This is a genomic window from Proteiniphilum sp., assembly GCF_034331125.1.
Taxonomy (GTDB): domain Bacteria; phylum Bacteroidota; class Bacteroidia; order Bacteroidales; family Dysgonomonadaceae; genus Proteiniphilum; species Proteiniphilum saccharofermentans.
Window position 1 is genome coordinate 41,420 of sequence record NZ_JAXQGC010000006.1, and the last position, 57,671, is coordinate 99,090.

44 protein-coding genes (1 of these 44 cut by a window edge) are annotated in these 57,671 nt (G+C 44.5%); 20 read left to right on the forward strand and 24 right to left on the reverse strand.

Annotation, left to right across the window (positions count from 1 at the left end):
• Nucleotides 1-91: 91 nt before the first annotated feature.
• The 6 genes from lptC to U2P89_RS01675 all read right to left on the reverse strand — a co-directional run bounded on the left by lptC (nucleotide 92) and on the right by U2P89_RS01675 (nucleotide 7,111).
• Entirely contained in the window at nucleotides 92-745 is a 654-nt protein-coding gene (gene lptC, locus U2P89_RS01650) for an LPS export ABC transporter periplasmic protein LptC (protein ID WP_322190424.1), read from the reverse strand.
• Nucleotides 746-770: 25 nt separating this feature from the next.
• Nucleotides 771-2,135, reverse strand: coding sequence for a hypothetical protein (locus U2P89_RS01655; RefSeq protein ID WP_322190425.1), 1,365 nt, complete (start codon nucleotides 2,133-2,135; stop codon nucleotides 771-773).
• Nucleotides 2,136-2,282: 147 nt separating this feature from the next.
• Nucleotides 2,283-3,629 carry a hypothetical protein gene (locus tag U2P89_RS01660; RefSeq protein WP_322190426.1) on the reverse strand — a complete coding sequence of 449 codons (1,347 nt, stop codon included), beginning with the start codon at nucleotides 3,627-3,629 and terminating at the stop codon, nucleotides 2,283-2,285.
• A gap of 183 nt (nucleotides 3,630-3,812) precedes the next feature.
• Complete coding sequence (locus U2P89_RS01665; protein WP_091907667.1) at nucleotides 3,813-4,373, reverse strand: nitroreductase family protein; 561 nt, start codon at nucleotides 4,371-4,373, stop codon at nucleotides 3,813-3,815.
• A 12-nt stretch (nucleotides 4,374-4,385) separates the two neighbouring features.
• Nucleotides 4,386-4,994 (reverse strand): riboflavin synthase, encoded by a 609-nt coding sequence (locus U2P89_RS01670; RefSeq protein ID WP_313379974.1) that lies wholly within the window; start codon nucleotides 4,992-4,994, stop codon nucleotides 4,386-4,388.
• 83 nt (nucleotides 4,995-5,077) lie between these two features.
• Nucleotides 5,078-7,111 carry a M13 family metallopeptidase gene (locus tag U2P89_RS01675; protein ID WP_322190427.1) on the reverse strand — a complete coding sequence of 678 codons (2,034 nt, stop codon included), beginning with the start codon at nucleotides 7,109-7,111 and terminating at the stop codon, nucleotides 5,078-5,080.
• A 347-nt stretch (nucleotides 7,112-7,458) separates the two neighbouring features.
• Between U2P89_RS01675 and U2P89_RS15215 the strand changes: the two genes are divergently transcribed.
• From U2P89_RS15215 to U2P89_RS01685, 3 genes are read left to right on the forward strand one after another with little or no spacing between them, the layout of a single operon-like run.
• The gene (locus tag U2P89_RS15215) at nucleotides 7,459-7,566 is read left to right on the forward strand and encodes a DUF4160 domain-containing protein (protein WP_416188603.1); all 108 of its coding nucleotides are present in this window, start codon (nucleotides 7,459-7,461) and stop codon (nucleotides 7,564-7,566) included.
• Entirely contained in the window at nucleotides 7,547-7,702 is a 156-nt protein-coding gene (locus tag U2P89_RS01680) for a DUF4160 domain-containing protein (protein WP_322190428.1), read from the forward strand. Before U2P89_RS15215 ends, U2P89_RS01680 begins: the two co-directional genes overlap by 20 nt.
• A gap of 9 nt (nucleotides 7,703-7,711) precedes the next feature.
• The gene (locus tag U2P89_RS01685; protein WP_322190429.1) at nucleotides 7,712-8,143 is read left to right on the forward strand and encodes a DUF2442 domain-containing protein; all 432 of its coding nucleotides are present in this window, start codon (nucleotides 7,712-7,714) and stop codon (nucleotides 8,141-8,143) included.
• 348 nt (nucleotides 8,144-8,491) lie between these two features.
• On the opposite strand, the gene U2P89_RS01690 is transcribed toward U2P89_RS01685, so the two are convergent.
• The 8 genes from U2P89_RS01690 to dapA form a co-directional block, all read right to left on the reverse strand.
• The gene (locus U2P89_RS01690; RefSeq protein WP_322190430.1) at nucleotides 8,492-10,105 is read right to left on the reverse strand and encodes a RagB/SusD family nutrient uptake outer membrane protein; all 1,614 of its coding nucleotides are present in this window, start codon (nucleotides 10,103-10,105) and stop codon (nucleotides 8,492-8,494) included.
• Between the two features lie 19 nt (nucleotides 10,106-10,124).
• Nucleotides 10,125-13,196 carry a SusC/RagA family TonB-linked outer membrane protein gene (locus U2P89_RS01695; protein ID WP_091907657.1) on the reverse strand — a complete coding sequence of 1,024 codons (3,072 nt, stop codon included), beginning with the start codon at nucleotides 13,194-13,196 and terminating at the stop codon, nucleotides 10,125-10,127.
• A 792-nt stretch (nucleotides 13,197-13,988) separates the two neighbouring features.
• Entirely contained in the window at nucleotides 13,989-15,446 is a 1,458-nt protein-coding gene (locus tag U2P89_RS01700) for a SusD/RagB family nutrient-binding outer membrane lipoprotein (protein ID WP_322190431.1), read from the reverse strand.
• Nucleotides 15,447-15,550: 104 nt separating this feature from the next.
• The gene (locus tag U2P89_RS01705) at nucleotides 15,551-18,826 is read right to left on the reverse strand and encodes a SusC/RagA family TonB-linked outer membrane protein (protein WP_322190432.1); all 3,276 of its coding nucleotides are present in this window, start codon (nucleotides 18,824-18,826) and stop codon (nucleotides 15,551-15,553) included.
• Between the two features lie 357 nt (nucleotides 18,827-19,183).
• Nucleotides 19,184-20,119, reverse strand: a complete 936-nt coding sequence (locus U2P89_RS01710; protein WP_322190433.1) for a hypothetical protein — start codon at nucleotides 20,117-20,119, stop codon at nucleotides 19,184-19,186.
• Between the two features lie 21 nt (nucleotides 20,120-20,140).
• Entirely contained in the window at nucleotides 20,141-21,817 is a 1,677-nt protein-coding gene (locus tag U2P89_RS01715) for a SusD/RagB family nutrient-binding outer membrane lipoprotein (RefSeq protein WP_322190434.1), read from the reverse strand.
• Between the two features lie 26 nt (nucleotides 21,818-21,843).
• On the reverse strand, nucleotides 21,844-25,017 hold the full coding sequence (locus U2P89_RS01720) for a SusC/RagA family TonB-linked outer membrane protein (RefSeq protein ID WP_322190435.1): 3,174 nt from the start codon (nucleotides 25,015-25,017) through the stop codon (nucleotides 21,844-21,846).
• A gap of 624 nt (nucleotides 25,018-25,641) precedes the next feature.
• A complete protein-coding gene (gene dapA, locus U2P89_RS01725) occupies nucleotides 25,642-26,529 on the reverse strand; it encodes a 4-hydroxy-tetrahydrodipicolinate synthase (RefSeq protein WP_322190436.1) in 888 nt (295 codons plus the stop codon).
• 174 nt (nucleotides 26,530-26,703) lie between these two features.
• Here dapA and hydG point away from each other — a divergent pair, with 174 nt between their 5' ends.
• Together hydG and hydF are read left to right on the forward strand one after the other, a co-directional pair.
• Nucleotides 26,704-28,125: a [FeFe] hydrogenase H-cluster radical SAM maturase HydG gene (hydG, locus tag U2P89_RS01730; RefSeq protein ID WP_322190437.1), complete on the forward strand. Its 1,422-nt coding sequence runs from the start codon at nucleotides 26,704-26,706 to the stop codon at nucleotides 28,123-28,125.
• A gap of 2 nt (nucleotides 28,126-28,127) precedes the next feature.
• Nucleotides 28,128-29,351 carry a [FeFe] hydrogenase H-cluster maturation GTPase HydF gene (gene hydF / locus U2P89_RS01735; protein ID WP_322190439.1) on the forward strand — a complete coding sequence of 408 codons (1,224 nt, stop codon included), beginning with the start codon at nucleotides 28,128-28,130 and terminating at the stop codon, nucleotides 29,349-29,351.
• Between the two features lie 72 nt (nucleotides 29,352-29,423).
• On the opposite strand, the gene U2P89_RS01740 is transcribed toward hydF, so the two are convergent.
• The 10 genes from U2P89_RS01740 to U2P89_RS01785 all read right to left on the reverse strand — a co-directional run bounded on the left by U2P89_RS01740 (nucleotide 29,424) and on the right by U2P89_RS01785 (nucleotide 38,681).
• Nucleotides 29,424-29,933, reverse strand: a complete 510-nt coding sequence (locus U2P89_RS01740) for an NAD(P)H-dependent oxidoreductase subunit E (RefSeq protein ID WP_322190504.1) — start codon at nucleotides 29,931-29,933, stop codon at nucleotides 29,424-29,426.
• 158 nt (nucleotides 29,934-30,091) lie between these two features.
• A complete protein-coding gene (locus tag U2P89_RS01745) occupies nucleotides 30,092-31,864 on the reverse strand; it encodes an NADH-dependent [FeFe] hydrogenase, group A6 (RefSeq protein ID WP_322190440.1) in 1,773 nt (590 codons plus the stop codon).
• 143 nt (nucleotides 31,865-32,007) lie between these two features.
• Nucleotides 32,008-33,840 (reverse strand): NADH-quinone oxidoreductase subunit NuoF, encoded by a 1,833-nt coding sequence (locus tag U2P89_RS01750; RefSeq protein WP_322190441.1) that lies wholly within the window; start codon nucleotides 33,838-33,840, stop codon nucleotides 32,008-32,010.
• Nucleotides 33,841-33,850: 10 nt separating this feature from the next.
• Nucleotides 33,851-34,240: a (2Fe-2S) ferredoxin domain-containing protein gene (locus U2P89_RS01755; protein ID WP_026327675.1), complete on the reverse strand. Its 390-nt coding sequence runs from the start codon at nucleotides 34,238-34,240 to the stop codon at nucleotides 33,851-33,853.
• A 190-nt stretch (nucleotides 34,241-34,430) separates the two neighbouring features.
• Nucleotides 34,431-34,997, reverse strand: coding sequence for an ATP-binding protein (locus tag U2P89_RS01760; protein ID WP_322190442.1), 567 nt, complete (start codon nucleotides 34,995-34,997; stop codon nucleotides 34,431-34,433).
• Between the two features lie 37 nt (nucleotides 34,998-35,034).
• A complete protein-coding gene (locus tag U2P89_RS01765; RefSeq protein WP_019541393.1) occupies nucleotides 35,035-35,817 on the reverse strand; it encodes a PHP domain-containing protein in 783 nt (260 codons plus the stop codon).
• Between the two features lie 175 nt (nucleotides 35,818-35,992).
• Complete coding sequence (locus U2P89_RS01770; RefSeq protein ID WP_019541392.1) at nucleotides 35,993-36,334, reverse strand: DRTGG domain-containing protein; 342 nt, start codon at nucleotides 36,332-36,334, stop codon at nucleotides 35,993-35,995.
• An 83-nt stretch (nucleotides 36,335-36,417) separates the two neighbouring features.
• The gene (locus U2P89_RS01775; RefSeq protein WP_019541391.1) at nucleotides 36,418-37,782 is read right to left on the reverse strand and encodes a [Fe-Fe] hydrogenase large subunit C-terminal domain-containing protein; all 1,365 of its coding nucleotides are present in this window, start codon (nucleotides 37,780-37,782) and stop codon (nucleotides 36,418-36,420) included.
• Between the two features lie 7 nt (nucleotides 37,783-37,789).
• The gene (locus tag U2P89_RS01780) at nucleotides 37,790-38,200 is read right to left on the reverse strand and encodes an ATP-binding protein (protein ID WP_091907629.1); all 411 of its coding nucleotides are present in this window, start codon (nucleotides 38,198-38,200) and stop codon (nucleotides 37,790-37,792) included.
• A gap of 136 nt (nucleotides 38,201-38,336) precedes the next feature.
• Nucleotides 38,337-38,681 (reverse strand): hypothetical protein, encoded by a 345-nt coding sequence (locus U2P89_RS01785; RefSeq protein ID WP_019541389.1) that lies wholly within the window; start codon nucleotides 38,679-38,681, stop codon nucleotides 38,337-38,339.
• Between the two features lie 337 nt (nucleotides 38,682-39,018).
• Between U2P89_RS01785 and lysS the strand changes: the two genes are divergently transcribed.
• From lysS to U2P89_RS01860, 15 genes are all read left to right on the forward strand, one after another.
• Nucleotides 39,019-40,752 (forward strand): lysine--tRNA ligase, encoded by a 1,734-nt coding sequence (gene lysS / locus U2P89_RS01790; protein ID WP_322190443.1) that lies wholly within the window; start codon nucleotides 39,019-39,021, stop codon nucleotides 40,750-40,752.
• A 24-nt stretch (nucleotides 40,753-40,776) separates the two neighbouring features.
• The gene (locus U2P89_RS01795; protein ID WP_076931583.1) at nucleotides 40,777-41,772 is read left to right on the forward strand and encodes an NAD(P)H-dependent glycerol-3-phosphate dehydrogenase; all 996 of its coding nucleotides are present in this window, start codon (nucleotides 40,777-40,779) and stop codon (nucleotides 41,770-41,772) included.
• A 183-nt stretch (nucleotides 41,773-41,955) separates the two neighbouring features.
• Nucleotides 41,956-43,305, forward strand: a complete 1,350-nt coding sequence (locus U2P89_RS01800; RefSeq protein ID WP_322190444.1) for a glucose-6-phosphate isomerase — start codon at nucleotides 41,956-41,958, stop codon at nucleotides 43,303-43,305.
• Between the two features lie 229 nt (nucleotides 43,306-43,534).
• On the forward strand, nucleotides 43,535-43,963 hold the full coding sequence (locus U2P89_RS01805; RefSeq protein ID WP_092024624.1) for an SRPBCC family protein: 429 nt from the start codon (nucleotides 43,535-43,537) through the stop codon (nucleotides 43,961-43,963).
• Between the two features lie 69 nt (nucleotides 43,964-44,032).
• The gene (locus U2P89_RS01810) at nucleotides 44,033-44,773 is read left to right on the forward strand and encodes an HAD family hydrolase (protein WP_322190445.1); all 741 of its coding nucleotides are present in this window, start codon (nucleotides 44,033-44,035) and stop codon (nucleotides 44,771-44,773) included.
• A gap of 96 nt (nucleotides 44,774-44,869) precedes the next feature.
• Nucleotides 44,870-45,214, forward strand: coding sequence for a type II toxin-antitoxin system RelE/ParE family toxin (locus U2P89_RS01815; protein WP_091907619.1), 345 nt, complete (start codon nucleotides 44,870-44,872; stop codon nucleotides 45,212-45,214).
• Complete coding sequence (locus U2P89_RS01820) at nucleotides 45,211-45,501, forward strand: helix-turn-helix domain-containing protein (RefSeq protein ID WP_091907617.1); 291 nt, start codon at nucleotides 45,211-45,213, stop codon at nucleotides 45,499-45,501. Before U2P89_RS01815 ends, U2P89_RS01820 begins: the two co-directional genes overlap by 4 nt.
• A 53-nt stretch (nucleotides 45,502-45,554) precedes the next feature.
• Entirely contained in the window at nucleotides 45,555-46,988 is a 1,434-nt protein-coding gene (locus U2P89_RS01825) for a transglutaminase-like domain-containing protein (RefSeq protein WP_091907615.1), read from the forward strand.
• Between the two features lie 85 nt (nucleotides 46,989-47,073).
• A complete protein-coding gene (locus U2P89_RS01830) occupies nucleotides 47,074-49,050 on the forward strand; it encodes an NAD(+) synthase (RefSeq protein WP_175456778.1) in 1,977 nt (658 codons plus the stop codon).
• A gap of 17 nt (nucleotides 49,051-49,067) precedes the next feature.
• On the forward strand, nucleotides 49,068-50,489 hold the full coding sequence (locus tag U2P89_RS01835; protein WP_092024622.1) for a phosphotransferase: 1,422 nt from the start codon (nucleotides 49,068-49,070) through the stop codon (nucleotides 50,487-50,489).
• A 189-nt stretch (nucleotides 50,490-50,678) separates the two neighbouring features.
• Nucleotides 50,679-53,207: a DEAD/DEAH box helicase gene (locus U2P89_RS01840; protein ID WP_322190446.1), complete on the forward strand. Its 2,529-nt coding sequence runs from the start codon at nucleotides 50,679-50,681 to the stop codon at nucleotides 53,205-53,207.
• A gap of 4 nt (nucleotides 53,208-53,211) precedes the next feature.
• Nucleotides 53,212-54,048, forward strand: coding sequence for a nucleotidyltransferase family protein (locus tag U2P89_RS01845; RefSeq protein ID WP_322190447.1), 837 nt, complete (start codon nucleotides 53,212-53,214; stop codon nucleotides 54,046-54,048).
• A 354-nt stretch (nucleotides 54,049-54,402) separates the two neighbouring features.
• On the forward strand, nucleotides 54,403-55,623 hold the full coding sequence (locus tag U2P89_RS01850; RefSeq protein ID WP_322190505.1) for an AGE family epimerase/isomerase: 1,221 nt from the start codon (nucleotides 54,403-54,405) through the stop codon (nucleotides 55,621-55,623).
• Between the two features lie 22 nt (nucleotides 55,624-55,645).
• A complete protein-coding gene (locus tag U2P89_RS01855) occupies nucleotides 55,646-56,782 on the forward strand; it encodes a DUF4855 domain-containing protein (protein ID WP_322190448.1) in 1,137 nt (378 codons plus the stop codon).
• 153 nt (nucleotides 56,783-56,935) lie between these two features.
• On the forward strand, nucleotides 56,936-57,671 hold the beginning of the coding sequence (locus U2P89_RS01860; RefSeq protein ID WP_322190449.1) for a TonB-dependent receptor. It continues 2,447 nt past the right edge of the window; the window shows 736 of its 3,183 coding nt (coding positions 1-736); it begins with the start codon at nucleotides 56,936-56,938; its stop codon lies off the right edge, out of view.

Below are 57,671 nucleotides of genomic sequence, written 5' to 3' on the forward strand. Positions count from 1 at the left end.
CCAATTACCAATTACCAATTACCAATTACCAATTACCAATTACCAATTACCAATTACCAATTGTCAACTATCAATTGTCAACTATCAATTGTCAATTATCATTCACAGGCATCAGGTTTTCCGCTTCATTTACTTCTCCGGAGTCCGGTTGTAAAGAGTCGGCAGGCGCAGCTTCTGAAAAAGGAAGCTTTCCATCATGCGGCCGGAAAATACGGTAATCGGTCATCGTCTGGTTCGACTCAAAACCATACCCTTTGAGCTCTGTATGACCGCTCTTGATCTCAATATAAGCCTCTGAAAACACTTTTCCATTCTTCCCGTCCCAGAAGAGTTCTTCACTGTCGAACTGCTCTCCTTTCCTGTTTTCCACATGGACATTCTTTTTCAACCTCCACAGGTCTTTCACATTATAATACCACGCAGTATCAGCTTCAATGGTAGCCTCAATCTCAAAATCGGGCGTGAATTGTTCGAAATAAATCCCTTCCGGAAAATACCAATAGGGTTCCTTCGCCTGTTCGAAAACCATCCACAGATCGGCCACTATCCTATAACGGGTAATGCCGGAGTCTGAAATAAGCTGCGAAGCAGCAATCGTGACCATAGTCGGCACCGAGTCCGGGTCGTATGTAAAAGGTATCAGATTATCGTTCTTATCCTTACATGAAAAAAGCGACATAACAACCACTGAAACAGTGATTGTTATGCGCCATATATATTTTATGTAACGATAATTTCGCAACATCTGTCCAATTAATAATTCCTGCCGATTATCTCAAACGAACGGTGGTCGTTTCCCCGATCCAACCGGGAATAGTGATCGTCTCACCGGCTTTGATTCCCATCATGAAGGCGGTTTCGGTATCCATAAAGGCGGCAGAGTAACGGTTGATAAGGTTATTAGCCTTACTTGCCACACTGGGGTCAACCGATCTTGCTTTTTGCAGTTTATCTACTGCCGCGAGGTATACCAATCCCGCTTTTTCCGGTTCAGGGAAGATATTGGCTGCCGAGCTGGCATAGAGCTGGGCAATCAGGATATATGCTTCTCCGTTGTTCGGGTTATACTCCAACGCATCATAAGCGGCTTGTCTTGCCCTTGCAAAATTGCGCTGGTTAGAGAAGATACCTGCAAGCTGCATCATATAATCGGATGCTTTATTTTTATCGGTCTCCATTTTTGCAGCATCACTATAATACTTCACAGCTGTTTCATAATCCTTATCGCGCAGGCTCTTGTTGGCCAATCCGAGTGCGGCACTCGCCGATGGTTCAAGACGGTAGAGATACTCAGAAGCGGTAAAATAGAGATCGGTATCTGAACAACCTACCGAAGCAAGTGCATCCAACACTTCATTCAGGAATGCTTTATCACCCTTATTAGGCTCTACCTGATCGGCATAGTACTCAGTAAGCGTCTTGCAATCACCGGCTCCACTATTGACAAATCCTTTTACAATACCCTCTTTCACCTGTACCAGATAATCAGCGCTGGCTTCGTCGTTCGCAGTGCGGGCATTGGCAATAGCCTGATCTACATAGCCTACCAGTCTAAAATAATCAGAGATATACCTGTCTTTTTTAGAGTTATCAGTCAGATATTCGTTCAAAGAGGCAACCATAAAATAGGAATATGCATCAAGCGGGCTCAACTGATCTTTCATATCTTCAACAGCTTCATTCAGCATATTGTAAATAACCGCCTGGTCAGCTTTTTCCCCCATCAACTCCATATAATCATAAGCTTTATAAGCAAGGATTGTCCCTTTGGCATCATCCTGACCGTAGTATTTGAGACGTGTATCATATATCTCCATCACTTTGTCAATATACTCCTTCTTTTTGGCTGCATCGGCTTCGGCAGCGTGCAACGCTTTAAAAATACGTGGCCCATAGATATAAATATTCTTGCTTGAGGCAGGACAATTCTCATAGGTATAAACCCATGGTTGCAATGCACCTTTATAATCTTCTGCCTTGGCAGATGTCTGCATAAGACTTAAATTCAGACGACAGTTTACACTATCCTCTCCATGGCCGTAAGGCGCCTTCACCGGATCGTACCCCGGTTTTTGCGCTGAGGCGGCAGCCACTACCACAATAGCTACCAGACCCGATAATAATAACTTTCTCATACTCCTTGATATTTATAAAATTGTTTTTCTACTTACTTGCTCTACTAAATGTCTGTTTTGTGGATTGGACAGAGTGTTAAAGAAAAAGTTTAAACATCTGCCCCGAATTGGTTTCTTTTTTGACTTTATTTCTTTCTATACAAAACACTAGTTAAACTGTCGTTTAAAGAACCAGAACTCATTTATATTCATATTGACAGATATTTTGAACATATCCTGGCTGATCATATAGTCAGTGTTGGGTTGCTGCCTTGTATAGCCAAACCCGATATTAAGCATCGAGACATGTCCCGACATATAATCCCTGAACGGCAATCCTAATCCCACATTAATTCCGTATTCGTTGAAGGTGCCGATATACTTTCCGACACCGTTCACCGGATCATTTGGATCATTCACGCTGAAATTGCTGTAAGAGTTCGAATAGGAAAGTCCACCCCTGAAACGTATCCGGTGAAAAAAGTTCTGACTCATCGGATCGATGATATACTCCATACCGGCATTAATGCGAAAAGCGTTATTAAATCGGTTTTCCGATGAAAGGTTATCCAGCAAGTCGGGATATTCCAGATTCTTCCACATCTGGTAAGTCCCATCGAGTCCAACCAGAAACCGGTTGGTACTATAAGTGATACCTGCACCAAACGTATGAGGCAGCTGGAAGGAAGCATTTCTCAACGTATCGGTCTTCAATATCTGTGAGGGTGCCAATCCGGGAGTGTTATACGGGTCGCTGGCATATAACATCTCGGTAGGATTCACGTCTGCCCTGGCATTCAATTGTGGTGAATAAACCGCACCAAAGGTTACCGAACGGACCTTATCAATAGGATAAGTAAACTGTAACCCTAAATCGTACTTCAATTCACGGAAAGAATAACCATATTTAGTCTCCCCTATCAACCCTGATGCGGGAGCAACCACACTGCTGCGTGAAAAATTGCCGAACAGGTAAGAAAGATTGGCTCCTATGGAAATATTTTTAACAGGCTCCCACGCGATCCCGCCATATATCTGGTTCAAACCACCGGTACCCCTGTATGTCTCCCGATACTGGATATTTGACAGGGAGCGAACCGCTTCGAAATTATATCCCATCTTGGAATAGGGAAGCAAGCCGATACTGGCACCTACTTTTTTGAACAAAGGAAACTGCATGGCCACATAATCAAGATTGCCGTTATAGAAATCTCTCGGGTCGCTCACGCCATCTTTCATCCGGGCAAGATGTCCGGAAATACCGAAATCGAAGATAAAGGTAAGTGTATCCAGTTTCGAATAGGATGCAGGATTGGTCCAATTCACCTCTTGGCTCCTTCGCACTCCATAGCTGATTCCTCCCATAGCTTCCGACGCACCCGATACCGGATTCATTAAAAGTCCGTATCCATACCTGCTATAGGGCGAATTAGACCCTACCTGTTGTGCGAGAATAACTGTGGTAATCGAGAGAAAAGCGATCAATAAAGAGAAACGTTTTTTCCTAATATTCATCTGTTTGGGATATATAACCAGCTCATAGCCGCCTTGTTTCATATTTTTTTTAGCGTGTACAAAGATGACATATTTTTGCGATGTCACCAAAAATCGGGACAAACATCGTGTTAAAAAGATTAAAGTTTAATGTTTATAAACGATTTAAATATATTCAACGGCGACAAGCTATATTTTTCATTCCTATTTTTTTATACTATTCCTATAGCCGTTATAGGAGACCACCTCCTCCAATGGTTTCCGTTTTTTAGGCCTTAACGGTTGCACACTGTACCCTATGGCAATATCGAGCCATACCCTCTTTGAGTCGGGAATGGACAAAATATCCCGCATCTTGGATTCGTTGAACCAGCCAAGGATACAAGAGCCCAAACCTTCGGCGTGAGCCGCCAACGCAATATGTGCGGCAATTACCCCGAGATCCATCTGGGCATAATCCTTCTGCTTCACCCATCCACCCATACCGGAAGTAAGGTTCACTTTCTCTTCTACCAGCACGATATGTACCGGCGCCTGTTTGGTAAAATGGTTCATCCCCAGGGCACGGGCAGAGGTGGCGTCGGCAACCCTGTTTCTCAGTTCCGGATCATCCACCACAATCATGTGCCAGGGCTGTGCGTTACACGCCGAAGGAGCCAATCGCGCCGCTTCTACGATACGTTCAATTTTCTCTTTCTCCACCGGGCGTGCCGGGTCAAAGGCGCGATCACTCTGGCGGGTGGAAACAAATTCTAAAAAATCCATATCTTCGGTTTTCTATAAAGCATTCAATGTAGCTATCCGGCTGATATACTTGCCAATAATATCAAATTCGATATTTACTACCGTCCCTTTTTGGATCTGATGGAAATTGGTATATTCATAGGTGTAAGGAATAATAGCTACCTTAAAACTATTGTCGGTAGGTTCCACTACTGTCAGGCTGACACCATTCACGGTAACAGAACCTTTGTCAACTGTCAGATATCCTTTTTTTGCCATCTCACGGTCGAACGCATATTCAAATGTAAAGTACCAGCTACCGTCAGCTTCCGTAACATCAGTACACACGGCGGTCTGATCCACATGCCCCTGCACGATATGCCCGTCGAGACGACCATTCATCAACATACTGCGCTCAAGGTTCACCTTACTGCCGACCTCTAACAGGCCGAGGTTCGACCGGTCGAGGGTCTCCCGGATAGCTGTTACAGTATAGGTGTCACCGTCGATGGATACCACAGTAAGGCACACACCATTGTGTGACACACTTTGATCGACTTTGAGTTCATCGGTAAAGGAACACCTCAGGGTTATATGCAGATTCCCTTTATCCTTTTTAAGTGCTACTACCGTTGCCGCTTCTTCTACAATTCCTGAAAACATATATTTTGATTTGATGATTTCAAAATTTCACGATTTAATAATTGGTAATTTGTAATTTGTAATTTGTAATTTACTACAATCAATTACCAAATAGATGCGCGTTTCTCAACCGGCAGATACATCGGATCGGATGGCTGGATATTAAATGCTTCATACCATGCAGCGATATGAGGCAGCGCCCCATCCACACGCCATCTGCCGAGCGAATGCGGATCGACCTTCGTGAGGCGAAGGATTTCAGCATCACGTACGTTGCCCGCCCAAAGAGCGGCATAGCTCAGGAAGAAACGCTGCGCCGGAGTAAAACCATCGAGAAATTCTCCTGCTTTTGCCTGCTGCGTTTTCAGGAATGCATGATAAGAGACCTGCAACCCGCCATGATCGGCAATATTTTCTCCGAGGGTAAAGCTGCCGTTGGCATGCACGGTATCAAGCACCACAATATTGTCAAAATAATCGACCAGCACTTTGGCTCTCTCTTCAAACCGTTTCGCATCTTCGGTAGTCCACCATTCAGCCAGATTTCCCGCTTTATCGAATTTACGTCCCTGGTCGTCGAAGCCGTGTGTCATCTCATGGCCGATCACTACGCCGATGCCGCCATAATTGATTGCATCATCACCATCCATATAGAAGAAAGGAGGCTGAAGTATCCCGGCAGGGAAACAAATTTCGTTGGATGATGGATTGTAATAGGCATTGACCGTCTGGGGCGACATATACCATTTGGTTTTATCGACCGGTTTGCCCAGGTCATCGATCATCTCGGCATAGGCAAACTCAGAAGCACGCACCATATTCTGCCAGTAGGAATCAACCTTTATCTCGAGAGAAGAATAGTCTTTCCACTTATCAGGATATCCTATCTTCACGATAAACGTACCCAATTTCTCCTGTGCTTTTGCTTTCGTGGCATCGCTCATCCATTCCAGATTAGTGATCCGTTCACCCAAAGCTGTCTTCAGGTTATTCACCAGCCCGAGCATCCGCTCCTTGGCTTCCGGCGGAAAATATTTTTGCACATAGAGCTGCCCGACTGCCTCGCCCATCGCTCCGTTCACGGCATCGATACTTCTCCGCCAGCGAGGACGAAGTTCCTTACTGCCGCTCAATGCCTTGCCATAAAATTCGAAGTTGGCGTTGACAAAATCATCACTGAGATAGCCGGCGGCAGAATTGATTACTTTCCAGCTCAGATAGTCGCGCAGCACTTCTACCGGCTCTTTGTCGATAATGGCGATAGCGGTTTTCACCGGCTCTATCTGTGAAACATTCAGGCTGTCAATATCGGCAGCGCTCATCTCCTCAAAATAGTATGTCCATTCGAACGGGGCGACCTGCCTGTTGAGATCCGCCACCGATAACTTATGATAGTTAAGTTCCGGTTGGCGGCGCATCTCTCTGGTGAAGTGCGCTTCCGCCAACTTCGTCTCAATATTCAATACGTTCACTGCTGCTTTTTCTGCATCGGCATCGCTATAACCTGCATTCCGGAATTGCGTTTTTATCAGTTTTTCGTATTCTCCGCGTACCATTTTGGTATGCTCATCCTGCAACAGATAATAATCCCTGTCGCCCATGCTTATACCCGACTGATAAAGGTGAGCGATATTCATGGAACTGTTCATGTCATCGGGGCCTACATAAAATCCGAAGAACGGGTTAGAAGCATAACGACTTACCTTAGCCGTCAGCCGTATGATATCTTTCTTGTCGGACACCGTCGCAATTTCTTCCAATTGTGCACGGATAGGTTCAGCACCATCGGCATTCAGTCTCACGCTGTCGATACCCATCTTATAGAGGTCGCCCACCTTCTGCGCATTAGAACCCCAGGGATTCTCCTGCTTTCCGAGTTCCTCTATCAGGGACTGTATCTGCACCTGGTTATTTTCGCGCAATTGGTCGAAAGAACCGTATCGGGCGTATTCATCGGGGATAGGGTTGGCCTTTTGCCATCCTCCGGTAGCATATTGGTAGAAACTTATCCCGGGTGAGGCCGTGGTGTCGAGATTAGAGAGGTCGAGCCGTTCCTGCGGCTGCCCTGTTTTCTGTTGTGTGCAGCTTGTGGTGATCATAACAGCTAAAACGATAATAGGATATAGAATCCGTTTCATATATTTGATTATTTAGATACAAGAGCCAAGAATCAAGACACAAGACATTTGGAATTATATCTTAAATCTTAAGCACATACAAAAGTACAAAAATATTTTGTTCGGTGTACCTTAACAAGGTTGAACTATCTCTTCTATCAGATTTTCTTGCGACAAGCCCAACGGATCAGATATATCAACACTGCACTGCAAAAAAAGACAGGACGGGGATTAATTACTCCCGGCCCTTTTGAGAAAAACGCACACAATTCCTTTATGAGCAAAAAAATGGAAGAAAACAATATCAAGTTTTGCAGGTATCATTTTAGATACCTATATTTGTGCCGATAAATAAACAGACAAGCAAAATGCCGGAGGTTTTAAGAAAACAGGGGTTTATTTTCTATTTCTTCTCTGATGAACATCTACCTATTCATATTCACGTGAGAAAAGGAGATGGGGGAAGCAAGATTTGAGTTTACGAATGATGGAAAAGTAGAATTGAAACGGTCAGTAAATATGAAAGTATCTGAACTGAAAACAGCCCAAACCCTGGCGGAGGCATATCAAGATGAAATTATCGATGAATGGGTGAAATATTTCAACAAATGACTCGGGATTATGGAACTAACAATTAATGATGTGGATAAAGTTTGGTTTACAGGAGATCATATCTACCTTCGCACCAAAAACGGCAATGAAAAAGGGATGCCTTTGAGATGGTTTCCCCGCTTGCAGAATGCAACGGAAGCAGAAAGAAACGATTATGAAATGCGGATATGGGGGTTACATTGGAAAAAACTGGACGAAGACCTGAGTTATTCCGGGTTTTTCACTTTCGACAAAGACAAGATACACGACAACCGCACGGAAGCACAAATACTGCTTGCCCGATTTCCCGCAATAAACATCAGCGAGTTGGCCGTTTTATCCGGTATCAGTCCCACACTTATGAGGCACTATGCATGCGGAGTGAAGACTCCGTCTCCCGAACGCTTTCAACAGATAAAAGATGCACTACATCAGTTAGGACACAAACTGATAGCGGTGTGACCGGCAGACACTCCTATTTGTTTTGTTATCTTTAAGCTGACTTTTTCTTTATGGTAAGACAATATGAAGTTGTAACGCAACGAATAAAGGATTTACTGCTTATTACAGATGACAATACACCGGTTGACAGCAAAGAAAAATAATATTCCTTTAATACTTAAGAACGAACGCTATAAACTGTTGTTAAAACTTATATCATTCTCGGGCGAACAACAAAAAAACAGGGCATGGATCGCTCCCGGCCCTGTCCGCTATCCTTTCAATAGTGTTTAATTTTCGTAGAGTTTACAGATGCATTGAAAGGTTTTTATTGTTCAATACAATGAAGAATTTCCTGAGGAAATTCACTTACCATCCCGGGTTTTGCTGTTCTTTCAGTTTCGGATTGGTGGATGTTTCCGAATCCGGTATTGGGAACAAAAATCGTCTATCGGAATAATCATATGCCCCGATCTTAAACATATCAGGATCCAGAATACCGCTTGCCGCATTCCAGGATGTGGGTGTTACGTTTGCAGGAGCCACTTTTGCCGGAACTCCCGATACTCCGGGATTACCTTCTACAAAATAGACAGGATCCTTTGCAAGCCTATGAATATCCGCCCAGCGACGTCCTTCCCCGAGAAATTCAATTCTTCTCTCTTTCAAAATGGCCTCGATCAAACTTTGCGCATTGGGAAAAGACGCCAAAGTGAATCGGTCGGCTTCATCTACCACAGCCCTGTTCCTTATCTGGTTCAATAAATTAACAGCCAACTGGGTCACTCCATTTTGCCTGGCTTCTGCCTCGGCATAATTCAGGATTACTTCGGCATAACGAATAATGGGTGTCCAGTCTGCCATTTTTTCATACGTTTTATACTTATCAACCCAATATAGATGGTTTTTAGAATATGCCTCACTATAGGCTACAAGCTGGGTGCGTCTTTTATCATTCGCCAACCAGAAATCTGCATTATACATAATAGGACTGATACAAACCAGTGATCTTACATGACTGTAAAACTGGGAAAGCGAGCCGTTATTCGTTGCATTGTCCAATTCATTATTTTCAATTGAGAATATGGATTCAGAGTTTCCGGCATTATTTAAAAACGGGCCGTTTGGTTCTGCTGTGAGTTTGTATCCTCCTATTGGACTTTCAAAAGAGGTATTTACTATTTTCTGCGACTCAGCGATAAGCTGGGGCATATTACCCATATGCTGGTAAATTCTTACTTTCAGCGCAATAGCAGCCCCTTTGGTAGCCCTTGAAATTTTCAATCCACCTGCTCTCGTTGCGGGCAAATTGGCTTCGGCAAAATTCAAATCTTCAATAATCTGGTCATACACCTGTTTCACCGTAGCTCTACCTGCACTCTTCGCTTCTTCCACTTTGTCGATAGAATTGATAGGGGCGGTACTTAACGGGACACCCAAATGAGAGGCGTCTGGCGTATCTGCATAGGGACGGGCAAAATGAATCAAAAGTTCATGATATCCCAATGCCCTTAAGAAGCGGGCTTCACCTTCATAATCTTTGGCTTTCGCGTCATCAATTACTCCGTCTGAGACAGCAAGCTTGAAACCCTCGATACAGATATTGATTTTGTTGATCATCTGGTAAGTACACTCCCACATGGCTTGTCCGTTCGGCGCTGACGTATTGTAAGTGCTGCCATACGTTACGGCAAAGAAAGCCTGCACATTCAACATATCCTCACCCCTCATATCACCTTGCTCAATAGAAGCAGCGCCGAAAGGATAACCGCGCCTTTGATTATTTCCGGGGTAATAACCGCTTTGAGCGGCATCATAACAACCCACCATCGAGAGTTCACACATTGAAGGAGTACTGAATGCAACACTATATCCTACAGAGTTGCGGGGCATTAACTCGAGGGTCTCTTCGTTACAGGAAATCAGGAAAAACAATGCGAAAATAATTCCTAATCCTGCATATTTAATATCTATTTTTTTCATATCCTATAGCTTTATTAATTTAAAAAACAACATTCACTCCAAAAGTTATGCTTCGTTGTTGCGGATTCCCATTCCAGTCGACACCCATTGCACTGGTATACACTTCCGGGTCAAGTCCGCTATACTTTGTGAAAGTAGCCAGGTTCTGCCCTTGCACATAAACCCTGAGTTGGCTGAGCGTAAGCCTTTTGACAACATCCTGCGGAAAAGAATATCCGAATGATACGTTTTGTAACTTCAAAAAATCACCATTTTCCATCCAGCGGGAAGAACCGTCTGATTCAAGATTAAGGAAACTTCCCTTCCCGTGCATAATAATTGGCACATTTCCGTTACCCGGATTGGAAGCATTTTGCCAGCGATCCAGAATTTCAGTACCGTTATTCTGGAAATACATGTTCATCAAATCTCTTCTGGTAACATTTGCCACCTTGTTCCCACCGGAGAATCTGAAGAATATATTCAAGTCGAAATCTTTATACTTGAAATTATTGTCGAATCCCCCGAACCACTTCGGTATAGTATTACCCAATACCACCTTATCGGCGGCGGTTAAGCTTGAAGCGGCACCCAATGTTCCCGGATTACTCTCATTATACTCGTAATATTTGCTGTCATTCGGGTTACCCTGTATTATCTTCCCATCTGCTTTCCTATATAACGGGAACCCATTTGCAAGGTTGACACCCTCATATACATACCCATACAATGAGCGCATGGATTCTCCTTCCCGAATAATATAATGCTCATATATCATATCATCGAGCAGTTTCGTCACCTTATTGTATTGGGTAGAAAAATTGAACGAAGCATCATAGCTAAAGTTTTGTGTTTTGACAACATTTCCGCTGACCTCGAATTCCATCCCTTTATTCTCCACAGATCCCACATTCTGGCTGATAACGTTCCAGGGGATACCTAAAGAGGGAGGAGTCGGGGCATTAAGTACAATATCGGTATTTACTTTACGCCAATACGCAAACGACAGGTTTATCCTGTGGAATAACCCCATATCAAATCCAAAGTCGGTAATACTTTGTTTTTCCCATTCAAGATTCGGGTTTCCGGTCTGATAGTAGGAGATACCTGTTTGTGAACCGTACAATTGCGAAGTAAAAGTATCAAGATAGGTGAAATCACCGATTGCATCATTACCTACCTGTGCCAAACTTCCCCTTAACCGGAAATCATGCACCGTCTCCTTTATTCCTTCCCAGAAACCAAGCTCAGACAAACGGACAGCGAAAGACGCACCGTAGAATGTACCCCATCGGTTGTCAGCAGGTAATTTGCTCAGACCATCCCTTCTTACAGAACCACCAATATAATAGGTGCTGGCATAGTTGTAATTCGCCCTGAACAGATAGGAAGCAATCCCGTTGTGCGAGAAATCCCCTCCTGATGATTGCGTGTTATATGTATTAGAGATAATATAGGGCAGGAAGAATGAACTCGACATATCCCGTGCACCGGCATTTACATAGCGATATTGGTATTTAGACCACTCGGTAACTGCCGTGAGGTCTAGATTATGCACATCACCAAAGGTTTCCCTATAAGCTGCAATATTCTGCAAAGTCCATCTCTTACGCGTATAGTTCGAGTCACTGATCAGCCCATTATATCCACTTCCGTCACCACTCTCAGGATACCATGCATAGAGATTATTCAACAATGAAATATCAGCCCCCATTAATGTACGCAACGTCAAACCTTTTACAGGATTCAGTTCAAAGAAAACGTTCGGCATTAACCTGTAAGATTCATTTTTTTGGACATTTGTCTTCAACACCCACATAATGTTGGGCACAGTTAACTCAATAGGTATTGTATTGGCTCCTCTTCCTAAACTCTTCGGGCTCAAAACATCAATATTGAATCCGGTCGGGTGTGTGTCATCATATACTTTCACGTTTGGAAGCATACGCGTACTTGCATACATATTATCGGAAAGACTGTTGGTTCCTTTGATCGGGCCGGTATTATTTTGATAGGAACCGTTTAGAGAAAAGCCCGTCTTCAGCCATTTAAACAATTTCTGATCAACACTTGCATTAAAAGTATACCGGTTAAAACTGTTATTTACCACAATACCTTTTTGATCACTGTAACCCGCCGATATATAATACAGCGTTTCATCCGTCCCTCCCGACACAGAAATGTTGTGACTATGCTGGAATCCGGTACGGAAAACATGGTCGCTCCATTTTGTATCGGTGTTTTCGGCATCCATAACCGCCGGTTGGTTGGAAGAGCCTATATTTTTGTACTTCTCATTCGCGATCTCCACAAATTGCCGGGCATTCAAAAGATCGTACAGTTTCGACGCAGATGATGCGGCAAGCCAGGCATCGTAGGAAACTTTGGCCTTTTGCGCCGATCCTTTCTTCGTGGTTACCAAAATAACCCCATTTGATGCGCGCGACCCATAAATAGCCGTAGCCGCCCCATCCTTCAGGATTTCAATAGACTCAATATCGGCAGGGTTGATGTCTGCAAGAGGGTTATTGTTCGTATATGAGCCGCCGATATTTCCCGAAGTGGAAGGAACACCGTTTATGACCACCAGAGGTTGTGATCCCGAAGAAATCGTGTTAACCCCTCTGATTACAATATTAGGAGGCGTACCCAGATCCCCTGAACTTTGGGTAACTTGCACACCTGCAGCCCGACCTGCCAATTGCTGCACAAAACTCGGGGTTGCCTTATCTGAGATTGTACTGCCGCTTACTTTTGAGATAGAACTGGTAACATCTCTTTTCAACTGTGTACCATAACCCACCACAATTATTTCCTCCAATAGTTCTGTATCAGAAAGCAATACAATCCTCGGATTAGCGCTTACCGGCACTTCCTGTGTTTGCATCCCCACATAGGAGACCACTAATGTACCGCCGACAGAGGCAGACAGGTTGAAATTTCCGTCCGCATCAGTCACTGTGCCCTGAGAAGTTCCTTTAATCTGGATCGTAGCTCCGATTACCGGTTCACCCGTTTCATCCACCACAATACCACGTACTTGTGTCTGAGCAGTAATAAAACCTACTCCCACAAAAAACAGGGCTAAAAACAACACTAATTTTCTTTTCATACTCTACTTTTTTTAGATTAATAATTCACTGTGCTACACTCATTTATTATATTATTTACAGATCTGATGAAACCATAGCAATCCGATATACCGTATATTAGTTTGATGATACCGGATCCGATTGAAGTATGTGGCTTTTTTCGGTCGACAGCAAAAGGTTCTGGAAATTGCACACCAGATCCTCTCCCCACCGTAACAGAGAGCGTTCGTACGCCAAATATTCTTAAATAGGGAAAACGTGGTTGGGCCGTTCCATAATAAGAACGGGAACGGCAAAAAGGATAAGCCTCTGCTGAAAGAGGATAAGTAAATAAGATGGGAAAAAAAGATAAATAGGGAGGATGGATTTTTAAGACGGGAGTAAGGTTGTCGAAGAAATAAGATGGAATACCCCCCTCCGTTAACTTTTATTAATAAATAGGAGGCGGTACATCCACTTGACTTAAAAACCATATTTTATTTATTTTTGATATAATTTCAGGCAAAAATATAATATATCATCATTATTTGCAACTATTAAACAAAGAAAAGCAATTATTTAACATTTTATCACATTATAAACAAAATGAAAACATCGCTAAAAATACTCAACTGGCATGCTTTTAGATAGGAATTCCGGGAGAGTTGCAAAGGTATCCTTTTATGTCATGGGTAGGAAACAGGCGGCACCTATGGGCCAGCGGTGCCGGCACACTAAAAAGACAGGGCGGGGAATCACTCCCAGCCCTGTCCGTTATCCTTTCAATAGTGCTTAGTTTTAGGTAGAGTTTATGATAAACTCATTGAAAGGATTTAATTTACCCCGCTACGGGTATCCCACCACATTTTCTTACCCCAGAAAGCATCAACCACCTCATCATCAAATGGTTTTGAATTTGCACCATTGAGCGTAAGTTCATTTTGAGGATAAGGATAACGAAACGGAGGGCTGTTGTGTCCCGGATAGACGGATGCAGGAGCCACATAATGCGTTTCGGGAATTCCCGTACGCCTGTAAAGAGACCATGCCTCCATGCCTTGTTTGAACAAAGCAATCCACTCCTGCAAATAGACCTGTTCTAAAGTACCGTCAAACCTCCCGTTTCCTGCGAGATATGTTGCAATATCGGAGGCGGCAACCCCGTTCTCGGCCAATGACGCTTCTACAGCCTCATTATAAGCAGCTTCCGCAGTGATCCCCCCGGTATTGAAACCTTTTAAAGCTGCTTCTGCCACATGGAACATTACTTCAGCGTACCTCATATAGGGAGTAAAACCTGCCGGATCAAGCCTGAAACGTGCCCCGATTCTCGAGACAGTCGTCAAATTAGGCTGGGCGGCAGCTCCAATGGTGAATCCCCGGTATGCGCCATCAGATTCTGCCGGAACAGCGTATACGGGAAGCCTTGGGTCGTCCAGTTCAATCAACACGTTGACCAACACATCACTTACCGCATGGTCGTCGCGGCCTTTGTAATCGGTATACCAGGGTTCCTCATAAGGATCGCTCCCCGGCCACCAGAAGAAAGCATTGTCACTGTTACCCTCCATCACAGGATATCTGCCAGGATCTCCTAATATCTCTGACACAGTGGAACTTGCCAGGTTTTGATCTACGGAAGAAATCCTCATCGCCAATCTTAACCGGAGAGAATTTGCGAACTTTTGCCACTTTTCCGTATCGCCTTCGAAAAGAATATCTCCCTCACCCAATGATCCGCGGCTATTATCGGCAAAAATATCTGCCGCTTCCTTCAATTCACTTAACAGGGCAGGATAAATATCCTCTTGTTTGTCATATTTAGGCAACAGCGTACCCTCTTTCATCTTCAAGGCATCGGTATATGGTATATCTCTCCATGTGTCGGTTGCCGTCTGGAAGATAAAAACCCTTAATATCTTGGCAACTGCAAGCAGATTCTGATTATCATCCGTTTCTGCTTTTGCCATGATTTCATTTACATTGTTCAGCGTCAGATATACATCGTACCATTTAGCTTCAACGATTCCCGGCCTGAAGAGATATCTTGCTTCATCGATATACTGGATCTTGGCTAAATGTCCCCCATAGGTCGACGGCTCGTTCATATCCGCCCAGACATCATTCAGGTTATCGGGCCAGTTGGTAAGCACGAAGGCCAATACATTGGTTGCCGGTGCATCTTTTGCCCTATCCGGGTCTGTATTGATTTCTTCAAAGCTGTCGGTACATCCGGCCAGAAAAAGTATTGTAAGAAATAACAGGCCAAATTTTGTTATATATTTTTTCATACGATTATTTTATTTGTTTACATTAATGTGTATGGAACTCGCTATAATCATGTTCCCGGGCGAGAACGGCTCCCATGCTCGTTTCATATTCATCATATACTACATTAGAACTTTAAATTCAACTTTATACCAATACTGCGTGAAGGGGGATAACTCGTTGTTTCTAATCCGACCCCATTGTTGTCCGCAGTTACCGTATTTTCCGGATCCAAGCCTGCCATATTGGATTTATGTAACCACAAAATAGCCAGATTAGTCCCAACCAAAGAGACTGTACCACCTTTTAGGAAGCCAGTTTCGGAAAATATTTTTTTCGGCAACTGGTACGACAGATAAGCCTCCCTCAATTTCAGGTAGGATCCATCGTAAACAGACAACTCCCTGTTGGAGTAATAGGATTGAAAGAAATCCTGGGCACCCGTCACAATATCGTTTTCGGCAAATTGTGAATTTTGAATATCAGCTTCGTCCAGTTGTGTAATCTTCACAAATTTCTGGTCGGTCATAAAATCTTTCCCCAGAATCAATCCATTTTCACGAAAATCATTTCTTGCAGTATATTCAAGAATACCGGAATAGGCACCAAACATATTGGAGACGCTGAAAATGTCACCCCCCTTTCTCATATCGAGCAAAAAGCCAAAACCGAAGTTTTTATAGGTGAAATCATTGCGTAGTCCACCTAACCAGTCAGGAGTAACATTCCCCAGTTTCATGTTGGTTTGTGTACGCGGGCGACCGGCGTCATTTACGATGATGGCATTATCTGACTCCCTGCGAAGCATCCCGGTGCCATAAATTTCTCCCCAGGGAGCTCCAGGCCGGGCCTGAACAAAGGTGCTCCACTGGTTACCGATCTCATAAGATTCCAGCTTTTCACCAGTATTAGGATCTGTATATAATTCATTGATCCTGCTTTTGTCCTTCGCCCAGTTAAGTGTCACATTCCATTCGAAATCGGTGGTTCTCACCGGAGTTCCCGTTAATTGCACTTCCACACCTTTATTGTTGAAGTTACCGGCATTTACCAACATCGCATCATACCCGGTTGCCTTGGACACGGTAACCGAAAGTATCTGGTTGGTGGTCGTTTTGTTGTATAAAGCAATATCAAATCCAAGCCGCCCCTTAAACATACTGGCTTCCAAACCTATTTCTGAAGTTTCCACTTTTTCCGGCTCCAAAGTGGCGGGAGGAAAAGTCCTTGCCTGGTAATATTGGGTAATACCGTAAACGGTTGACGTTTCTGCTGTAAAATAGGGATCAATCATATAGGCGCCTGTGGCTGAACCTACCTGTGCCCAGGATGCCCTTAATTTCAGGAATGTGAAGAGATCAGAATCAAGATTAAAAGCATCCAGCGGCAAAAAGCTCATACTAATGGAGGGATAGGAAAATGGCGTCCGTAAAGTGGAAGACCAGTCTTTTCTTAAAGTACCATCCATAAAAATGAAATTTTGATATCCTAAAGAGAGGGAGGCATATACACTATTGGAGCGAATCCGGGAATTATCCATATTGGTGAATGGAGAACCTTTGGCATTGCTGATCGTGAACAGGTCGGGAACTGTCAGTGAATTAGCTCCAAGAATATTCCTTGACCAGTCTAAATTCCTGTAATTTGCACCTACAAACGCATTCACCGACAATTCTCCAAAATATTTATTGAAGTAAGCAATAAAATCCAGATTCACCTCCGTATTTTTTTCATTGATCAGGCGGAACCAACCTCCATCCCACTGGCCTGCTCCGGCTAACATTTCGTTTGAACGGTAAGTGGTAATCGGATTCATTTCTGAATCATAATAATCTAACCCCATACGGCCTTCGAATCTCAAATATTCGGTCGGCTTAATAAACAACGAGGTTTTACCGAACACCCTGTTTTTCTGGACAGAATTGGTGTTCTTATATAAACTCCAGTAAGGATTGTTGTGATAGTTACTGTTCCAGTTGTACGGATACCCGTTGGGCATATCCTCCTGCCAATGTGCTTTCAGATCTTTCATGTCTATCTGACGGCCTGTCCACTGACCAAGAGACTGCATCGGGTTGCTGGCATTATATTCGGTGACCGGCAAATTATCGCTTTCCGTACGGGCATAGTTCAACACAAGGTCAAAATCCACCATTTCATGAATCTTCATCATCGAGTTCACATTAGCATTGTACCGTTTCAGGTCGGTATTCGGCAATGTTCCTTTTTGATCCCGAAAACCCAACGATAAACGCGTGGTAGCCCTCTCGGTGTTTGAAGTCAGCGAGACATTATGACTCATGGTGTAACCTGTCCGGTAAAGGTCTTTCACATTATTCGGATTGGAAACCCATGGAGTAGGCTGGTAAACACCATTTGCATCTACAGGACTGTTGAACTGTGGTATCAGCAAACCGATATCAAGGCGGGGACCCCAACTTTCATCCACACCATCGTTAACGCCTCCCCCTAAACCATTTACATATTTAAATCCATAACCGGGATCGTAACCGCCCACTGCAAATTCCTGATAACTTCCGGCATAACCATCTGCCTGGGCTTCCTTATAAAACCATTCATCACCCAGATAACCCTGCCCGTACTTATTTTGCATCCGCTGGATGCCATAGACCTGATCAGCATTAAAGTTGGCGTCATAGTCCACTGAAATTCCCTGTTTGTCCCTTGCTCCCGATTTTGTGGTAATTAAAATTACACCATGCCCGGCACGCATACCGTAAAGAGCAGCGGCAGCTCCACCTTTCAATACAGAAACAGATTCTATATCCTGCGGATTCACATCGTTCAATCCACTACCAAAATCGACACTGTTCTGACGGGTGGTACTATTGGAGACCGGCACCCCATCTATTACAACAAGTGGCTGGTTATCCCCCAACGAACTATTACCTCTTAATACGATACGCGACGAAGCGCCTAGTTGTCCACCAGCCTGATTCACCTGCATCCCTGCAACTTTCCCGCTCAATGATGAGATAACGTTGGGTGATGCCGCTTTCACCAGTTCATCCGCATTTACGTTTTGTACAGCCGAACCAAGCGACTTTTTCTCTCTTGTAATACCCAAGGCGGTCACGATGACCTCATCAAGCATCCCGGCATCCTCACTCAAGACGACCCTTACATTTGCACTAACGGGTACTTCTTGTGTTTGAAATCCCACATAGGAGATCACCAATATGCCACCGGCTGGAGCGGACAGGTCGAAATTTCCGTCCATATCGGTTACCGTCCCCTGCACGGTTCCTTTTATCTGGACCGTGGCACCGATCACCGGCTCCCCTGCCTCATCCACAACCGTACCACGTACCTGTGTCTGGGCAGTTACAATCCCTATTCCAATAAGGAACAGGGTCAAAAACATAGTTAGCTTTCTTTTCATACTCTACTTTTTTTAAATTAAATGATTCAAAAGATATATAATACCTTTTTTCTTTATAAAACCTAAACAATCTACCTTTTTAACATTATAGAGTACAAAAATAAATCATATTGATCAAATAATGCCTATTTAATGTGTTAAAAGGATATTTTTTAACGTTAACTTTTCGGAGGGTAATAAGAAAATTTTGCTTCTCCATCGCTACTCTTTACATGTATCACTGGTTCCGAATTACCATAAAAAAACAGGGCGGGGAATCACTCCTGGCCCTGTCCAAGTCCTTTCAATAGTGTTTAATTTAATGTAGAGTTTATGTTTAATTGAAAGGGTATCTTATATTTCGTGTAATTATAATCCTTATTTACCCAACACAATTGTCCAGGTACCTGAGAAATTTCCGGCATCCACGTGAGCTGTTGCTTCAAAGGAAATCTTTGTATCACAGGCATCCACTATTCCCGTACCATTTCCAAAAGCGAAGTTATTATAAGCGGGATTGCCCCACCAAACACCTGAATTTGGCACCAGGATTTGTTTATCAAAGGAGATAGAATAATCCACCGGATTAATTGTAATGATCAAAGGATTAGTTGCCTGCCCGTTAAACAGACCGGCAATGCTCAATTGAGTATCGGATACTTTTGTCACTTCCACTTCGTGGGGAACTTCTTCCCACCAGGAATCCTCTGTAACGATACAAGTTCCGACAAAATCGTCTAAGACCAACTCACACACTACAGAATAACGTACATTGTATGAATATGCTCTACCGTTAACCCTCCAACCGGTTAATATTCTATTATTAAATCCGGTATGTTCAGTCCAACCGGGGACAACATAATCATCCTTCAATACTGCATTGGTAGTAAAGTAAAGTGTTTCTCCAATATCCGGTGTAGTAAGTCCAAATTTACTATACACATCGGCCATATCGATGGTAATCTCTGTAGGAAAAGTCGTGATATTGTCTACAACGACTTTAGCATCTCTTACAGTCTTGGTCCTATCAGGATTATCTTCGGTAGGGTCTGGAAGAACTCTTTCCAATACAGCAAACAACTGCCCATGTTTCAAGAAAGAATAATCGCCCTGCTGTTCAGGTATGGACAGCATTACTTTAAAATTCCCATCGGTCTGGCCTCTATATAACACACCATCTGTACCTTCAGAGCGCACTATATCTATTGCTACTCCTCTTTTCACATCATCAATGGGATAAGGCAATTCCTTGTCACAACTTTGTGCCGCAAAAAGCAAGGGCAGTATGAATAATATCAAATATATTTTTTTCATATTTTCTTTGTTTTTAAATTATTATTTATCCCAGAACACAAGGGGTACTGATACGTCATTCTTTTGCGGCATATTCGGATTTAACTCAGTTTCCGAATTGGTCGGATAGTAAAGTGAACGCGGGTAAGATGCCGGGGTGGAAAGTTCCACTCTCGCATCCGATTTCTCAGTATCACCACTTGGGTTAACGCCATATCCCGGCTCTTGTGTGTTATTGGGATTAAACAATACCGGGTAACCTGTGCGACGATAATCGGTATATGCGTCTATTGGATTCATAAAGTTATGGATCCATTTCTGGGTCATCACGATCCTCATTTTTCCTTCCGCATTAGCCGCATCATACTTTGCCAGTATCGCATCAATATATTCCGCCCTATCTTCAGCCGAAATCTTAGGGGCAGAGTTATTAGCTTTTTCATTTTCGTCAACCACACTATGGATGTGATCGATGGCTTCACTTATACCTTCACTCAAAAGAGTTTTGGCATCACCCGTGGTTTCACCGGCGAGAACAAGCTCCGTCAACATAAATTTAAGAGCAGCATAAGTTATCATTTTATGTGGAGCAATACCTGTAGCATTTGCAAGAGTAACACTACCTCCGTTACCATCATCATACTTACCTCCAATAGGATATATTCCATATTTGGTCATTTGGTTACGATTATCCGCACCTGCGTTAGGCCCCATGGTGGCAAAAAATATTGACAAAAAGTTCCCGTTCCGATACTCATAATTACTGGAAGGCACATCACTGTCCTTCATTTGATTATAAAAATAGTAGGGAACCCGCGGGTCTTTTATCCCCGCGAAAGGATTGTCCGTAGTATTATAGGTCTGCCCCATCATCGTTTCATAGAAGAATGGACTGACAAAAGCAGTATGTTGTCCGGTATAAGATGGAAAAGCCGGATGGCGTTCATCTCTGGGACTGGTGTTATTGCTATACCAGAACTGAAAATCTTCATTTTTTCCAATAAATGCATTTTCTGAGATTAAGGCGTTAAATTTACCTTGCCAGTCTGTGATATCAGATTTCGCTTTACGCGAATGCAATAATAGTCTCAATTTAATGGTGTTATTCAATCTAACCCATTTAGCCACATCTCCGCCATAAAAGAAATCGTCTTTGCCCGGCTTTAAAGCGTTGGCTGCACTGGTATTTTGCAAATCTCCACGCCCCTCTTCCAACAGTGCAATAAGTGCATTATAAATATCTTTGCTGCTATCCGGCGCTGGCGCTGTGAGTCCGGGGACATTAAACTCTGAGAAAGGGATATCACCCCAAACGTCTACCATCACCGAAAAAGCATATGCTTTCAAAGTCTTGGCAATACCGGCATAAATCAGATTTTCATCCGGTTCTGCATATTCTATAATTGCTTCATAATCATTCAAAACATAAGTATACAGATAATTCCATGAATTGAATGGATTATTCGCCGTAGGACCCATTCCATAATTCGAATCTTCACGGGGATTCAAATAGTGCACATACGAACTCAAACCATAACCGATAAAATTCCCCTGGCTTAATGCCTGCACCATAAAATATTGGCTACCCGAAAGAAGCTGATTCAATTCAGGGGTCGTTGGGCTGTTAGGGCTTTTGTTTATATCAAGGTAGTCTTTTGTACAGCCTCCCAGATATATAACAATGGATAAAGCCAAAAAAAGTTTTACTATATTTTTCATCTTTATAATCATTTAAAATTTCGTTATCAGAATGTCAATCTCGCATTGAATGCTATCCTTCTTGTGGAAGGGGCACTTTCACGGTCAATACCCTGTACGTTTCCGCTACCAAAAGCATTGGATCCCGGGTCATAATTGGTATATTTCGGAAATCCGGGAGCAAAATACCAAAGGTTCCTTCCCACCACTGACAGATTTACTGAACCGAGGAATGTGTTCCGCAGCCACTTTTCAGGAAGATCATATCCTAACGATACTTCGCTCAGACGAAATACGGTTGCATCAAAAGTATTGAATTCATGGACACTATTGATAGAGAATGTATTCCCTTCTGGTGGAGAAAACCACAAATCGTTTTCCGACAATTGAATCGTATTTGGTATTTTATTTCCATCTGCGTCAAGCAATGGCTCCCTTGTATTCGGGTCACCCAACACACCGGGTAGAATACGCGTACCCAAACGGTCTTCGGTATCCTTAGTCAAACCACGCCCCAGAAGGTCTGAAGCAGGCCCTGAAGACAAGACACCACCAACCCTGGCGTCAAAAACTACGCCCAAAGAGAATCTTTTGTAGCTAAATGTATTGTTAACCGACAGCCTGAAATCGGGATAAGGATCTCCCAAGTCACCCAGTTCGGTATCTGCTATATAAGCTCCACTATTCGGGTTTACAAGCATATTCCCTTCATCATCCCGGGCAATCACTGTACCACGGAGAAATCCATATGGAAGACCTGGTTTTAAAGTAGGCTGCGGTTCGGAAGTAGAACCCGTGGATAGGGTGATTTGTTCTACGCCATCAACCAACGAAACAACTTCACTGATGTTCTTTGTAAAAGTACCGGTTATATCCCATTTGAATGAGTTTCTTAAATTCACCGGCACAAAGTTAGCTCCTATCTCTACCCCCTTGTTATTCAATTCACCGAAATTGGTATAATAGGTTCTAGATCCTGTGGAAGAAGGTAAACTTAACGGAGCTATCTGGTCAGTCGTTGATCTGTTGTACCATGTGAAATCTATACCAATACGATTCTGGAAAAACCGCAATTCTGCTCCCAACTCAACCTCAGTAGTAAACTCAGGTTTTAATTCAGGATCATAAGAAGTTGTGGGTAACAACATAATAGGATTGCCCCCAAATGGAGTATCCTGAAGATAGGTTCCATTTACATAATACGGGGATGCATCGTTACCCACACGTCCCCAGGCTAAACGCACTTTACCAAAGTCCAGGATATCGGAATTGAGTTCAAAAGCATCACTAAACACAAATGAACCGGTAACTGCCGGATAATAGTAACTGTTGTTTTGTATCGGCAAAGTGGAAGAGTGGTCGTTACGCAAAGTAAGATTCAAAAAAGCATAATTCTTGTAATCCAACAAAGCATCAGCATATATCGCCCATAACCTTCTTTTGCTTGTAGACTCTCCCGCTGTTTGCTCCTGCGTATTACCCACATTATATATGCCTTTGAATATCATTATATTACCCTCCTGGTCAGCCCTATGGGTCGTCCGTTGATTGACATTATGTCCAACAGTAACTCTTAAATTATAGTCCTCATTAAACTTATGTTTGAAGGTTAGATTAAAATTCGACTCGATCTCCTGTGTAGTATAGCTGTCATTGGTAATCTGCCCTTGCCCTGCAAAACCAGAAGGACCTACTGATCCAATATTGATTACCTGCTTACGATCCATCTCATATTGATTCCATCCGAACTGATAACCTGCCGACAACCAATCGGTAAAGTCATAGGCGGCATTTACCGTACTGACAGTACGATCCATCACACTGTTGATAGTATTGTATTTCCAAGACCATAATGGATTGTCAACACCGCCGAAAGCCATTAAGTTTCTTCCGTCAGGCGTTTCGTAGGGCAAATTCGGGAGATCTACATTTCGCGGCACCAACATGGCACGAGCAAAAGAACTCACCGAGCCACCGTAATTTCCGGCACCAAAGAAAGGTCCATTCTGGACTGTCCTCGAATAGGATACAGTTCCTCCGACGGTAAGGCCATTATCCAGTTTTTGATTTCCCCCTACACTGAATGAGGTACGATCGAATTCGGAATAAGGCACATAACCATCCTGAGCAAGATTGGAAACCGTAATACTGAAATTACCTTTATCATTGTAACTCATAATATTCACAGAATTATCCAAAACACTACCATTCCTGAACAGATCCTTCACATTATTCGGATATGCCTGATAAGGGATTCTTGGCCCCAATTCTGGATAAACAGCATTAATGGTCGGGTACAAAGGTATTGTTTCCATACCTGGCGTTCCGAAAGCTGGCCCCCAAGAACCGTTCGCATTGGAATAGGTGAAATTAGATCCTTGTCCATAAGTATTCTGATACTCGGGAAGTGAAGCAATCGATTCTGTAGTATAGGAAGAGGTTAATGTTACTTCAAATCCTTTTTGGGATGGACGTACTCTTTTACTTCCTGCTTTAGTGGTGATCAGAATAACACCATTGGCGGCACGGCTACCATAAAGGGCTGCAGCGGCGGCACCTTTCAATACGGTCATACTCTCGATATCATTAGGATCGAGGGTGGCAAGACCGGTTCCGTATGCTCCTGCAGTCGTTAACCTGTTCCCTGTAGTTACCTCTGAATTACTGTAAGGAAGACCATCCACAACATATAACGGGTCATTGTTTCCTAAAAATGAAGTGTTTCCCCTGATCAATACTTTCGTGGCACTACCGGGCGTAGCCGAAGAGGCTCCAACATGCACACCGGGGATTTTACCATCTAACGAACGAAAAAGGTCCGGCTCCGCTTTCTGAATAGCTTCAGCCGGATCAACAATCGTCTGTCCATAGCCTGCAGCACGCGGCGGACGTGTTATACCCATGGCTCCCACAATAACCACTTCGCTTAGTAATTGTGCATCTGAAACCATTACCACCCGTACACTCGCACTTACCGGTACTTCCTGAGTTTGCATCCCCACATAGGAAATAACCAACGTACCACCCGCAGGGGCCGAGAGGTTAAAATTCCCGTCGATATCGGAAACGGTTCCCTGCGACGTCCCTTTGACCTGGATGGTAGCACCAATCACAGGTTCGCCCGTTTCATCCACCACGGTACCCCGTACCTGTGTCTGAGCCGTTACAATCCCTATCCCAATAAAGAACAGGGCTAAAAACATCATTAGCTTTCTTTTCATACTCTACTACTTTTTTAATTAATAATTCATTCGAAATAAAATTCTGGTTTTATTACAAAAAGTGAGGGTATATACGGCTTCCCTGATTCGTGAAGACGCATCATACCCTGTATTATATTGTTGTGGTTTGTCGGGAAATGTGAAGTTTCAAAGTAAGGCAAAAAGACCGGGGTAATATTTGCTGACATTGTTTCCAGAAAATACAAAAGGGGTTGCCGCCCTGACAAGGCAGACATAGATATACCGACCTTGTTCAAGACCGGCAAAAAAAGATATCGCACGCCGAAAACAGACTTCGACATGAAACTAAAAAAACAAATAAAATGGGATGATAACCTTTTAAGAAAAAGAGATCGGAGAGACTTTAAGAGGTTATAAAGCGATTTGCCCCCCCCCCCCGTTAAGGCTTGTTAACAAAAAGAGGAATATTGTATTATTTTCTAACTTTAATCTCATCTGTCTCTACTTTTTCAAATAATTTGTCACAAATTTATATCATTCTATTTTAATTTCACAATTTTATTTTATGAAAAATCGTTTTTTAACATATCGGGAAGGCAAATGAGAGAAAAGAGAGCAGACTTTAGCACGTTATACAACTATACTTCTGAAAACGCCCACAATTCACCCCAACCTGGCAAGTTCCTTTTTTATCTCCTGAAGTATTTTTTCACTCACAGGAACCAGCGGCAGACGAAGCTTGTTGTGGATCATGCCTTTCAAATAGAGCAGGCATTTTACCCCTGCCGGATTGCCTTCTACAAACATAAGATGGAACAATATCTCAAAATCGGCATTCATTTTACGGCGCACATCAGCAGCATTGCCTTCCAGGGCATTCTTCACCAACCACACCATTTCAACGGGAAAAGCATTGGCAAATACAGAGATCACTCCTATCCCACCAAGCGCAATCACATCAGTGGTAATGGCATCATCCCCTGAAATAACGTCAAACCCTTCAGGGGCCTTGTCTATGATCTCCTTAATCTGATTTAGATCGCCCGAAGCCTCTTTCACCGCTACAATATTGCTACAGTCTCTCGCCAAACGTAACGTAGTCTCGGCCGTCATATTCACACCTGTCCTTCCGGGCACATTATAAAGTATGACAGGCAGTGGGGATATCTGTGACAAAGCGCAGTAATGTTGATAGAGACCTTCCTGTGTAGGCTTATTATAATAAGGTGTGACGGAGAGAATGGCGTTTATCCCTGAAAAATCAGTACTTTCCAAGTCATTTACCAAGTCGGCGGTATTGTTACCACCTATCCCCATCACTACCGGAATTTTACCGTTCACCTGTTCTACTATAAAACGCACCACTTCGTGCTTCTCCTTTTTTGAAAGTGTGGGAGTCTCGGCCGTGGTACCCAAAGCCACAATATAGTCTGTACCGCTCTCCAGATGAAATTGCACTAACCGGGAAAGCGCTTCATAATCTATGGAATTATCCTCTTTGAAAGGGGTGATTAGGGCCACTCCCAAGCCTCTGAGATCGAATTTTGACATGAAAGGTATATTTTTTCCAGCAGTTTATTCACGGAACACTCATTTTAAGAACAAAATGGTTCCGAATCACAAAGGTATATATTTTTAATTAAGTCAGAAATTTTATTCACGGTGATAGAATAAAATCGTTCTGATAGTGTTATCTTTGCGGTGAAGTGAGTAAATAGTAATCGTATGCAATTTAACCCTGAAACATACCGTATGCCGGATATCCCTATGCAGCCGTTTATCGACACGGCTGAGATATGGGATTATCTGAATGATACCCCTTCCTCACCCGAAAAAGTGCGGCGGATCATTGATAAGTCGCTGGCAAAGAATCGTCTGAACCTGAAGGAAACAGCAACCCTTATCAATGCGAACGACGAAGAATCAATAAAACTTATCAAAGAGGGCGCCAAAGCGCTCAAGACAAAGATATACGGCAACCGTATCGTACTGTTTGCACCCCTCTACGTAGGCAATAAGTGTGCTAATGACTGCATTTATTGTGGTTTCAGGGTCTCAAACAGGGAACAGGTGAGGAAAACACTTTCCAGGGATGAATTGATAAAAGAGATCGAAGCCCTGGAAGAGAGTGGACAGAAAAGGTTGATACTGGTCTTCGGGGAGCATGCCGAATACAATCCCGGATTCATCGCGGAGACGGTAAAAACAGCTTATAGCGTAAAAAAGGGGCGCGGTGAAATCCGGCGGGTGAATATCAATGCGGCACCGCTGGATATAGAAGGATTCCGCATGGTGAAAGAGGCGGGTATCGGCACCTATCAGGTATTTCAGGAGACTTATCACCGGGAAGCATATAAAAATTATCATCTATGGGGAAAAAAAGCCGATTATGACTACCGGCTCACTTCACTCGACCGGGCACAGGAGGCCGGTCTGGATGATGTAGGTATCGGCGCGTTGATCGGCCTTTATGACTGGCGCTTCGAAGTGATGGGACTGGTACGCCATACCAATCATTTGGAGGCATGCTATAACGTAGGGCCGCATACCATCTCTTTTCCCAGGATTAAAGATGCTTCGATGCTCAGGATAGGGAAGCATTATTTCGCTTCCGATAAAGAATTTACCCGTCTGGTAGCAATCCTGCGTCTGGCTGTGCCTTATACCGGCATGATCCTTACCGCCCGCGAACCGGCAACACTGCGTAATGAACTGATACAATATGGTGTCTCACAAATTGACGGCGGGACGAAAATAGAACTGGGCAGTTATGTTTCCCAACAGAAGAATCTCGACCTGAACAGGAGCCAGTTCCATATCAACGACGACCGTTCACTCAATGAGGTCATCGAAGAGTTGCTGCAACAGGCGATGCTCCCTTCGTTCTGTACTGCCTGTTATCGTCTCGGCAGAACCGGTGAACACTTCATGGAGTTTTCAGTCCCGGGCTTTATCAAACGGTTCTGCACACCCAATGCGATACTCACACTGGCAGAATATCTGGAAGACTATGCACCCGAAACAACCGCGCAAAAAGGATGGAAAGTGATAGAGAAAAATATGGATGAACTGAATGAAAAAATGCAGAATGAGGTGAGGGATAAAATCGCCAGGATCAAACAGGGAGAGAGGGATCTATATCGTTAATTATGAGCATAAACAGTTTACATATCGGTATATTCGGCCGTAGAAATACGGGCAAGAGTTCGTTAATCAACATGCTCACCGGACAAGATATCTCCATTGTGTCTAACTTCCCGGGAACGACGACCGATCCAGTAAAAAAATCGGTGGAGATCTTCAATATCGGGCCGGCCATACTGATCGATACTGCCGGAATAGATGACCTGGGAGAGATCGGGAATAAAAAAATCCGGAAATCACAGGAAGTAATCCGGAAAGTCGATTGTGCCATCCTCCTGATTGCCGGTAATCAGTTTGGCGATTATGAGGTGCAACTGATCGAACAATTTAAAAAGAATGAGGTACCTTATCTTTTCGCCCATAATAAAAACGATATCGACAAAATCGCCGCCATCACCGTAACCGCCATTAAACAGCATTCTAATGCGGAGATTATCGATTTCAGTACTATCAACCCGGCCGATAAAGACAGGTTAATCACCGCATTAAAACGAATCATTCCGGCAACGGCTTTTCAAAGGAGTTCATTGATCGGCGACCTGGTACGTCCAAAAGATGTGGTACTACTCGTCACACCCATCGATAGCGAAGCACCGGAAGGGCGAATGATCCTGCCACAAAATCAAACGATCCGTGATGCACTCGACAACCAGTGTGTGACAGTAGTAGTAAGGGAAAGCGAAATCCCCGACTTTCTACAATTGGGCATCAAGCCCGCATTGGTGATTACCGACAGTTCGGTGTTCGGGATTGTGGCTGAAGCACTCCCGGAAGAAATCCCTCTAACCAGCTTCAGCATCCTCTTCGCCCGTATGAAAGGTAATTTCACGGCATTTTTGGAAGGTACGCCACACATCTCCCGGCTCAAAGACGGCGACCATATCCTTTTACTGGAAAGTTGTACACATCAGACCAGTTGTGACGATATAGGCAGGGTGAAAATCCCGAAGTTGCTACAGCAATTCACCGGAAAACGACTCCATTTCACGGTCGTTTCGGGGCTCTCAGAACTTCCCTCGAATATACGGAATTTTTCCCTCGTCATCCAATGCGGCGGCTGCATGATCACCCGCAAGCAGTTGCTCAACCGGCTTCACCCCTTTATTCAACAGGGTGTACCGGTAACCAATTACGGGATGGTGCTGGCATATATCCATGGGATTTTCAGGAGGGCGACCAAGATGCTCGAAAAGGAACCAGTGAACCTGCCCCTGTTTCCCGACAACTGAAACAGCACATAAAAAAGACAATGCTCAGGATAGTCATTTCTTTTACAAAAGACCTTATCAAGAGAAACCATATTACTTTTTATACTCCGCAATGATCGCCTTCACTCCATCGGGTGACACCCGTCCGTACACTTTCTCACCTACCAACACTACCGGCGCCAGACCGCAAGCACCCACACAACGGAGGCAATTGATGGAGAATTTCCCATCAGAGGTAGTCTCTCCTACCTCCACTCCCAGTTCTTTCCTGAACTCCTCCAGCACCCTCTCGGCTCCACGGACATAACAGGCTGTACCGGTACAGACAGAGACAGGATGCTCTCCTTTGGGGATCATCGAGAAAAAAGTGTAGAAAGTAACTACACCATATACCTGTGCAACAGGCAGGTGCAGATTGTGAGCCACCACATCCTGCACTTCTGCAGGTATGTAACCGAACGTATGTTGTATTTCGTGCAATACATTAATCAATTCTCCGGGATCATTGTTGAATGCATCGCAAATCTCATTGATCTTTCCGATCTTCTCCTTCGGAAGATTCACTCTCACCTCTACACCGTCGGTACCGGCCACCTTCTCCATATACTCAAACACCGCAGGCGCTATATTTATTTTCTGATTCATCACTATTTCAGATTTAAAATTCAAGATTTAAGATTCAAGATTTGGAATCTTGTCAACTTTCCATTGTCAATTGTCAATTGTCCATTTTCAATTCTCATCCCACCTTTCCACTTTCTTTAACCATGCAAATGGATAGTAACCTCGTTACTCTTCGGGAAATACTCGGTATGGAGCAGTTGGTGCGCTTTATGGCTGCCGGGCTTACCCAGATACTCTTCATAAAGCCTGATGATGGATGGGTTTTCATGTGATTTCCGGATCACTTTACGCTCATCTTCAGTGTAGATGGCCGCAATCCGTTTACTAAGTATCTCACTGTTACCATGATGATAAGGCTGTCCCCCGCCACCAATACATCCTCCCGGGCAGGCCATGATTTCAATCGCATGGTACTGCGACTTGCCGGCCTTTACATCATTCAGCAGCTTACGGGCATTCCCCAGACCATGCGCTATACCTATATTAAGTTGCAATCCGTCGAAATCGACTGTCGCGGAACGGATACCTTCCATGCCCCGCAGCGCATGAAAATCGACTTTTTCCAATGTCTTGCCGGTATAGAGCTCGTATGCCGTACGGCAAGCCGCCTCAATCACTCCTCCGGTATTACCGAAGATCACACCTGCACCGGATGATTCTCCCAGCGGGTCGTCAAAATCCCCATCGGGAAGATTGAGGAAATCTATATTGGCCTGCTTGATAAATGCAGCCAGTTCACGGGTAGAGATGGAATAATCCACGTCGGGGTTACCATCTACCTTGAACTCATCGCGCTGGCACTCATATTTCTTTGCCAGACAAGGCATAATGGAGACCACGATCATATCTTTCCGGTTCACTCCTGTCTTTTCGGCGAAATAAGACTTGGCAATGGCACCGAACATCTGTTGTGGCGATTTTGCCGTAGAGGGTACATCCAGCAGATCGGGGAAATTATGTTCAAAGAAGTTCACCCATCCCGGACAGCATGATGTGAGGATCGGCAGCCGCACTTCCGTATCTCCTGCCAGATACTGCTGAAGGCGTTGCAGCAACTCTGTCCCCTCCTCCATGATGGTCAGGTCGGCACTGAAGTCGGTATCGAATATGTAATCGAATCCCAGTTCACGAAGGGCAGAGACCATTTTTCCGGTGACCAGCGTACCGGGTGGCAGGCCGAATTCCTCTCCCAAGGCAGCGCGTACGGCAGGAGCCGTCTGCACCACTACTGTTTTAGTGGGATCACTCAAAGCACGGATGATATCGTTGGTATGATCCACCTCGGTCAGTGCGCCGGTCGGACAAACCGACACACACTGTCCGCAATAGGTACAGGGTGAGTCTTCGAGGTTCATCTCGAAAGCAGGCGCCACTACCGACATAAATCCGCGGTTTACAGCCGCAAGAGCACCTACAGTCTGCACTTCATTGCACATCATCTCGCACCTGCGGCACATGATACATTTGTCCACATCGCGGATGATGGAAGGAGAAGTATCTTTCCGGTACCGGGATTGCTCGCCTTCATATGGCTGGCTTCTGATACCGAACTGTATGGCGAGACTTTGCAATTCGCATTGTCCCGATTTAGCGCAGACCAGGCAATCGAACGGATGGTCGGAGATGATCAGTTTAAGCACTGTCGTCCTCGCATTCAACACTCTTATATTATGGGTATGGATCACCATTCCGTTTTGTGCTTCCGTCATACATGAAGGCGCCAGATTACGGCGTCCTTCCACCTCCACCACACAAATGCGGCATCCGCCCGGTTTATTTTCGATACCCATGTCGCACAGTTCAAAGTGACATAATGTGGGTATTTCAACACCCGCTTTTCGGGCCGCTTTCAGGATGGTAGTACCCTCTTCTACCTGTACCTTTTTATTATCTATTGTCAGTTCAATCATAATTTCAAATTCAAGATTCAAGATTTAGCTTTGCTGATTTTTAATTTATAATTATACGATTTCATGATTTGACTACGTCGATTTGCAATTCACAATTTCATGATTTATGCCCTACTGATTCATTAGTCATTAGTCATTGGTAATTAGTAATTAGTAATTTCAACACTCGCTCTCGGGTAATCATTCATCAGGCTGATGGCATCAAACTGGCATTTCTCCATACAGGCGCCGCATTTGATACAGATCTCCTGATTGATAACATGTACCTCTTTCTTTTCACCGCTGATGGCATGTGTGGGGCACACCCTCTTACAGGCCATACATCCGATACAATCCTTCTCCGATATCACATAATAGAGCAAGTCTCTACATTGACCTGAACGGCATTTCTTATCATGTACATGCTCCAGGTACTCATCCATAAAATTATCAAGAGTGGAGAGTACCGGATTGGGAGATGTTTGCCCCAGCCCGCATAATGAAGTATCTTTGATAACACTACCCAAATTTCTGAGTTTCTCGATATCTTCCTGCATCCCTTTCCCATCGGTGATCCTACCGAGGGTTTCATGCAACCGCTTATTACCGATGCGACAAGGAGCGCATTTTCCGCAGGATTCCTCCACAATAAAACCAAGGTAGAACTTTGCCACCGATACCATACAATCATCCTCATCCAACACGATCATCCCCCCCGACCCCATCATAGAGCCGGCTGCAGTCAGGCTTTCGTAGTCAATAGGCGTGTCGAGATGCTTTTCGGTAAGACAGCCTCCCGACGGCCCTCCGGTCTGCACCGCTTTGAATTTCTTCCCATTCTTGATACCTCCTCCGATCTCATAAATGATCTCCCGGAGTGTAATACCCATAGGTACCTCTATCAACCCCACATTATTGATCTTACCCGCCAGGGCAAATACTTTTGTTCCTTTCGACCGCTCCGTGCCGATAGAGGAAAACCATTCAGCTCCTTTAAGTATAATCACCGGTATATTGGCCAGTGTCTCCACATTGTTCACATTGGTCGGATTCCCCAGGTAACCGCTCTGCGCAGGGAAGGGCGGCTTGTTGGACGGTTCGCCCCGTTTCCCTTCCATGGAATGGATAAGCGCTGTTTCTTCACCACAGACAAACGCACCGGCACCATATCTTAATTGGATATCGAAGCTGAAACCGGTACCAAAGATCTGATCTCCCAGCAATCCATATTCACGCGCCTGAGCGATGGCAATTTTCAACCGCTTAATGGCCAATGGGTATTCCGCCCGGATATAGACCACCCCTTTTGTAGCACCAATACAATAACCACAGATAGCCATCGCCTCAAGGATAGAGTGCGGGTCACCTTCCAGGATGGAACGATCCATAAATGCTCCGGGATCCCCTTCATCGGCATTGCAGACCACATACTTCTGATTGGCGTCATTCCGGGCCGCGATCTCCCATTTCAGTCCGGTTGGGAAACCGGCACCACCGCGGCCGCGTAATCCCGACCGTTTGATCAGGTCGATAGTCTCCCCAGGAGTATATTCGGTAAGCACCTTCCCCAATGCCTGATAAGCATCACGCGCGATAGATTCATCAATATTCTCCGGATCGATGGAGCCGCAGTTGCGAAGCGCTATGCGTAATTGCTTTTTATAGAACCCCATATGTTTCGAATCAGGAACATGCTCTTCCGTCTCGGGATCGGTATAAAGCAGCCGGTATACCCGCCGCCCCTTGATAATATGTTCGTCGATGATCTCTTTGGCATCGACTGGTTTTACCTGCGTGTAAAAAGTGTTATCGGGCAGGATCTTAAGGATAGGCCCCTTTTCACAAAAACCGAAACATCCGGTGCGAATAACCTGTACATCTCTCTCCAGCCCCTTTCTTTCCACTTCGTCGCGCAGCATTTCATACACCAGATTACTTTCGGAAGAGTGGCAACCGGTACCTCCACAGACAAGTAAATGCATTTTGTAACGACTCATAAGCTCTGTTTTAGATGGTATTGTAATTTTGCGGGATGATGCCATCCACCAATTCCCCTTCTTTTATATAGCGTTCGATAATCTCATCCGCTTTTCGTGTGTCCACATAACCGAAGACCATCGCCTCCCTGCCCGGCAGGGTAACTTCTACTGTAGGCTCTGCAAAACAGTAGCCCATACATCCTGTCTGCGTGACAACCGCATCGATTTTTCTTTTGTCGAGCTCCTCCACAAAAAACTCCATCACCTCTTTGGCGCCCGAAGCAATACCACAGGTGGCCATAGCTACTTTTACCTGCACCAGCGAGTCCGGATCCTCGGCTCTGTCCCTTAACCTCATACGGGACATCACCTCTTCCTGCCTTCTTTTCAGGTCGGCGAGCGTTCTGATTTCTGTCATATTATCTTAAATTACTAATTACCAGTTACTAATTATCAACCCCAACTACCAGATTAATGGCACATCAAAAAATCATAGAATTAATCAGCTTATCATCCGGTCTCTCTCCCACTCTCCCCAATCTCCAGTTTCCACTTTTCATTCTTCATTTTTCATTTTTCATTCTCCATTTCCCACCTTTCCCCCATACTCACATACACAAAAATCCGTATGTCGGCCGTTTTCCGCAAATCTGCTTCAGATTCTCCCGGATATATTCCCTTACTGCATCCAGCATCTGGGGATGTTGTAATTCAATTCCCTGTTTCTTCAACTCATCGGAATCCAGTATAAATTCTGCATCATCAATCCGGAAGGTAAACCGGAAACAGATATGGGTATTTGTTCTTAATAAGAGAGCAAGATATCCTCCCATATCGCCCAACGGCAGACAGTCGGGATGATCGGTACGGTAGATCGCTTCCATTACACTGCCTCTACCTTCTTCTGAAAATACTTTCAGTCTTCCGCCTGTCTGTTCACAGGTCATTTTCAAAAAGGGAACTCCTAAACCGACTTTTCGGGTGGTACGGGTGGTAAAGAAAGGATCGTCCAGTTTCTTCACCATCTCCGTATCCATACCGGCACCATCATCTTTTATGCGGAGCAGCAACGTGTGATCGCGACTATTCACTATCAGGTCGATCCCGATCCTCCCCGCACCGGCACGCAGGGAATTTTGTACGATATCCATTATATGCATAGCCAGATCAATCATATCCAATCTTCCGTTTTAATCATGCACTTTCCTCCGGTTATGTATCTTCCCCGCACACGCTCCACCCTGTTCCGGCATAACGACCGGCTTCGATACTATATGTTTCGAATCGGGAATGACACAATGCATCTATGAAACCTTCCCAGGTCGGTTTCTTCATTTCAAACCGGGTATAGGCATGGGCAATATCCTCCGGATAATGGGCATCTGAACCTTGCAGGAAACGCTTCCCCACCAGTTCAGGATGACTCCTGAGAAATGCGCCTGGGGTTGTTGCCTTTGAAATCTCTAACGCTTCATATTCCAGGTCAAAAGGAATGAAGCCGAGTTGACTGATCAGGCTGTTCTTCGGCCGGTCAATATGTGCAGGCACAAAAATACCACCCAACCGGTGTACCTGTTCCGCCACACCCTCTACTTCATCCTCTATGCTCATAAACAACGAACGCTCTTCGTCATAGACGATCCGGTCGTTTTCATCCACTGCGACCTGATATCCAAAGCGAACGGGATCATTTTTCATATTTGTCATCCGTTCATCCAGATAAGACTGAAACGCTTCCACCGCCTGCAGGTGGGGAAAATAACAGAGTGTATGCACCTCTTCCCGTGTATTCACCTCACATCCGGGAATAACATATAGCCCTGCCTTTTCACCCAATTCCATACATACCCGTACATTCCTTGTGCTGTTATGATCGGTAATGCCGATTATCTGCAACCCTTTCTCCTTTGCAATACGGATAATATTACGCGGGCTCATATCCAGATCTCCACAGGGAGAAAGACAGGTATGTATATGTAAATCGGCATTCATCATTTATTCGTGTTGCGCATGTAATTCGTGTTGCGCACGTTATTCGCTTCGCGTTATTCATCCGCTTCGCTCTCATTGTTCAGCCACGGCTGCTGTTTCCCGCCTTGCGGGATTTTCGATTCGCTTCGTTCGTGTTATTATCAAATAATTATCAAGCCACAATCGAACAACTACTGAATCACAACCGAATTATTTGGTACAGTTCTCCTGCAGTTTCAAAAGCAGGTTTCCCAGATGCCAGGATGGCCACTTCTTCCAATTCAGCCTGCTCGAGCACTTCCGGATCCACTTTCCGCTCATTGACCACTATGATAGCGCTCAATTCCTTTAGCGAAGCCACCGCCACGATATTCTTATGCACCTGCGAAGTGATCCAGATCATACCGGGCTCTGCCTTACCCATCACGTCACTTAGCAAATCGGAGACATAAGCGCCGTCCACAACCCTGTCGAGCCATGCTTCACCCGACAGGCACTCGTAGTTCAATTTTTCTTTCAGGTTATTCAGACTGATCTTCATATAATTAAATTAAAAATTAAAAGTGAAAAACTAAAAATGAAAAACTTCCTATTTCTTATTCCCTCCTTCCCACTTTTACACCTTTACACTTTATCCACATATTTATCAAGCCTGCCCTTCCCCCATATTTTCTCTATGACTACAAAGGCCTGGTCGGGACTCAGTTTATAATTCTTCTCCATCACACGCTGCACAAACACACAGTGCGAGATACTCGCCTTATCTTTTACAATATCCTCTGCAAGGCTCCTGCAACCCGGTGCGCCACATGCACCGCAGTCGAAACCGGGGAAATAGGTCATCAGCCTCTCTATCCGTTGGAGTTTAATAAGGGCTTTTTCCATATCCTCATCCAGCAACAAACCATCACGCGGATAGACTGGGTCGATACCAGACATTGCCTGAAGCACTTCCCTGCAATCCATCAGAGAATTCATCACTTTTCCGTTATCCGCATCTTTTAGTTTTTGCAATCTTTTCTGTCTTTCTCCTAACCGTTCTACCGTCAGAAACCTGTTCCCGGGGCAGAGGATACCGCCGGCACAGCCCTGATCGCACGCACGCATCTCCAGAAAATCGATGTCAGAGATCTGGCCCGATTCGAGTTTCTCCAGAAATTCGATTACATTATCCATTCCGTCAATAGCAAGGCCTCTTCCGGGAAAATATTTCTTTTCGGTTCCCGATAACGACCAGTTGACCGAATCGGGACTCATATTAGCGAATGTCTTGTGTAATCCCGGTTTTTTAAAGTCATATAATATTCTGGATGTCTTATTGTAGATCATCGTCATATTGACAGTGCTGTCTATGGGCGAATTCGCCTCTCCCACCGGCACACGGGCAGCTACAATTTTCGCAGCACAGGGAGTAATATAATAAATGGATAACTTATCGGGATCGATCCCCTCTTTCTCTTTCGATATCCGGAGATAAATCGCAGCAATATCGTGGGGAGCTTTCAACCGCATGATCTGTCCGGTAAGTGAAGGATATTGAACCTGGATAAGCCTCACCACCGCAGGACAATAGGAACTGATCATCGGACGTGAAGGATTTTCCTCCGCCATGAACAGATAAGCTTCCTTCATGAAATCGACGGCCTGCTCTACTTCAAATACCTCGTCGAAGCCGATCTGTTTCACGGCATTCAGCACCTGAGTCGCAGAATATTCTGAAGAATACTGACCGATAAAAACCGAAGGTACGAGGGCTATCTTGTAGTTTTCCACAGGAAGGCTATCAAGGCCGTCATCTTTAGCATAGATCGCCCGCTGCGGACAGGCCCGGAAACATTCGCCGCAATCGACACACCTTTCGGGTTGTATCTGTGCATACCCATCCACGATGCGAATAGCCCGTGTGGAACATATACGCATACAATGCGAGCACCCGATACATCTGTCCGGATCAATCTGTATGGAATGTGTGTAGTTCCTGTCTTTCATAACCGCATCAAAACTTCACTCTGAACTCCAATTGAGTTCCTATGCCGGGAGTAGAAATAAGTCTCATTTCATCACTGTTTTTTTTGATATTGGGAAGTCCCATTCCCGCACCAAATCCCATCTGACGAACTTCTTCCGTGGCCGTGGAGAAGCCTTCTTCCATAGCTTTTTCAATATCCTCAATACCGGGACCTTCGTCCTCTACCACCACACGAATACCAGAGGGTTGGATCTCCACTCTCATGATACCCCGGTAAGCATGAGCAACCACATTCATCTCCGACTCATAAAGAGCGACTGCTATCCTGCGCAACAGAAACGGCGAAATATTGAATTGTTTCAATATTTTCTTTATTTCTGAACTCGCACTGCCTGCAGCACTGAAATCTCCCCCTTCTATATGGTACTCTATCTTCATTCAAATCACCAAATCATCTCTCAATCATACTCTCCCCAGTCTTTCCATATTAATCATCAAATCTGCACTACCTGTTCCGATTTGTCGGGATTGCCACATTAGTTACATTGGCACTACACGTCCCTACTTGTCGGGATTAATCTACAATCGGCTTTAATCCGTTTTGATAAAGCCTGCCGGAAATTTCGAACATGGTCAATCCGGACTCAATGATTGCTATATTGTACTCTTTGGCCAGTTGGAGCATATCGTTTGACACCCGTTTTCCACGAGCGAAAATAATGCAGGAAATATTGGAGATCTCTGCAGTACGGACTGCCTGCAGAGTGCACAGTCCTGTTATCAGGAGCGTGTTTTCCATATAATAGCGCAGTACATCGCTCATCAGATCCGATGCAAAAGCACTTGTGTACAGGAGAAAGGGATCCGATACAAAAAGCACCTTCCCATTTACTATTTCATTTACTCGATCAACATTCATCTTCACATGGCTCAAGAAATTAACAAAATGTCTCTTCGACAAATACTTTTACCCTGCATTTCTCAGGATAAATAATCACAATGCACAAATTACATTCTACAAATGTAATAAATAATCCGCAATTAAAGAATTTTTTCCGTAATTTATTCTGGTTATATGAAAACAAACCAGTTTGACAATGTTATAGCATAGATATATGTTTATTTATGAATTATTTTGTACTTTTGCAGCCGAAGAGCCGTTGTCTGTCCGCACACATTCACAGACGATCTATTTCGCTATGTGTGAATGGAATAAATTTATTTGGAATAAAAATGGCTGAGAAAAGACCCTATTTATGCATAATTCAGAACTGAGTGAACAGGAAATCATACGCAGGCAAAGCCTGGAAGAATTGAGAGCACTGGGAGTGGAACCTTATCCCGCCGCCCTGTATAATGTAAACGCCTATTCCACCGAGATAAAAGATGAATTCAACGACGAAGCAGAGCGCCGTTCGGTAAGTATTGCCGGACGGATCATGAGCCGCCGGATCATGGGGAAAGCATCCTTTATTGAGTTGATGGACTCCAAAGGTCGTATTCAGGTCTATATTACCCGCGACGATATTTGTCCCGGTGAAGATAAAGAGTTCTATAATACCGTTTTCAAACGATTGACTGATATAGGTGATTTCGTAGGTGTAGAGGGTTTCGTTTTCCGTACCAAAACAGGTGAGATATCCGTACATGCGGAAAAACTCACTTTATTGTCAAAATCATTGAAGCCGCTGCCTGTCGTGAAAATGAAAGACGGCGTAGCGTACGATAAATTCTCCGATCCCGAATTACGATACCGCAGGCGGTATGTAGACCTGTTAGTGAATGACGGTATAAAAGATATTTTCGTAAAGCGTACCCGCATCTTCGATGCTATGCGTGAATTCTTTAACAGCTATGGTTATCTGGAAGTAGATACTCCCGTACTGCAAAATATTCCCGGTGGAGCTGCAGCGAGACCGTTCATCACCCACATGAATGCACTCGATATCGAACTCTATCTCCGGATCGCCAATGAACTCTATTTGAAACGGTTGATCGTGGGCGGACTTGAGGGTGTTTATGAGTTCTCACGTAACTTCCGCAACGAGGGGATGGATCGTACGCACAATCCGGAATTCACGGTAATGGAAATATACGTCTCCTATAAAGATTATAAGTGGATGATGGAATTCACCGAACAGATGCTGGAGCATGTCGCGATGAAAGTACTCGGCACGACAAAAACGAAAGTGGGTGACATTGAGATCGATTTCAAAGCACCTTACCGGAGGGTGACCATGATCGACGCTATCAGGGAACACACCGGCATCGATATCAGCGGAATGGATGAGGATCAATTACGCGATGTATGCAAACAGCTGGGCGTAGAACAGGATGAGACCATGGGGAAAGGCAAGCTGATCGACGAGATCTTTGGTGAAAAAGCCGAAGGAAAATATATACAGCCTACCTTTATCATCGACTATCCCATCGAGATGTCACCACTCTGTAAACGCCATCGTGAAAATCCTGAACTGACCGAACGGTTTGAACTGATGGTCAACGGGAAAGAGCTGGCAAATGCTTATACCGAACTGAACGATCCGATCGATCAGCGTGAACGGTTCGAGGAACAACTCCGCCTCTCCGAGAAAGGAGACGATGAGGCAATGTTCATTGATCAGGATTTCCTGCGCGCCTTAGAATACGGCATGCCGCCCACATCAGGGATGGGTATCGGGATGGACAGGCTTGCCATGTTGCTTACGGGACAAACCTCTATACAGGAAGTGCTGCTTTTCCCGATGATGCGTCCGGAAAAAACAGTTAAAAAAGATGCCGTATCACATTATACCGACATCGGCATACCGCAGGAGTGGGTCGATCCGCTTCAGCAGGCGGGATATGTCCGGGTAAAAAGTCTCAAAGAACTGAATCCCAACAAACTCCACCAGGAGATATGTGGATTGAATAAAAAATTCAAACTGAATTTGGTCAATCCCACCCCTGATGAGGTAAAAACATGGGTAGCTAATGCCTCGGAACTTTAAAGCCTGATTGTAAAAAAACATATAATGGATTCTATCGGCAAAATTTGTATTCTGGGCGGCGGAACATGGGGAACGGCGCTGGCGAAAATCGTACTGATGAACCAGAAGCATATGAACTGGTTCATCCGGCGGGATGATCAGATAGAGGGTTTTTATAAGCTCGGCCACAACCCCGGCTATCTGCCCAATGTGAAATTCAACCTGGCCCAGATCACCTTCTATTCGAATCTGGAAAAGGCAATCAAGGACTCCGACACCATCATCATCGCTATCCCTTCTCCCTATGTGAAACAATATTTCCGGCGTATCTGGAACAATACCTTCAAAGGAAAATTCATGGTATCGGCACTGAAAGGGATCATTCCAAACGACAACATGGTGATGAGTGAATTCCTTGCCAGTAATTTTAAGATTCCTATCGAAAATACAGGCGTGCTTTCCGGCCCCTGCCATGCCGAAGAGGTGGCATTGGAACGGCTCTCATTCCTGACCGTTGCCAGCAAAGACCAGACAAAGGCGAAACTGCTTTCGGAAGCCATCAACTCGAGAATACTCAAGGCTGCCGTCTCGGATGATGTGGTGGGTATTGAACTGGCTGCCGTACTGAAGAACATCTACGCCATCGCTGCAGGTATCTGCCAGGGATTGTTGTATGGCGATAATTTCCAGGCGGTGCTGATGAGCAACTGCGCCAAAGAGATGTCGCGATTCCTCAATGGAGTGATTCCGCTTGAACGCAACATCACCGAACAGCACTACCTTGGAGACATGCTTGTGACAGGCTATTCACAGTTCAGTAGGAACAGAACGCTCGGAGCAATGATCGGGAAAGGCTATTCCGTGAAGTCAGCGCAACTGGAAATGGAGATGATTGCGGAAGGATACTACGGGGCAAAGTGTATCCATGAATTGAACAGCCGTTTCAACATCGATATCCCCATTGCCGAAACGGTCTACCGGATACTTTACGAAAAGCTCTCCCCACAAAATGGCATTAAGAAGCTGATCGACTTCTTCTGAAAAATCAGAGGAAGAGCGGAAAAGTGACCGGGGAGACCGGGTGAATGGGAGACCGGGGAGAAGGCCCCTAAGTGGGAAGCGAAGGAATTTAATAAGACTAAATAATGAAGAATTATTATTCTTGACTTCTCAACTTCAGACTTCTAATTTCTAGTTTCAATCAAATAAACAAATCAACAAAAAATGGATACGATTCAATTACAGATTAAAGATCTCTCCGGATTCCTTTCGGAAGAGGATATTCTGAAACAGTCGGCACAAGCAACCGCCTGCAATCAGGCGCTTCATGACGGCTCACGCGAAGGCAACGATTTCCTGGGATGGGTAACACTCCCCTCCTCTATTACCGACCAGATATTGAGGGAAATTGAAGATGCAGCCACAGTACTCCGCACTCACTGCGATGCAGTGGTAGTAGTGGGTATTGGCGGAAGTTACCTCGGCGCCCGTGCGGTGATCGACGCGCTCTCCTCTTCATTCGACTGGTTACAGGAAAAAGAAGACCGCAAAAATCCTGTCATCCTTTATGCAGGGAACAATATCAGCGAAGACTACCTTTACGAACTGATGCGGTACCTCAATGACAAGCGGTTCGGTATCATCAATATCTCGAAATCGGGTACAACCACCGAACCGGCCATCGCTTTCCGGTTACTGAAAGACCAACTGGAGGAGAAGGTGGGCAAAGAGGAAGCCAGAAAACGGATTGTAGCCATCACCGATGCATCGAAAGGTGCGCTTCGTACTTTGGCCGACACCGAAGGATACAAAACATTTGTTATCCCCGATAATGTAGGGGGGCGTTACTCCGTACTCACACCGGTGGGATTACTTCCGATTGCCGTAGCAGGAATAGATATCCGTAAACTGGTAGCCGGAGCTGTAGAAATAGAAAAAGCAACAGTACCTTCCACCTCTTTTGATTATAATCTACCCGCCATCTACGCGGTAATCCGCAATGAACTGTACAAACGGGGCAAAAAGATTGAGATACTGGTAAACTATCACCCCAAACTCCATTACCTGGCCGAATGGTGGAAGCAACTTTACGGCGAAAGTGAAGGGAAAGAGGGCATGGGTATCTTCCCGGCAGCAGTCGACTTCACTACCGATCTCCATTCTATGGGGCAGTGGATACAGGAAGGCGAACGTACCATCTTCGAAACAGTAGTAACGATTGGAGAGGCGAACGAAAAAGTACTGATCCCGCATGATGATAGAGACCTCGATGGATTGAACTACCTGGAAGGAAAGAGGGTGGACGAAGTCAACAAGATGGCAGAATTGGGTACACGCATTGCCCATGTGGACGGCGGCGTTCCCAACCTGACGATAAAAATTCCCAAATTGAACGAAAAATATATCGGACAGTTGATCTATTTCTTCGAAAAAGCGTGCGGCATCAGCGGCTACCTGCTTGGGATCAACCCATTCAACCAGCCGGGAGTGGAAGCCTATAAAAAGAATATGTTCGCCCTGCTGGAAAAACCGGGTTTTGAAGAAGCTACCAAGGCGATCAAGGCAAGGTTATAATTGCATTTTTCTTGTCATATGGTAAGAAAAGTTGCCCATGGGCAACTTTTTCTATTTAGTGGCTGTTAAACCAACAGAATATTTCCCGTTGGTTCGTTTAAAGCGAAGCCATAAAGAAATAACAAGGTTATTAACAGTCGAATAATTATCGTATGAAACAACCATAAGAAAAGATTAACATCCAAGAAGATGATTAAATTATCTTGACTTGGTTCTAAAATTTAATCGTATGAAGACAATCTCATTTGAAAAGAAGATACATGCTCCGGTTGAAAAAGTATGGGAAACGTTGTGGAACGACGATACATACCGGGAATGGACAAAACATTTTATGCCGGGATCTCACTATGAGTCTGACTGGAAAATCGGAGGAAAGACGCTATTCCTGGATCCGGATCGTAACGGAATGTTCGCGACCATCACGAAACTGGAAGAACCGTATGAAGTAATTTTCAACCATCTGGGAGAGATGCTGAACGGAATTGAAGGCAAAACCTACGGAGAGGGAGGGTCTTTTGAGAAATATCTGCTGAGTGAATCGGATGGTATCACCACACTGACCGTATCCGTTGATGTGGAGGATGAATATGAACATGATATGAATGAAGGATTTACCAATGGATTAGAAGAAGTAAAACGGTTGGCGGAAAACAAATAAATTGCACAATATTTGTTTTTTTTGTACATTTGAATGATTAAGCGAATTATATCGCAACAAACATTTAAAATGGAACAAATACTCTCAGATTATCTTCATACATATTCGTTCACACATTTCGATCTTAAAGCCGTTATTTTCGATATGGACGGCGTACTGTACGATTCCATGCCGGCACATGATAAGTCGTGGCGGCAGACAATGGATGAAATGGAACTCCAATACCTGCCCTACGAATTTTATCTTCACGAAGGCAGGATCGGCAAATCGACCATCAACACCGTTTTTCAACGAAATCTGCACCGTGATGCCACGGATGAGGAAATAAAAAAGATTTATACCCGTAAAACTGACCTGTTCCAGCAATATAACAGTGGCGATATCCTTCCCGGAGCTGCGGAAGTACTGGAATTTGTACAGGCGAACGGACTAAAACCCGTACTGGTCACCGGATCAGGTCAGCCCTCACTGCTGGACCGGCTTGATACACACTTCCCGGGAGTGTTCACACCCCAAACCATGGTGACTGCTTTTGATGTGGAGCACGGCAAACCCGATCCTGAACCTTATCTGATGGGGTTACAGAAAGGCGGTGATCTGAAACCCAACCAGGCTATTGTTATAGAAAATGCACCCTTGGGTATCGAATCAGCCGTAAGGGCTGGTATCTTTACCATCGCCGTGAATACGGGTCCCCTCCCCGACTCCGTACTGGCCGACGCAGGCGCTTCGGTAGTTTTCGACTCAATGGAAACACTGCTTGAGAGAATGCCGGAAATACTACGGCTGACACAGGCAATCAGTATTTAAACCAATTACTTCCATCCCTGAACAAAATGACTTCCTCTTAAAAAATAATTGATCCGGTTATTTGCTTTAATGTAACTTTTAAATTACATTTGTAAAATGAAAAGAATACGGACAGTTGTTACATACAAGAATTATTTTCAAGACTTTTATGCGCGACAAAATGAAAAAGTCCAAAATAAAATTGCAAAAACAATTGAAATAATAGAATATATTGACATTATTCCTGAGCGTTATCTGAAACATCTACGTGATGGTCTTTTTGAAATACGCATACAATTGGGAAGCAATATTTTCCGTATTTTTTGTTTTTTCGATGGAAAAAGGTTTGTAATTCTTCTTGGCGGATTTCAGAAAAAAACACAGAAAACACCCAAACAAGAACTTAGCAGGGCTTTACAACTAATGAAAGAATATTACAAAGAAAAGGAGGAAGGAAAATGAATATAAAAACATTTGATCAGGTAAAAGATGAAGTAATAGGTTTACGCGGTACAGAGCGGAGGGATGCACTTGAACGTGAACTGGAAGCATTACGTCTTGGTATTCAAATACGTAATGCACGTGAAAAGCAAAACCTCACACAGGAACAACTCGCCGAACGTATCAATAAAAAACGTACTTTTATCTCGCGTATAGAAAATGACGGATCTAACTTGACGGTTAAAACGCTTCTGGATATAGTGGAAAGAGGGCTTGGCGGAAAACTTGTCATATCAGTAGATGTATAATTTAGAAATTTCTATCGCCGACATAATAATGAAACCTTTAAAAATCACAACCAATGAGAACGACTTTAAGGTTACTTATTTTTCTGTTCCTGTTCGGTTGTTCTTCTCCAAAACACCACTATTCTATCAAGGAGATCAACAAAGAAATCGTATCAGGTAATTTTACAAGAGCAACAGAACTAATTGATTCCCTTGTATCGGAAGGACAATTAAGCGAAGCGCAACAACAGGCTCTTCTCTTTACGCAGGACTCCTTGCACAGAGTGGAATTGGATTTCAACAAAACAAAAGATGAAATAATCAATTGGATAGAAAAAAACCGGTTATTTACCCCTTCCGATTCACTGATGGATAGCTGGGAACAATCAAAGACACTCGAATTCAGAATTATCGACGGAGAGAAACGATATTTCCGGAATGCGGCACCCAATATATTCAGGGTGGATGCATCGGCAAGGGTGTTGAGCCTAGCATCTCTCCCAAGTTCGGATGTACCGCATGATGCTTTATTGACCGATGCTTTCAATCACAAAATCAGTAGTGATACGAAAGGGAAATACCTCCTCCCTGAAAAGAGTATGAAAGTACGCTATACACTGACCGTGAATGCAGATGCGGTTCCGGACGGTGAAATATTGAAAGTATGGCTACCGTTTCCCAGAAAGGATATCGACAGACAAACAAATGTGGAACTGCTCGCAACCTCACAACCCGATTACATCTTATCTGACGACAAAACGGCACACACAAGTCTCTATATGGAACAAAAAGCCATAGAAGGTGAACCGTCTGTTTTTTGGGCCGATTTCCAATTCACATCACGGGGAGAATGGTTCGACCTGTCGGAGATAGAGGTAACTCCTTACGATAAGAATAGTACACTGTTCCGGACATATACCGCGGAACAGAAACCTCACATCGGGTTTTCACAAGCTGTACGGGAACTGACCGACAGCGTAACCCGGAATGCGGAAACACCGGTAGAAATCCTTCAGGCAGTCTATCGCTATATCGCAGCCAATTACCCCTGGGCAAGCGCATTGGAATATTCCACTATCGCCAATATTCCGGAATACGTTATCGAAAACCGCAAAGGCGACTGCGGACAAGTAGCGTTGCTGTTGATCACCATGTTGCGATACAAAGGTATTCCTGCCCGTTGGCAGAGCGGATGGATGACCCATCCGGGAGAAGTGAACCTCCACGACTGGGCGGAAGTCTATTTTGAAGGATCAGGTTGGATTCCGGTGGATATTTCATTCGGTCGTGGCGAGCCTGTCCCTATCCGGCCGGGACGGGAATTTTTCATGAGTGGCATCGACTCCTACCGCTTGTATATCAATTCGGATTTCTCAGGAGATTTTTATCCCGAAAAAAAATATCCCCGAAGCGAAACAATAGATTTTCAACGGGGTGAGGTTGAGTCCGGCCAATGGAATCTTTACTTCGATCAATGGAGATACCGGATGGAGTTAACTTACCGGTAATTAATCTAAAGTTTTTCATTTCACGCCCTTGGGAAGACGAAGTTTTTCATGTACTTTTGTAAGAAGGACTCAAAATGCATTGAATATGAACATAAATGATCATGGATTTCTGCGTGTGGCAGCAGCGTCACCTAAACTGAAGGTGGCGGACTGCGATTACAATACCGAAGAAATAAAACGGGTTATAGAGCAGGCACAGCGGGAAAATGTGCAGATACTTTGCTTCCCGGAACTGTGCCTGACGGCCTATAGCTGCGGTGATCTTTTTTTCCAGAAGGTATTGCAGCAAAAAGCACTGGAGTCATTATGCAAATTGATCCTTTTTTTGGAAAAGAGGCCTTCCATGATCGTTATCGTAGGGCTTCCCTTGTGTATCAAAAACAGTCTTTACAATGTGGCTGCCGTATTGTCGGGTGATGGCATCCTGGGCTTTGTCCCCAAAACTTATATACCCAATAACAACGAGTATTACGAGAAGAGGTGGTTCACTTCCGGAGATAACCTTACCGATTTCACTGTAAATATAGAGGGTGATAACTTCGATCTCACGGGAGATATTGAGAATAGCAAGGTGCCAATCTCGTCAAAAGGAATGATCTTCCACTCTTCTTACGGCAGCTTTGGTATAGAAATCTGCGAAGACCTCTGGATGCCTGTCCCACCCTCATCCGAACTGGCGATGCTGGGAGCCGACATGATATTCAACCTTTCGGCAAGCAATGAACTGGTAGGGAAGAACCACTATCGGAAATCCCTTGTACAACAACAATCGGGGCGATGCAATGCGGCATATATCTATGCTTCGGCCGGATGGGGTGAATCCACTACCGATATGGTCTTTTCCGGAGCCTGTTTTATTGCTGAAAACGGCTCCATACTGGCGGAGTCGGAACGGTTTTCACCGGAAAGTGAGTTGATCATTGCGGATATCGATATCGAGGCATTGCGTTACGACCGGTTGAAGAACAGCAACTACCCGTCAGCAACGTCTCTCATCAAAAAGGAGATTGATTACTATATCGATTTCGTGACTCCGGAAAAAATGTATCGCAGATTCAATCCTCATCCTTTTATTCCCGCGAAGGAAGTGAATGATGAAAGCCTTTCCGAAGTTTTCAATATTCAAACGCACGGGCTGGCAAAACGATTGCTACATACCGGCATAAGGAAAGTTACCATCGGCATTTCCGGAGGATTAGACTCTACGCTGGCACTTTTAGTGACCGTCCAGGCATTCGACCTGCTGGGCCTCCCCCGCAAAAATATTTACGGCATCACCATGCCCGGCTTCGGGACTACCGGAAGGACATACGACAATGCCGTCGCCCTGATGAAATCATTGGATGTGACCGTGAAGAAAATACCCATTAAGGAGGCTGTCATCCAACACTTCAAGGACATCGAACACGATCCCAACAATTACGACGTGACCTATGAGAACGGTCAGGCACGCGAACGCACACAGATATTGATGGATTATGCCAACAAGATCGGAGGACTGGTTGTAGGTACCGGAAATATGTCGGAACTGGCGCTGGGATGGGCAACCTATAACGGCGACCATATGTCGATGTACGGCGTGAACACAAGTGTACCAAAAACACTCGTCGCAACTCTCGTAAGGTGGGTTGCCGATAGCCGGACGGACGAGGAAACTTCCCGCAGGATCCTGCACGACATTCTGGATACGCCCTTTAGCCCTGAACTGCTCCCCGCCGGTGAAGATGGAAAAATCGCTCAGGAAACAGAACATTTCGTAGGGCCCTATGAGTTGCACGATTTCTTCCTGCATCGTATGCTCCGGTATGGGGACAATCCATCACGCATACTTTTTATGGCAGAACAGGCTTTTGAAGGAAAGTATTCCCGGCAGGACCTGATAAAATGGTTGAAACTATTCTACCGGCGATTCTTTGCCCAACAGTTCAAACGCTCCTGCATGCCGGACGGGCCTAAAGTAGGATCCGTAAATCTCTCTCCCAGAGGCGACTGGCGCATGCCAAGCGACGCATCAGTAAACATCTGGCTTGCGGAACTGGAAGAATGGGATGTATTGGAATAAACAAGGAATAATTAATTATGCAACAACTTATATCCCTCTTCACTTCATATACCGGCAAGCCTAATCCCACACTGGAAGCTCTACCCACTTCGGGGTCGAACCGACGATACTTCCGGCTCAAAAAAGATGATTTATCACTTATCGGCGTGCATGGGGAATCGCGCGAGGAGAACCGTGCATTTATAGCATTGTCCCGCCATTTTCATCAGCAGCAACTGAACACTCCAGAGATATTTGCCGTTTCGGAGGATGAAATGTTCTATATCCAACGGGATCTGGGAGATGAGATTCTGTTCGATACCATTAAAGGAGGCAGGCTCACGGGCGTTTTCAGCCATGAAGAAAGAGCACTCTTACACAAAACCATTGCGATGCTTGCCGATTTTCAGGTGAAAGGTGCAGAGAAACTGGATTTCAATGTCTGCTATCCTCTAGCGGAATTCAACCACCGTTCTGTATATTGGGATTTGAATTATTTCAAGTATAATTTCCTGAAAACTACCGGTATGGATTTTCAGGAAGATCTGCTGGAGAATGATTTTGAAAAACTGGCAGAAAACCTGCTGCAGGACCAATCGGAGACTTTCATGTACCGCGATTTCCAGTCACGTAATGTAATGCTGGTAGACGGAAATCCTTATTTTATCGATTTTCAGGGCGGCAGGAAAGGTCCTGTCTATTATGATGTAGCGTCATTCCTCTGGCAAGCGAAAGCCAACTTTCCCGAAGAGTTACGGAATGAACTTATTCACACATATATAGAATCATTAAAAAAATACCAACATGTAGATGAGTCTGGTTTTCTGAAACAACTCCGTCAATTCGTCCTTTTCCGCACATTACAGGTTCTCGGGGCTTACGGTTTCAGGGGATATTTTGAAAAAAAACCACATTTTATCCAAAGCGTACCATTCGCACTTAATAATCTCCGGGATTTACTGAAAGAGAGTTTTGAGGAATATCCTTATCTCAGCGGCATATTGAGGGAGATGACGGAACTGAAACAATTTGCCGATACCCAAAAGCGGGAACTGAAAGTGCGTATCTATAGTTTTGCCTACAAAAAAGGGATTCCCGACGACAGCTCCGGCAATGGAGGTGGCTATGTGTTCGATTGCCGCGCCATCAATAACCCCGGAAAATATGAACGGTATAATAATGTAACCGGCCTGGATGAGCCGGTGATCCAGTTCCTCGAAGAGGATGGCGAGATGCCGGAGTTCCTTGACTGCATCTATCCTCTGGTGGACAGGCACGTGAAGCGGTATATGGAACGGGGTTTTACCGACCTGATGATTTCGTTCGGTTGTACCGGCGGGCAACACCGCTCGGTCTATGCCGCCCAAAAAACGGCAGAGCATATCTCGAAGAAATTCGGCATCAAAGTCTCACTGGTACACCGGGAACAAAATCTGGAACAGGAGTTCAGGAAAAGATAAACACATTCCAAGACCGCTTTCATATCTTCGATCTTTCCCGTACCCTTATAAGCTAAAATAGATAATTACGATCTGTTAGTTAAAAACACCGGAATGTTATTTATTCGTTTCACATTATATTGAAGTTAATTTATTATTTTTGCACCGCTACAACATCAAAAAATCCGGACAAAAACTTCATGGACAACTATGGCGACAAGATTAACTGCACCAAAGAGTACGACTACACGCAATAAAAAGAACAGTAAAAAAACACTCCCGAAAGTATCCTTACTCCAGCGCCCTGAAGGAATGGGACTGGAGGATTGGCAGATAGCACTTCGGAAGCAGGCTGCGCAGAAAGAATCGTTGTCTATCGAACCTGTTGACAAAAAGTTATCGCCCGGCGATTACAATGTACGCAATCCGCAAACCGGTTATATCTATAAGGTAGCCTTCCGGGGAATAGACAGCCCATGGAACTATTGCTCGTGCCCTGATTTCAAAACCAACCAACTCGGCACATGTAAGCATATAGAAGCGGTGCAACTCCATCTTGGAAAACAACGAAAAATCCCCGCCAAAGAGCTCATACCGCCCTACACATCCGTCTATTTGTCGTACCGGGGCGAACGCGACGTGCGCATCCGTATCGGATCGGACAACCGTGAAGCGTTCACTAAACTGGCAAGCCGTTACTTCAATGAAGAGGGTATGCTGGAAGAGTCAAACTTCAGCCGCTTCTATGATTTCCTGCAGGAAGCAAAACAGATAGACGATACGTTCCGTTGTTATGACGATGCCCTGGACTTCATCATTGAAAAAAGGGCAACCCTTTACCGGAACCAGGTACTGGACAATACCTATCCGGACGGCAAGTTGTCCGGTTTGCTCCGCGCCCGTCTCTACCCTTATCAGGAAGAGGGTATCCTGTTCGCCGTGCGCAAAGGGCGCAGCATCATTGCCGACGAGATGGGATTGGGGAAGACCATCCAGGCCATCGGGGCGGCCGAGTTGCTGCGCAAGGAATTCAACCTCTCGTCCGTGCTGATCCTCTGCCCCACATCCCTCAAATACCAATGGAAGAAAGAGATCGAGAAATTCACCGGCGAAACAGCGCTCGTGATCGAAGGAAACCACCTGAAAAGACGCGAACAATACAACCGGGACGCGTGCTATAAGATCGTATCGTACCAAAGTGCGAATAACGACATAAAAATACTGAAAACGTTATCCGCCGACCTGCTCATCATGGACGAGGCCCAACGGCTCAAAAACTGGAACACGCAAATCGCGAAGGCCGCCAAAAGAATAGAATCGCAATACACCGTGGTCTTGTCCGGCACGCCCCTCGAAAACAAGATCGAAGAACTCTACGCCATAGCGCAGTATGTGAACCCCTATTGCCTGGGGCCCTACTATAAATTCATCGACAGGTGTTTGGTCCGGTCCGAGACCGGGAAGACCGTCGGATACAAGAACCTGAACGAGACGGGCAGGATGATCCGGGACATACTGGTCAGGAGACGGAAACGGGACGTAAACATACAACTTCCGGCGCGCATGGATAAAATCCTGTTCGTACCCATGACCACCGAACAACGCGAGATGCACGATGAATTTAAGAGCAGCCTGGCCCAACTGATCATGAAATGGCAGAAGATGCGTTTCCTGAGCGAAAGCGACCGCCGCCGGCTGTTGCTGCTGATGAACCAGATGCGGATGGTATGTGACAGCACCTATATCCTGGACCAGAAATCACGTTTTGACACGAAGATCGACGAGTTGATGAATGTATTGGATGAGTTTTTGGAAGAAAGTGATGAGAAAGCGGTCGTCTTCAGCCAATGGGAGCGCATGACCCGCCTTGTGGCCGCAGAATTGGACAAACGGAGTGTCGCTTACGAGTACCTGAATGGAGGCGTGCCGTCGGCAAAACGCAAAGACCTAATCGACAATTTCACGGAGAAACCGGACTGCCGCATATTCCTCTCTACCGATGCCGGGAGCACAGGACTCAATTTACAGGCCGCCTCGTTGATCATCAACCTCGATCTGCCGTGGAATCCGGCCGTGCTGGAACAGCGCATCGCCCGCATCCACCGCATGGGACAGAAGAACAACGTGCAGGTGATCAATTTCGTATCCGTCGGCACCATCGAGGAACAAATGCTCACGAAACTCAACTTCAAGTCATCGATGTTCGAAGGCATCCTCGACGACGGATCCGACTCCATCTTCCTGGAAGAAAGCAAGTTCGACAAGCTGATGCAGACCGTACAGGAATTTGCCGCCACCGGGACTGAGCACACCGGGACAGAGACTGAGGGAACAAGCACAGGAACCGGAATATCAACCCCAGCATCAACCGTCAGCACCGATGAAATAGAAAGGGCTGATCCTCTCCAAAAAAGAGGGGAGATCGATCCGTTGATAAGCGAAACTGCCATACCCGACATAGATACCGGGCAGGAAGACAGTCCCGTGGAAATAACGGGAACAGTCCCGTCCTCCCCGGCAGCCCAAACGGAAACGTCCCCGGAACAACTCATCACTCAAAGCATCCATCTTCTGGGCGCTTTTGCCCGCACGCTCTCGTCGCCCGAAGCCACCGGAAAACTGGTGGATTCGCTGATCGAAACGGACAAAGAAACAGGAAAAACCTCGCTCAAAATACCCGTACCCGACCGCGACACGGTGATGCAGGTTATGAGTGTAATTGGCAAATTGTTCAAATAGCCGTATGAAAGCGATGATATTTGCCGCTGGGATGGGCACAAGACTGAAACCCCTCACCGACACCATACCGAAGGCGCTGGTGCCGGTCGGCGGGAAACCGCTGTTACAACATGCTATCGGGAAACTGAAAGCAGCCGGGTTCGATGAGATCATCATCAACGTGCACCATTTTGCCGAACAGATCATCGATTTTGTAGAGGCCAATCATCATTTTGGCATCCATATCGAGTTTTCCGATGAACGGGAAAAACTGCTCGATACGGGAGGAGGGATCAAAAAGGCGTCCCCGTTCTTCAACGACAATAAGCCATTTCTGGTACATAATGTAGATATCCTTTCCAATATCGACTTACGGAAATTATATGAAACACATGCGCGAAGTAGCGTCCCGGATTCGAAAAACCTGTCCACCCCACCCGATCAGGCTGGATCCAAAACACAACCCGATCAACCCAACCTTCCCGCGCACTCTGCCCAACCCAATCCCCTTGGGACCCTTGTCTGCAACGAGCGGGAAACCTCCCGTTACCTCCTGTTTGACGGCAACAATAGATTGAAAGGCTGGATCAATGAAGAAACAGGAGAGATAAAATCCCCTTTTCCCGGTTTCGATCCCCGGCACTACAGAAAATTGGCTTTTGCCGGAATCCAGATACTCCAACCCTCCATTTTCCAATACATGTCCGGACTTCCGGACCGTTTCCCCATCATCGACTTTTATCTCTCTATATGTGATAAAGAAGCATTGACGTGTTATGTTCCTGATAATCTGAAACTGGTCGATGTTGGGAAAACCGACTCCCTTCAAGAGGCTGCTCGATTTCTATACAGGTTCTCCTGATATTTTATTAAAATGTTTGAATACAAATTATCGTCATATTCCCAACAGAAAGCCGCATATAAAGGCACTAACTTTATTCCTTTTTGGATCACAAAATCCTTGTTGGCATTATAAACTTTCTTGAGCGCTAATATTGTGTCCTCAACATTAATAAAGCCCCATCTTTTAACTTAAATTCTCACTAATCATTCGCCCTAAACAGTTAAACTATGTTAACCGCTCTATATATAATAAATTATTTTAGTTTTATGCTTGCATATATAAATTTATTAACTTTAATTTGCGGATATATTTTAAAACACTTATCTTATCATTGAGACAAATAGAATTAAATTATGAGATGATATGGACGAAATGAACAATTTTAACATATTGGCATCGCAATATAAAACGGAATTATTTGAAAATGTGATTCCTTTTTGGCTTACCCACTCGCAGGACATGGAATTCGGCGGATACTTCACCTGCCTCGACCGGCAGGGATATGTTTTTGACACCGATAAATTTATCTGGCTTCAGGGTCGTCAGGTGTGGCTGTTCTCCATGCTATATAATAAAGTAGAAAAACGGCAGGAATGGCTCAATTGCGCCATACAGGGTGCTGAGTTTTTAAAGAAGTACGGGCATGACGGTAACTTCAACTGGTATTTTTCGCTTACCCGGGAAGGAAAACCATTGGTGGAGCCGTACAACATCTTCTCTTACACTTTCGCGGCCATGGCGTTCGGACAATTGAGCCTGGCAACCGGTAAACAGGAATATGCGGATATTGCTAAACACACTTTCGATACCATTCTCTCCAGACGGGACAATCCGAAGGGCAGATGGAACAAAGCCTATCCCGGCACCCGTTCCCTCAAAGGATTCTCACTGCCGATGATTCTCAGTAACCTCACACTGGAAATCGAACACCTGCTCGACAAAGAGATTGTCGAACAAATCATGGAAGAATGTATCCATGAAGTGATGGAAGTATTCCTCCGCCCCGAATTGGGAGGTATTATAGTAGAAAACGTAAATAAGGATGGCTCCCTGTCCGATTCCTTTAACGGGCGTTTGATAAATCCGGGGCACGGAATAGAAGCCATGTGGTTTATCATGGATCTGGGAGTGCGGCTCAACCGCCCCGAACTGATAGAAAAAGCAACGGAGACCACCCTGAAAACCGTAGAATATGGCTGGGATAAAGAGTATGGCGGTATCTTTTACTTTATGGACAGAAAAGGGGTTCCGCTACAGGAATTGGAGTGGGACCAGAAACTGTGGTGGGTGCATGTAGAAACATTGATATCGCTACTGAAAGGATATCAATTGACTGGCTCTGAGGAGTCTCTCCAATGGTTTAAAAAGATACATGATTACACCTGGAGTCATTTCAAAGATCCGGAATATCCCGAATGGTGGGGTTATCTGAATCGCCGTGGTGAAGTCCTGCTCGATCTGAAAGGAGGCAAATGGAAAGGCTGCTTCCACATACCGAGAGGATTATACCAATGTTGGAAAATACTGGAAGCAGTAAACAAGGTTGAACTGGGGGTAAAAAACATGACTGGCCATCTTCTAGCAGGGAGTTAAGAGCAGATAAGAGGAATAAAATATGAAAACAACAAGAGCAATAAGAACATTTTATAGAATAGTTCCACACATTCTTCTAATTCCGGTAATCATAACATCTATGATTGTCTGTTCAAATAGCTATAATAAAACCAGTGAAGATATTATTTTTAAAGAAGATCTTGAACCGGACAATTCCAAAAATTATAAAGCGGTTCCAAACGATTTGGTTTTGATCTATGACGGAGGATCTCATCGGAATATAAAATGGGATAAGAATCATTTTTCGCCATATGTATTTTCGGTAAAAGAGGGTGAGCACAAACTATTATTCGATGGATTCCTGTTTTTGGAAATCAAAGATGGAAAAGGGCGGGGATTCGCATCCGGTTATGAGAAACAAGCTGCTCGAAAAATTGAATGGGAAAATCTTTTAGAAAATTATTTTACCGAAAACAATGCTATTCACGCATTGAATGCCCAGATAGAAAATGTTGTAAAAAACCATGCAATATCTAGTAAATTTGAGAAAAGAAAAGTAATATTGAGTGTACCGGAACCCATACCCAATCAGAAAGATTGGGGAGAATTAGATAATAAAAGTATGGATTTTTCCAATCGTAAGGACCGGTTAGCTGCATGCGAATGGTACATAGAATACGCTGAACAGCTTTTCAAAAAAGCAAAATTTAAATACGTAGAATTAGTAGGATTTTACTGGTTGACAGAAGAAGCGACCAACAGCCGGGATCTCGCTAAATATATAGCGAATTTCATTTATAAAAAAGGTTACGATTTTTACTGGATCCCCTATTTTAATTCCGATGGTTATCAGGAATGGAAAAAGCTGGGATTCAATCAGGTTTATTATCAACCCAATTATTTTTTTAATGAAAAAGTGCCTTATTCACAACTCGAAGAAGCGTGCAAAAGAGCTAAAATCAACTCCATGAATATGGAAGTTGAATTTGACGAAAGAGTTTTGGCTAAGAATGGATGGGGATATCGGTTAAATGACTATTTGGATGTATTCACCAAATATGGAGTATTTGATTCTTTAAAAGTCGCTTATTATCAAGGGGGCGATGCTTTTTTCCAACTATCACAGTCGAAAGACTCCACAGATTCTGAGTTATATAACAGATTAACCGATATTATAATAAGAAGACAAAAGCATTAATTACCAAGTAAATAGTTTCAATCATTTGAAAACGCAACCAATTACTATTAATATAATAATAGTAATAGAATTTCTAATTTTTCTGAAAGAAAATTGCAAAAAAATGAAAAAAGCGAACAATTAGATTGTTAAATTAAAATTAAACCAAGTTCAATGAAAAAAATGAAATCACTCTTCTCTGGAAGAAAAGTAAAACGAACAGCGTTCGTTTTGAGTTGTTTCATATTTCTGATTTGCAGCGTGCACACATATGCACAGGTAAATATCAGAGGGACGGTAATCGACTCAAACAATGAACCATTAATTGGTGCAAATGTGATTGTGAAAGATACCCGGGAGGGGACTGTTACAAACATAGACGGAGAATTCAGCCTCACGGTTCCTAACGCAAACACGGTTCTTGAATTCTCGTATGTGGGTTTTCAAACACAGGAAGTAGCCCTTAATGGGCGGACGTTTGTGAACGTAATTATGTCGGAAGATGCAGAATTATTGGACGAAGTAATTGTAGTGGGTTACGGTACACAGAAAAAAGTAAGTGTTACTGGTTCGGTAGCACAAATAAGTAGTAGAGAAATTACTCAGGCCCCCACCGGTAATATATCTTCTGTGTTAGCTGGTAAATTACCCGGACTTACAGCCAAACAAAGTAGCGGACAACCGGGAAGTGATGGCTCGTCTATCCGGATTCGGGGTTTATCAACTACAGGAGATGGCTCAGCTATGCTGATTGTGGACGGAGTACAAAGAAGTTTTGCGAACCTAGATCCGAATGATATCGACAAAATTTCTATTTTAAAAGACGCTTCTTCCGCTGCTGTATATGGGGTACAGGGGGCCGGAGGTGTTATTTTGGTAACGACTAAAAGAGGTCAAAACCAAAGGCCTA

Excerpts from the sequence above, each read along its gene's own strand:
- U2P89_RS01855 (WP_322190448.1), top strand. The coding sequence starts at position 55,646 with ATGAAAACAACAAGAGCAATAAGAACATTTTATAGAATAGTTCCACAC.
- U2P89_RS01830 (WP_175456778.1), top strand. The coding sequence starts at position 47,074 with ATGAACATAAATGATCATGGATTTCTGCGTGTGGCAGCAGCGTCACCT.
- U2P89_RS01775 (WP_019541391.1), bottom strand. The coding sequence starts at position 37,782 with ATGAAAGACAGGAACTACACACATTCCATACAGATTGATCCGGACAGA.
- U2P89_RS01820 (WP_091907617.1), top strand. The coding sequence starts at position 45,211 with ATGAATATAAAAACATTTGATCAGGTAAAAGATGAAGTAATAGGTTTA.
- hydF (WP_322190439.1), top strand. The coding sequence starts at position 28,128 with ATGAGCATAAACAGTTTACATATCGGTATATTCGGCCGTAGAAATACG.
- U2P89_RS01825 (WP_091907615.1), top strand. The coding sequence starts at position 45,555 with ATGAGAACGACTTTAAGGTTACTTATTTTTCTGTTCCTGTTCGGTTGT.
- U2P89_RS01785 (WP_019541389.1), bottom strand. The coding sequence starts at position 38,681 with ATGAATGTTGATCGAGTAAATGAAATAGTAAATGGGAAGGTGCTTTTT.
- U2P89_RS01690 (WP_322190430.1), bottom strand. The coding sequence starts at position 10,105 with ATGAAAAAAATAGATATTAAATATGCAGGATTAGGAATTATTTTCGCA.
- lysS (WP_322190443.1), top strand. The coding sequence starts at position 39,019 with ATGCATAATTCAGAACTGAGTGAACAGGAAATCATACGCAGGCAAAGC.
- dapA (WP_322190436.1), bottom strand. The coding sequence starts at position 26,529 with ATGTCAAAATTCGATCTCAGAGGCTTGGGAGTGGCCCTAATCACCCCT.
- U2P89_RS01710 (WP_322190433.1), bottom strand. The coding sequence starts at position 20,119 with ATGAAAAAAATATATTTGATATTATTCATACTGCCCTTGCTTTTTGCG.
- U2P89_RS01760 (WP_322190442.1), bottom strand. The coding sequence starts at position 34,997 with ATGATTGATCTGGCTATGCATATAATGGATATCGTACAAAATTCCCTG.
- U2P89_RS01795 (WP_076931583.1), top strand. The coding sequence starts at position 40,777 with ATGGATTCTATCGGCAAAATTTGTATTCTGGGCGGCGGAACATGGGGA.
- U2P89_RS01770 (WP_019541392.1), bottom strand. The coding sequence starts at position 36,334 with ATGAAGATCAGTCTGAATAACCTGAAAGAAAAATTGAACTACGAGTGC.
- U2P89_RS01720 (WP_322190435.1), bottom strand. The coding sequence starts at position 25,017 with ATGAAAAGAAAGCTAATGATGTTTTTAGCCCTGTTCTTTATTGGGATA.
- U2P89_RS01800 (WP_322190444.1), top strand. The coding sequence starts at position 41,956 with ATGGATACGATTCAATTACAGATTAAAGATCTCTCCGGATTCCTTTCG.
- U2P89_RS01665 (WP_091907667.1), bottom strand. The coding sequence starts at position 4,373 with ATGGATTTTTTAGAATTTGTTTCCACCCGCCAGAGTGATCGCGCCTTT.
- hydG (WP_322190437.1), top strand. The coding sequence starts at position 26,704 with ATGCAATTTAACCCTGAAACATACCGTATGCCGGATATCCCTATGCAG.
- U2P89_RS01700 (WP_322190431.1), bottom strand. The coding sequence starts at position 15,446 with ATGAAAAAATATATAACAAAATTTGGCCTGTTATTTCTTACAATACTT.
- lptC (WP_322190424.1), bottom strand. The coding sequence starts at position 745 with ATGTTGCGAAATTATCGTTACATAAAATATATATGGCGCATAACAATC.
- U2P89_RS01780 (WP_091907629.1), bottom strand. The coding sequence starts at position 38,200 with ATGAAGATAGAGTACCATATAGAAGGGGGAGATTTCAGTGCTGCAGGC.
- U2P89_RS15215 (WP_416188603.1), top strand. The coding sequence starts at position 7,459 with ATGCCGGAGGTTTTAAGAAAACAGGGGTTTATTTTCTATTTCTTCTCT.
- U2P89_RS01840 (WP_322190446.1), top strand. The coding sequence starts at position 50,679 with ATGGCGACAAGATTAACTGCACCAAAGAGTACGACTACACGCAATAAA.
- U2P89_RS01815 (WP_091907619.1), top strand. The coding sequence starts at position 44,870 with ATGAAAAGAATACGGACAGTTGTTACATACAAGAATTATTTTCAAGAC.
- U2P89_RS01835 (WP_092024622.1), top strand. The coding sequence starts at position 49,068 with ATGCAACAACTTATATCCCTCTTCACTTCATATACCGGCAAGCCTAAT.
- U2P89_RS01845 (WP_322190447.1), top strand. The coding sequence starts at position 53,212 with ATGAAAGCGATGATATTTGCCGCTGGGATGGGCACAAGACTGAAACCC.
- U2P89_RS01805 (WP_092024624.1), top strand. The coding sequence starts at position 43,535 with ATGAAGACAATCTCATTTGAAAAGAAGATACATGCTCCGGTTGAAAAA.
- U2P89_RS01850 (WP_322190505.1), top strand. The coding sequence starts at position 54,403 with ATGAACAATTTTAACATATTGGCATCGCAATATAAAACGGAATTATTT.
- U2P89_RS01695 (WP_091907657.1), bottom strand. The coding sequence starts at position 13,196 with ATGAAAAGAAAATTAGTGTTGTTTTTAGCCCTGTTTTTTGTGGGAGTA.
- U2P89_RS01740 (WP_322190504.1), bottom strand. The coding sequence starts at position 29,933 with ATGGAGAAGGTGGCCGGTACCGACGGTGTAGAGGTGAGAGTGAATCTT.
- U2P89_RS01705 (WP_322190432.1), bottom strand. The coding sequence starts at position 18,826 with ATGAAAAGAAAGCTAACTATGTTTTTGACCCTGTTCCTTATTGGAATA.
- U2P89_RS01810 (WP_322190445.1), top strand. The coding sequence starts at position 44,033 with ATGGAACAAATACTCTCAGATTATCTTCATACATATTCGTTCACACAT.
- U2P89_RS01670 (WP_313379974.1), bottom strand. The coding sequence starts at position 4,994 with ATGTTTTCAGGAATTGTAGAAGAAGCGGCAACGGTAGTAGCACTTAAA.
- U2P89_RS01655 (WP_322190425.1), bottom strand. The coding sequence starts at position 2,135 with ATGAGAAAGTTATTATTATCGGGTCTGGTAGCTATTGTGGTAGTGGCT.
- U2P89_RS01680 (WP_322190428.1), top strand. The coding sequence starts at position 7,547 with ATGGGGGAAGCAAGATTTGAGTTTACGAATGATGGAAAAGTAGAATTG.
- U2P89_RS01715 (WP_322190434.1), bottom strand. The coding sequence starts at position 21,817 with ATGAAAAATATAGTAAAACTTTTTTTGGCTTTATCCATTGTTATATAT.
- U2P89_RS01675 (WP_322190427.1), bottom strand. The coding sequence starts at position 7,111 with ATGAAACGGATTCTATATCCTATTATCGTTTTAGCTGTTATGATCACC.
- U2P89_RS01685 (WP_322190429.1), top strand. The coding sequence starts at position 7,712 with ATGGAACTAACAATTAATGATGTGGATAAAGTTTGGTTTACAGGAGAT.
- U2P89_RS01660 (WP_322190426.1), bottom strand. The coding sequence starts at position 3,629 with ATGAATATTAGGAAAAAACGTTTCTCTTTATTGATCGCTTTTCTCTCG.
- U2P89_RS01745 (WP_322190440.1), bottom strand. The coding sequence starts at position 31,864 with ATGATTGAACTGACAATAGATAATAAAAAGGTACAGGTAGAAGAGGGT.
- U2P89_RS01750 (WP_322190441.1), bottom strand. The coding sequence starts at position 33,840 with ATGAGTCGTTACAAAATGCATTTACTTGTCTGTGGAGGTACCGGTTGC.
- U2P89_RS01755 (WP_026327675.1), bottom strand. The coding sequence starts at position 34,240 with ATGACAGAAATCAGAACGCTCGCCGACCTGAAAAGAAGGCAGGAAGAG.
- U2P89_RS01765 (WP_019541393.1), bottom strand. The coding sequence starts at position 35,817 with ATGATGAATGCCGATTTACATATACATACCTGTCTTTCTCCCTGTGGA.